The sequence below is a fragment of the Hyunsoonleella sp. 2307UL5-6 genome, from assembly GCF_047345485.1.
Classification (GTDB): domain Bacteria; phylum Bacteroidota; class Bacteroidia; order Flavobacteriales; family Flavobacteriaceae; genus Jejuia.
In genome coordinates this window covers 173,015-230,685 of the sequence record NZ_JBLFEN010000005.1, presented here as the reverse complement: position 1 = coordinate 230,685, position 57,671 = coordinate 173,015, and the positions used below count along the sequence as shown (strand labels likewise).

Sequence of the window (57,671 nt, the reverse complement as noted above, 5' to 3'; positions counted from 1 at the left end):
CCTCATCAATTTGCATACGCTCAATAGGTAAAACCGCCCAATAATCGTCTTCATAGCTCGCATTAAGAGACGTTCTACCTTGTTCTAACGCGTTGTATCCATTAAATAGCGCGTTGTATTCCGCAGTTACTGCATGAACGTTTCTACTTAAAAACGTATTTTTTTTGCGTGAACAACTTGTTATAGCAATAATGCTTATAAGAACTAAAACTGCTGGTTTTAAAAGTGTTTTCAATACCTATTTATTTGGTGTAATATATAACTACAAACACTTACATATAGTATGCAAGTGGGGTAAAAATAAACATCTTTTTCGATTATGTTGTAAAATGTTGTGGAATTTGAAGGGTACTCCACTTATAAAATTTTAAAAATACAAGGGTAAAGCTAGATATATTGTAATTTACTAATTAAACAAAACCCAAAAGCATTTTCAACAAAAAAAATAACAATTAGCTATAATTTATCATTAAGCATAGTATTGTCTATTCTATCTTTAAATGCATTTTTATCATCAATATGTAATGCCAAACTTTTATATGTTGTTTTGATACCATAAAGCCCAGTTAAACTATTTTCGTTTTTAAAATGGATAATGATATTAAGAGATTCTAATGCTCCTAGATTAGGAGCAAGTAGTAGCTAAATGAGCGCATAGCTTTAACTTGGTAAGTCCTTTAAATGAAAGTCAAGAATACTCTTTTAAAAATGATTTATATAAAGCGGGCTATTCTAAAATAATAAATCAATTGACATGTATTTATAAATTTGAGGATACCTTGAAGGAAGAATAACTTTTACTAAAATAGATCAAATCAACTATACGATTTCAGGTATTTTCCAATTCTCATCCATAAATGATAATTGCGAAACTATAAATATCACAAATGGCCGTTTCGATATGAGATATATCCCATAACATAAACTATTAACATATTAATTCTTTAAAATTATGAAAAAACGACTCGTTTTTACAGTGCTTTGTATTGCCTTTTAATAATAGATAACTTATAGCCTTTTTAACATGTTTTTTTAAAAAGTATTTTACGGTTTTCCTGTATTAACTAAACGTCAAATTTAGCTTTTTGCACAAATGTAGTTAGAAGTACGTATACAATGTCCTGTTTTTTTTTCTTACATTTATATTAAAATTTGTAAACCCCAATAGCTATGAAAAACATAAAACGAATTACAACTATAGCATTAAGCATATGTATACTAAGTGCTACAAGTTGTAAAAAAGATGATGACACTATTACCGACCCTATAGACCAACTACCCCCAGCAACCCAAACAGGAGAGAATACGTTTGGATATTTGGTTAATGGAGATGCTGTTGCTGTTACCAATACAAGAAAGATAACTGCAATATATCAGCAAAACCAATTGCAATTAGGGGGAGGGCTAACAAATGATGAAATTGATATTGATATTACCATGTTTGTTGGAGGGCCTTTAGAGAAAAATGTTTCTTATAGCTTAGTAAAGCTTTCAAAATATACGGATTTTAATATTATAGATAAATGTAAATATGATATAGAAGATGCATATCAGGGTTCAATTATGTTTTCTAATGTAGACAATCAAAATTTTATATTGTCAGGAACATTTGAATTTTCAACAGTGGCTGATAATTGTGAGGATGTAAAAATTACAGAAGGTCGGTTCGATGTAAAATACACACCATAAAATAAACTATTAACATATTAATTCTTTTAAATTATGAAAAAACGACTCGTTTTTACACTGCTTTGTATTGCCTTTTAATAATAAATAACTTGTAATCTTTTTAGCATATTTTTTAAAAAATCATTTTACAGTTTTCCCGTATTAACTAAACGTTGAATTTAGCTTTTTGCACAAATGTAGGTAGAAGTACGCATACAATGTCCTGTTTTTTTTCTTACATTTATATGAAAATTTGTAAACCCCAATTACTATGAAAAACATAAAACGAATTGCAACAGTAGTATTAAGCATATGTATGCTAAGTGCCACAAGTTGTAAAAATGATGATGACACTATTACCGACCCTATAGACCAATTACCACCTGAAACACAAACTGGTGAGAATACCTTTGGGTGTTTAATTAATGGAGAAATATTTAAAGTAACTAATACAAGTAATCTATCAGCAATTTATCAACAAGGTCAGCTACAATTGAGCGCTACCATAGAAGTTAGTACCAACTCAAATGAAAGCGTTGCTTTTAATCTTGTTGATCCTTTAATTGAGGGTCAAGAATATTCTTTTAAAAATGATTTATATAAAGCGGGCTATTCTAAAATAATAAATCAATTGACATGTATTTATGAATTTGAGGACACCTTTGAAGGAAGAATAACTTTTACTAAAATAGACCAAGTTAATTATACCATATCGGGAACTTTTGAATTTACAACAGTTACCGATAATTGCGAAACTATAAATATCACAAATGGCCGTTTCGATATGAGATACATCCCATAACATAAACTATTAACATATTAATTCTTTTATATTATGAAAAAACGACTCGTTTTTACACTGCTTTGTATTGCCTTTTTAATAATAGATAACTTGTATCTTTTTTCTAATTTTTTAATCAATACTTAATTCGCAAAATGCGCTTCCAACTCCTTTAAGGTAGCTGTATTAGTCACTAAATCCTTTACTACTTCACCTTTTTCTAGTACAACAATACGCTCACAAACATCGGTAACATGCAATAAATCATGACTAGAAATTAAAACGGTAACGCCTCTGGTTTCAGCCAAATCCTTCACAATACTTTTTAATCTAATTTGCGTTGTTGGGTCTAAATTTGCAAATGGCTCATCTAAAATTACCACTTCGGGGTTTCCTATAAGTGCAGCAACAATACCTGCTTTTTTCTGATTCCCTTTACTTAAATCGCGTAAATATTTTTTCTTCCCTAATATTTCACCATGAAAAAAATCTTCAAACTGATTTACAAAAGTATTAACATCAGCTTTATTTTGTCCGCGTAATTCGCCAACAAAATAAAAATACTCTTCAGGTGTTAAATACCCAATCAAAAAGCTTTCATCAATAAAGGCCGATGTAAAGGGTTTCCAAGCTTCGCTTTTATTCACTTGTATATTATTGGATACAATTCGCCCCGTAGTAGGTTGAATTAAATCTAGCAACAAACTAAAATATGTAGTTTTACCAGCGCCATTATTACCTACTAATCCAAAACTTTGTCCTTTTGGGATATCTAAGTTTTCTATGTGCAATACTTTATTTCCACTATAGGTTTTTGATAAATTTGATGTTGTTATCATAGCTTTAATTTAATGTTCTTGATCGAAAGCATTAATCATTTTATATTTTGATTCTGAATATTTCTCTGTAATGTACCTCATCAATTTTTGATGAAAAACAATACCTAAAACGCCCAATATTATAAGTAAAATGCATGCAATTTCAAAACTTAATAACCAGTTTAAAATTCCAAAAAGTGCCATAGGTATAAGTAATAATGGTATCCCAATAAGCCACTGTACAGCACCTGTACCTTGATAATTAAATGCTGCTTTTTGACTTAAATCAATCTTCTTTCTATTAAAAGAGCCACCCCATAAAATTACATGTGTATTAATGCCTATGTTATAAATGGCCGCGGCAAAATGTGCAAACAAAACTTTCCAACCAAAATACACATACGGTATGCCCAACACAAAAAGTAACACAACGCTTAAGGCCATTAGTGTGAATTTTGACTTTAAATATTGCTCGTACTTAATATTTTGACTCATTAATAATTTATAGTAGCCACTATCCCAAGCTGGCACAAACTGACCGAAGTTTATTAAAAAAACACCTGTTGAAAATATACCGATAAACACAAAAAAGAATGGCATATTACTGTACGTAGGATTTGGATAAAACACCAAGCCGTATAAAAGCCCCAATGCTAGCATCCATACTGAAGATTTTGTGCGTTTATTTCGCCATATTAATCGTAAGTCTAACTGCATAAACGGTGCAATATCTCCAAAATTCTTAGTCCATTCTAAGTTCGAGGCATTTACTTCTTTTACTTCAGTTTTTAAACCACTATCTAAAAAGAGTTTTTTATGAAGTAATTTAAAATTAAAGCCATACATAATGACCAGCAAAACCACAAGAGCTATTATTAGTAGCGGTGTATCATAAATAGCATTGTATACGTTACCTATTACGTTTTTGAATGAAACAATTTCAAAATAATTTAAAGCAAACAAACCACCTGTAAGCACTATTACTGGTAGAAAAGACAATTCAGTTTCTGCTGAAAAACTTTCAATAATAAAATTTAAGAAGTTTATAACAAGTGTTGTTAATACTAATGCCAACATCCAAATTAAAACAGCACTTGCAGGGTAATCATTAAAAAGGAGTATGGCACCAAATGGAATAATGGCAAACAAAGGCAAAACGTTAAAAAACGATATTGCTGCCTTACCAAGTACAAAATTTACCACTTTGCTTCTGCTAATAGGTAGTGTAAGTAGTGGTTTAACACTCATTACTGGAAGTTTTTGAAAGAAAAAACGAAATAATAAATCGCCTAAAATCCAGAAAAATAAATAGCTATTTACAATTTTTAGCGGGTCTTGTTCTGGGTATAACTTCTTTAATCCAGGATATAACGCAAAACCTACACCTAAAAAAATAAGTATAAAATAGACTGCAAAAAAGCCCATTAAAATTTTTACTCCTAAGCTTTTACCAAAGCTAGCCGACCTAAAAAACGCTTTCCATTCTAAATTTAAGAAATGCTTAATCATAAACTTAGCATTTTAGTTATACTTTTGAGCAATCCCTTGTACCTTCATACCCCAAGATTGTCCCATCATCATACCTTTTTGTGCTAATGTAACTTGTTTACCTGCTAATTTTTTACCTAAATCGGTTTTATAAAATGCTACTAATGCTTTAATCTCTTCTCTTGTAAATTCTTCCATATACAAAGTAGCCATATCATTGTAAAGCTCGTCTAAAGTAGCGACTGCTTCTTTTTTATAAGCCTCTTTGTTGTCTTGTGATACCATATTGCCAATTTGGTCTATAGCGTCATCAAAAGCCTTAGTAGCACCAGTAATTTTTATAAACTCAATAGTTTCAGATTTAAATGCTGCATCCTCTTGCGCGTTTATAGAAATTGTAAATACTAAAACGAATACTAATAATAAGTTTTTCATGTGTTAATGTTTTGATTAATGTGAGTTTTTGATGTTAGTGTAAAAATAGTAAGAAATGTTACAGATTTTATTAAAAATATAAATCTTGATAGCGTTTTTTCATATTTTCTTCTATAATTTTTGGAACTACGCACGAAGAAATGTAAATTATCATGATATAAGACACAAAAACTATTGAAAATACAAGCCCTCCAATGTTAGTTTGAAGCATTAAATAGTCTTTGAAATTTGGGATTTGAATTAAAAGAAACGATAAATGAATAAAACCACCTAGTTGCATTATAGAAACATCAAAAAGCCATTTTTTTCCTGTTGTCTTGTATCGATTTTTAATTGTTTTTTTGGCCTTATACAAATGAAATGAACTATATACAAGAATTAATAAAATAAAAGTAATAGTTACATAATCTTTATTTTCAAAAACATTTAAAAGTGCTTTTAGTGCATAAACTGAAAGCATTATTAAAAAAAGATTTGGTAATTTTAGATGCCTTTTTAATTCTTTAAACACTAAGTTCCTGTAGTATTTGTGTAATGCTTTTTCTTTATTTTCAACCAATTCTGAAAATCCAAAGATTCCGAATTTTTTAAATTCTATGTTTAAGGCATCATCAAATACAAGACTACTATTTTTTTTCCATTGACTTTCAATACCGTTTGCTAAATGATCTACCAATTCAGTTTGAACATCATACCATTCTACATAATGTGTTCTGGTAAAAGTGTAAAGTTTTTCTATTTCACTTTTATCAAGTTTCTTCATTATCCCATTCTAAATTTAGGATTAACTAAAGCACGCATTGTACTAATGTAATCTTCTAATTCTGCCAACTTAATTACTGTTTCTTGTGTGCCTAATTCTGTAAGTTTATAATATTTTCGCATTCTATTATTTACTTTAGCAAACTCAACATCAAGAAAACCTTCTGCCTCTAATTTATGTAAGGATGGGTATAATGCACCCTCTGTAATATTAAGTTCACCTTTAGTAATTTCTTTAACTTTTTGCGTAATTTGATAGCCATACATTTTATCATTTTCGTTTAAAAGTTTTAAAATAATGGTTGTTAAACTCCCTTTATATAAATTGGTGCTTTTCATGCATTTTCTGATTAATTGTGAGGTATTCAAATATACATAAATTTATTATGCATATAATAATTATGTATGATTTTTTCAATTAAAAACATCGATAAAACGTTAATGCTTCATTATTTTTGAAGAAAATTTTATTATGTCTGGATTTCACAAACTTTCAATTAAAAATATAACTAGAGAAACCGATGCATCAGTAAGCATTAGCTTTAATGTTACTGAGAATTTAAAACAGGAGTTTGCATTTAACGCAGGCCAGTATATTACATTAAAAACCGATATAAACGGTAATGAGGTTAGGCGCGATTACTCATTGTGTGTATCTCCTAAAAGTGGTGAGTTAAAAGTAGCGGTTAAAGAAGTTAAAGACGGTACATTTTCTGCCTATGCGAATTCTGATTTAAAAGTTGGTGATACTTTAGAAGTTGCATCACCTAAAGGACGCTTTATATTTGAACCTAACGATAAAAAAACTAAAAATATAGCACTGTTTGCTGCAGGTAGTGGGATAACACCAATTATGAGTATTATTAAGTGTGCTTTAGAAGAAGAAGTACACAGTAAAGTTATATTGGTTTACGGTAATAAGTCTACTAAAGATACTATGTTTTTAAATGAACTTTTAGAATTACAGCACCAATACAACGAGCGCTTTTCTATACAGTTTGTATTTAGTCAAACCGATGAAGATAACGCTATTTTTGGCCGTATTGAAAAAAGTACTGTAAACTATGTGATGAAAAATAAGCATAAGGATATTGATGTAGATGCTTTTTATTTATGTGGGCCAGAAGGCATGATTCACACTGTAAAGGATGTACTAAGTAGCCACGGTATTGATGAAAATCGTATACATTTTGAACTTTTTAAGGCTGCGAAATCATCTGAAATTTCTGAAAAACCAGCAGCAGTATCTCAATCTGGCAATACTAAAATTACTGTTATTGTAGATGATGAAGAAACAACATTTGAAATGTCTGCAAAACAGACTATTTTAGAGGCTGCGCTTGATAAAGATTTGGATGCGCCATACTCCTGCCAAGGTGGAATTTGTAGTAGTTGTTTAGGCAAGATTAAAGAAGGTGAAGCTACAATGACCCAAAATAATATTTTAACAGAAAGTGAGGTTGCTGAAGGTTTAATTTTAACATGTCAAGCACATCCAACTACAGCAACTATTGTTGTAGACTATGACGATGTTTAATCTCTAAATTACCGACTTAATTTTAGCCACAACGGTTTCAGCAGAAATTGAAGCGGCTACTTTATCATAGCCACTTGGATAGGTATTACCATATACAGATGTTGGTATTAACGGAAACTTTACTCTATCTGAAAGCAAAGCATAGTCTATTGGTTGATTAAATGGTGCAAAACCTGCATAAGGATGTGTAACGCCCCAAATGGTAATTACTTTAATACCTAGCATTGCTGCAATGTGTGCATTGCCAGAATCCATAGAAAGCATAACATCTAAGTTTGAAATTATATCCATCTCTTCATCTAAAGAGAATTTACCAACAACACTCAACGTATTATCATGAAACTGTTGCCAACGGTTTAAAATTGCTGCTTGGTTTTTGCCACCACCAAATAATATAATTTTATAATCTTTTGAAAGGGCTTCTACCACAGTTTTCATTATATCTAGTGGATACATTTTACCATCATGCGCTGTAAATGGCGCAATACCGATAAACCCCTTTTTTTTATCTCCTAAAAATTGAGCTGTTTGCAAGTTTAAGCTCGCTTTTTTAGGGAAAGATGGATGTTCTAAACTTATAGGGTAACCCAATACTTTAAATACATCGGCATAACGCTGATGTGTAGTTTTTAATGGTTTAAACAACTTACCTGAGGTTAATTGTCTTTTTTCGGCACGTCCCTTATCAATTGAAATAAACCGATTACATTTTATAAACTGCTTTAAAACTTTACTTCTTAAAACGTTATGCAAATCGGCAATGGCATAAAACGTAAAGTGTTTATTAATCTCTCTAGCCAATTTGTAAAGTCCGAAAGCGCCTTTATGCTTGCCTTTTAAATCTACAGTAATTACATTAACACCTATTAAATTTCTAAAAAAAGGTTTAAAGAATGGTTTTGTTAATACCGTTATTTTTAATTCTGGATGTTGTGCTACAGCAGCTCTAATAACCGGCAACGTCATAGCTACATCTCCCATAGCCGAGAGACGTATTACCAAAATATGTTTTTTTTGTATGGACATATAACTAAGCTGTTGACTTAAGTATAGTGTAAACAACTTAAATTAAGATGTTTCTCTTAAATAAGAACGATAAACTATTATTTTTGAGACCGCAGTACAGGGTTTAGCTCATCATCATTATACATCTTCATTTGCTTGTATACTTTCATATACTTGTCACCATTTTCAATATCACTTAAAAGCGTATCAATTGCAGTTGATAAATCTACACGCTGTTCTAGTAAAATATCTAATTTAGTTTTACAAGCAGCTCTGTGCGCATCAGAAGCATCTATTCTAGTGGCTTCTTCATTCATATGATATACTTTTAGTGCTAAAATGGATAGTCTATCAATACCCCAAGCAGGACTTTCAGTATTTATTGTAGCATTATTTTTAACGGCTACTTCTTTGTATTTTTCAAGAAAATAACTATCAACATACTCTACCATATCGGTTCTATCTTGATTAGAGGCATCTATTTGACGCTTTAATGTTAATGCCGCTACTGGATCTATTTGAGGATCACGAATAATATCCTCGTAATGCCATTGTACTGTATCAATCCAACATTTTCTATAAAGTAAATGCTCAATTAAATCGCTCTTTGGGTAAGGGTTTTCAAAAGGCTGATCTACAGTATTGATAACATGATATTTTTCAATAACTTCTTGAAATATTTTATTGGCTTTATTGGTAAACATAAGTGTTAATTTTAAGCCACAAATATACTTATATTAGTTAACTTTAACATTTAAAATATCGCGTTATAAGATGCACATTCATCACCTTTTAAATGAAAACTCTCTGCTTAATAGGTTTATTTCTGAAATAAGAGATACAACTATTCAAAAAGATAGTATGCGATTTAGGAGAAATATAGAACGTATTGGTGAAGTTTTAGGTTACGAAATAAGTAAAACGTTTAACTATATATCAAAAGATACTACTACGCCTTTGGGTATTTCTAAAACTACTGATTTTAATAATGATATTGTACTGTGTTCTATTTTAAGAGCTGGTTTACCTTTACACAATGGTTTACTAAATTATTTTGATACGGCAGAAAATGCTTTTATATCTGCCTACAGACGTCATAAAGACAATCCTGAAAGTTTTGAAATTGTTGTAGAGTATCTGGCTTGTCCCGACCTAACAAACAAAACATTAATTTTAGCAGACCCGATGTTGGCAACCGGACAATCTATGTTAGCCACGTTTGAAGCTTTGCAGACTTATGGCACACCAAATGACATACATTTAGTGAGTGTTATTGGTGCTCAAGAAGGTGTAGATTATGTAAGGTCTAAATTTCCTAAAAATACGCATCTTTGGATAGCTGCGATTGATAAAACGTTAAATAACAAAGGGTATATTATACCTGGTTTAGGAGATGCTGGCGATTTATCTTTTGGTGAAAAACTACAGAAATAGTAAAATAACCGGCACTATAAGAAGTATTAAAAAAAATAATTCTTTAAACCATTTTTCTCCTATTACTTCTATATAATTTGCAATAATAATGGCTAATGGTGCAAACATAAATAGAAACTCTCCCCCTGTTTTTTTAGGCGCTATTACCAGTAATAAAAAAGATAATGTTACAGTCCAAATTATAATATAAAACGCAGGTCTTACCGCTTTCTTCTTCAAATTAATATTTTTGATGTAAAAAAGTAAAGACCAAAACCCAAAGGAAAACAGTACTGTAAGCGCAATTAAAAACTGTACTGTATTATAAACACTAAAATTAAAACTTACTTGAAAACTACTGACAATACTAGCTACCAAATCGTAGTTTAGAAAAAAACAAATACAAAATGCTATAACATATACCGCGCCAATTCCTGTTAAAGGAATTATCCAATTCCGAATTTTATTATCAGTGTAAAGGTATATAGCAACAGGTATTAAGATAACAAACAATACAACCCACGAATAAAATAGTGTTGCGAGCGTAATCCAGAAAGCGGCATCAAATAATTTCTTCTTTATATGTTTTTCAGATTGTAAACTAATAAGGCGTCTTAAACCAAATAATAAAAAAATATTGGCCAATGTAAGTTTTAAACTTGTAGTAGTTTGTGGCACCATCAACAAAAAGAGACCGAATAGAATAATCTCGAAACTATTGGTTTGTGTTAGTTTATTTTTACTAGACACGAAATTTAACACTAACATTGAAAGGTATACCCCAGAAATTAATGCTGTAAAGGTTAAAGTATCATTGAGATTAATTGTATGGTTTTCAATCCTAAAAAATGATACCGCACAAGCAAGTAAAATAATAAAGAAGACAATTATAAAATTAATTGGCTTAGATTTAGTAAAAATGCTTGTAATCATTTACAGTTTTTGTATTTTTGCAGAGTAAATATACTAATATGAAAGACTTCTTTTACGCAATACAAGATTTATTTGTTAATGTGCTTTTTGCGCCTTATGATGCTTTAAGAGCACTAGAGTTAGAGAATTGGTGGTTAGCTAACACCGCATCTTGGATTTTTATTCTTATTGGCTTTGTTGCTATGCTTTACTGGATGAAGCAACTTCAAATCTTTAATAATAATAACGAAGAAGATAAGAGTATCTCATCACATTCGTTTTTATAAATCGAAGCCAATATCTTTACGATAATTCATCTTATCAAAATGTAGTTTTTCTATACTTTGGTAAGATTTTTTTATGGCCTCATGATACGTATCTCCGTATGATGTTATTGCTATAACACGCCCTCCTGAGGTTACAATTTTACCGTTTTGCAATTGTGCGCCTGCATGAAATGGAATAGAATCTTTAATATGCTCAATTCCTGTAATTTCTTTACCCTTCTCATACGCCTCTGGATACCCTCCAGAAACTAACATAATAGTTGTAGCAGCGCGTTCATCAATTTCTAAATCAATAGTATTTAAAGTACCATTAGCCATGGCTTTTAATATTTCAACTAGATCATTTTTAAGTCTAGGAAACACAACCTCGGTTTCAGGGTCGCCCATACGCACATTATATTCAATAACTTTAGGGTCGTCACCTACCTTGATTAAGCCAATAAATATAAAACCGATATAAGGTAAATTGTCCTTTTTTAAACCATTAATTGTAGGTTTTACAATGCGTTCTTCTATTTTGCTTAAAAACTCATCTGTAGCAAAAGGCACAGGAGATACTGCACCCATACCACCAGTATTTAAACCTGTATCACCTTCGCCTATACGTTTATAATCTTTAGCTGTTGGTAATATCTTATAATTAGTCCCATCAGTTAGTACAAAACAACTAAGTTCTATACCATCAAGAAACTCTTCTATAACCACTTTGGTGCTGGCATCTCCAAATTTAGCATCTACAAGCATACTTTTAAGTTCTGCTTTGGCTTCATCCAAATCATTTAAAATAACCACACCTTTTCCAGCTGCTAAACCATCTGCCTTTAATACATATGGTGGTTTTAATGTTTCTAAAAACACATACCCTTTTTCTACCGTATCTTTTGTAAAACTTTCATAGGCGGCAGTTGGTATATTATGACGGTACAAAAACTCTTTGGCAAATTCTTTACTTCCTTCTAATTCCGCAGCTGCTTTTTGTGGTCCAATTACTGAAACGTGCTTTATAGCATCATCATTCAAAAAATAATCATGTATACCGTTTACTAATGGATCTTCAGGACCAACTACTACTACATCTATATTTTTATCTAATACTAGGTGCTTTATAGCATCAAAATCAGTAACTCCAATATTTACATTTGTAGCAACCGCTGCAGTTCCTGAGTTTCCAGGCGCTACATATAAATTTTTACAACCGTCGCTTTGCGCTATTTTCCAAGCAAATGTGTGCTCTCTTCCTCCTGAACCTAGTATTAAAATATTCATTCTATTGTTTTTAGTCTCCCACTTTATGGGAATTATAAACCGCTATTTTTATTAACTTATATTAAAAAAAATTCCTAAAGTTTCCGCAAAAATAAAATTAATGCCTCGAATACACGAATATTTTTTATTTACTTTACATCAACATCATTTTAAAGTGAATTTATTTAATCTAACATTAAAATTAAAGGGCTTTCCAATAGAGAGAGCTATACGAGATTTAGCTAAAATTCAATCTAAAACTAGTGTAGAATACAACACCTATCTTACTTCTAGAAAGCAAGACATTGTTGCACATCATTTAAAATATAACACCTTCTATAAAAAAATCACCAAAAATATTGATACAAGTAACTGGAATAATCTTCCAGTACTTAAAAAAGGGGATTTACAAATTCCTTTAGAAGATAGACTTTCAAACGGGTTTACACGTAAAAACTGCCATATTCATAAAACATCAGGCTCTTCTGGAACACCGCTAATTTTTGCAAAAGACAAGTATACACATGCTATGTCTTGGGCAAATTTTATAGACAGGTATGGTTGGTATGGTATAGATGCTTCAACCTCAAAACAAGCTCGATTTTATGGTATACCCTTAAGTGGTATTGGCTATTATAAAGAACGTTTTAAAGACATTTTAGGTAATAGGTTTAGGTTTTCTGTTTTTGATTTGAGTGATACGCAATTAGAATGGAACCTTAAAAAATTTAAATCTACACCTTTTGAATATATAAATGGGTATACAAGTGCTATTGTACAACTAGCAAAATTTTTAGAAAAAAAAGAGATTATTTTAAAAACTATTTGTCCTACACTTAAAGTTTGTATTGTTACCGCAGAAATGCTTTTTGAAGATGATAAACTACTATTAGAAAAGTATTTAGGAGTTCCTATAGCAAACGAGTTTGGTTCAGCAGAATTAAGTTTAATTGCGTTTAATAATTCTAAAAATGAATGGTTAGTAAATACAGAAGATTTATTTGTTGAAATTTTAGATGAAAATGATAACCCGCTACCTTATGGTAATGAAGGTAGAATAGTTGTTACCTCGCTTTATAATTTAGCGCATCCCTTTATTAGATACGATTTGGGAGATATTGGAACACTTAATAAAAATAGTACCCCACAAAAACCTATATTAAAACATGTTGTTGGACGAACCAGCGATATAGCAATTTTACCTAGCGGAAAAAAGGCAGCAGGTTTAACTTTTTACTACATTACAAAAACAGTTATTGAAGATGATGTGAATGTAAAAGAGTTTATTATTGAGCAGCAAACATTAGATACTTTTAAAATTATTTACACAAGTAAAACACCTATTACTGAATTTAAAATAAAAGCTATTTGTAAAGCAATAGAAGCGTATCTGGAGCCTGGACTAACGATACATTTTGAAAGAAAAAATAAAATAAAACGCACAAAAGGTGGGAAACTAAAACAGTTTATATCTTTTGTGAAGTAACAGTTTGCTTAGATTTTACAATAAAATATTCGAATAAAAATACAATTAAGTAATACAATGATTTTAAAGTAGAAAAACCTAAGCCTTGTTTATACACCAAATAATTATATTTTAATAGATTGAGTTTTTTTGAGGAAACTGAATCTTTTCTTACTCTATAAATTGCTAAAGACTCTTCTATACCTAAAGCTGGTTTATTGCTTTTATTTACTGCGCTTAACCATAATAACCAATCTTGTCGTTTACGTAAATTTGGTGCGTATATTTTCCCTAAAGCTTTAACACTGTACATCCCAGAGAGATTACCAATGTAATTACACTTTAAAAATTTTTTATAGGTTAATACGGGTAATGCTTTAACTGTTTTATTTAAAAGACTACTATCTTCATCCATCAAATCATAACTTGAAAAACTAACCTCAGCATTATGATCTAGCATAAATTTAAGTTGTTTTTCTAGCTTTTTTGGCTTCCATAGGTCATCTGCATCCAAAAAAGCCACAAAGCTACCAGAGGCTTCTTTAATGCCTTTGTTTCTGGTTATTGCAGCACCTTGGTTAATTTTATTTTCAAAAACTTTGATATTTGAAAAATTAGAAGCGTACTCATTAATAATTGAGAAGGTATTATCTTTAGAAGCATCATCAATAATTAGCAGTTCCCAATTTGTGTAGGTTTGTTTTAAAACGCTCTGTATAGTATCGTTAATATAATCTCTAGAATTGTATGTTGCGGTAATTATAGAAACTTTGTAATTAGCATTCATTTAATAAGCCTTGTCTTCTCCTTTCAAAATATTAATTGTAGTTAATATAATAATTTTAATATCTAATAAAAGTGACCAGTTTTCAATATAAAAATTATCATATTTTATTCTATTTATAATATCAAAATCAGATTCTATTTCTCCTCTAAATCCACTTACTTGAGCTAACCCTGTAATACCCGGTTTTACATTGTGCCTAAACATAAAATTATACTTATCCACTATTTTTGAATACGCTTCGGTGTAAGAGAGCATATGCGGTCTAGGGCCTACCACACTCATTTCTCCTTTAAGTACGTTTATAAATTGCGGCAATTCATCTATACTAGTTCTTCTCATAAACTCACCAACTTTAGTTAGACGTTCGTCTTCCATCTTCACATAAGTTCCTTTATGCTCTCGTGTTGTTTTAAGAGATCTGTATTTAAAACAATAAAACTCTTTATAATTTATACCGTTTCTTTTATGTCTATAAAACAAAGGGCCTTTAGATTCTAGTTTGATTAAAATGAATAAAATAATATTTAACCAAGACATTATAAAAACTACCACAAATAGCGAAAAAACAACATCGAAAGTCCTTTTTAAAAATCTATTAAAATTATCATTTAAAGCCACTTGTGGCAATGATAGTACTGGAATATAATTGTAATAATCTGTTTTTAAACGCTTTGTTAAAATTTTATCCCTACTTGGAATAAACTTTATATTACTTTTATTTTTTTCGGCATATTGTATAAATTTAGTAACTTGTTCTTCGCTTAGTTCATCAATAGCACAATACATCTCATCTATATTAGAATTTTGTTCTAAAAATTTATAGCAATCTTCAATACTTCCAGACCTATTTAAATCATCTTCAAAATCATTATATATCCCTTTTATAGTATACCCTAATTCCTTTTTTTTAGTAAAAACGTCTTTAAGCTCATTTGCCCTTTCACCACTACCTATCACTAAAACATGTCTTAAATTCCCTTTTAAAACAGTTCTAAAAATCTTTAAACTATAATAACTTAAAAATTTAACCGATGCAATAGCACAAAAGGAATACAGTAAATATTTTAATATTATAAAGGCATTTAAATCTATACTTCTAAAAACGCCTGTAAAAGCAAATGTAATTATTGAGTAAACAAAAAATTGTTTTATTAATAACGATAAGACAAATAGAGGAGAGGAATACCTGTAAACCTTGTAAAACTTAACAAAATAGGTAGATAACGACCAAAAAATTAAGGAGTATAGAAAATAAAGAAGGTATTTGTTGTTTAAAGGAGCGAAGGAGAAAAAATATAATTTACTATAATTAAAGTCAAGAAAATAATGAGAAAATAAGTTTATTATTGCTAAATCATATACTATTAGCAGTGGCCTTAATACCCATGAATATCTCCCGCGAACATATTCCATAACTATTTATTATTGAAATCGGAAAAGTTTTTGTGCTCACTTTTGTATAACTCTTCTTTACTTAAGTTTTTAAAATAGTTAAAAGTTATCTTCATTCCTTCTTTTCTATTCACTTTTGGCTCCCAATTTATTATTTTTTTTGCTAATGAAATATCGGGTTGTCTCTGTAGAGGATCGTTAGTTGGTAAATCTTTATAAATTACTTTTTGATGTGTTCCAGTTAATTTTATTATTTCATCAGCAAAGTCTCTAATTGTTATTTCGTGAGGATTTCCAATATTAACGGGATATGTGTAATCGCTATGTAATAATCTGAATATACCTTCAACTTGATCGTCTACATAACAAAACGATCGAGTTTGAGAACCATCACCAAATACTGTTAAATCCTCACCTCTAAGTGCCTGCCCCATAAAAGCGGGAATTACTCTACCATCATTTAATCTCATTCTTGGCCCGTAAGTATTAAAAATACGAACAATACGAGTGTCTATACCATGGAATCTGTGATATGCCATAGTTAAAGACTCTTGGAAACGTTTAGCTTCGTCATACACACCTCTAGGGCCAATAGTATTAACATTGCCATAATAATCCTCAGATTGAGGGTGTACTAAAGGGTCGCCATAAATTTCTGAAGTAGATGCAATTAAAATTCTTGACTTTTTGGCTCTTGCTAAACCCAACAAATTATGCGTGCCTAATGAGCCTACTTTTAGGGTTTGAATTGGGATTTTTAGATAATCTATAGGACTAGCTGGAGAGGCAAAATGAAGAATATAGTGCAAATCTCCTTTTATCTCGATAAAGTTAGTTACGTCGTGTGCAACAAACTCAAAATTATTAAGGCCTATAAGGTGCTCTATATTCTTTTTTTCACCGGTTATAAAGTTATCCATACCGATAACATAATAGCCTTCATTTACAAAACGATCGCATAAGTGAGACCCTAAAAACCCAGCAGCACCAGTAATTAAAATTTTTTTCAAAATATTACGATTCTTTATCTTTAGTATTTAGCATATTTTTTCCTTTATTTTTTACATCGTCAATCTTTCGTTTAATTTTAATTTTTCGTTTTAAATTAGAAAAACTATAATTATATCTGTAAAAAAAATAACCCAAAATTATAACTGTAAATACTATAACAGTAACCAACCAGAAGTTGTAGGACGTACTACCCAAAATAATGACTAAGTAAACAAAAACAAGATTGAAGGCTCCAATAAAAAGGCTAGCCTTTTTATGAGATATATTAAAATAATCAATTAGAATATGATGAGTATGATTTCTATCTGCCGAAAAAGGACTTCTCCTATTGGCTAACCGAATAGTAAAAACTCTTGCAGTATCAAACAAAGGTACTATTAAAATACCTATGGCTATCAAAGGAATGTTTTCTATTAAAAAAGGAAGTTCTTCAAGATTCGTAGAGGGAAGTGCTAAGAACTTCATAGTTAAAATACTTACTATAAACCCAACGATAAGAGAGCCTGTATCTCCCATAAATATCTTTTCTTCGGATGATGATAAGTTATACTTTAAAAAAGCTATTAAACACCCATTTAACGTTAAACTAAGTAGTAAATAAAAATAATCTTTAGTCATGTAAAAAATTGTAGAGTAGATGATTAAAATTACAATTCCAACAATAGCTGCTAAACCATCAATACCATCAATTAAATTATATGCATTTATAATGGTAACCATAATAAATCCTCCTATAAAATAGGATGCAAAGATGGGTACATCATGAATACCTAAAAAACCATGTAGGGAATTAACCATAAAGGCCTCATTATTTAATATGAAAACTACTGATATTATTTGAGCTGCTAGTTTAGAATATGGCGAAAGAACTACCAAATCATCTTTTAAACCAACTATAAATAATATGGTTAAACCAGGTATTAAAAAAATTGCCTCGTTATATTCTGCCCAATTTCTTAGAAAAAATAATGCAAATATAAGGGTGTAAAAAAACGCAACACCTCCCAAAGTAGGTGTTAGTTTTAAATGAGAACTTCTACTATTAGGGCTATCCATTAAATTTTTATACTCTACTAACTTAATAATTTTTGGTATAGTTAGATAAGTAATTAGGTAGCCTCCGATAAAGAAAAAGATTGCATAATAGATTTGCAATTGTAATTATTTTAAAATGATTGTATATCTACAAATATATATAAAATAAGTACTAAACAGAGTTAATTATAATTTCTTCCTTGAGAATGGTTTTAAGAAAAAATGATAGTAAAGAAACATTGTCATTCTATATGTAGATTCTAGATAAGACATATTTAATTCGTTTTTATATACATTAAAATTATGCTTTATAAGTTTTATTTTATTTTTACTTAAAGAAGCATTGCCTCTACGGTAATAGGCTAATGGCTCTTGAATACCGTAAGCAAAATCAATTTCTTTTAACATTTTTAGCCATAAAGCCCAATCTTGTCTTTTTCTAATTTCAGGCATATATCTTTTACCAAACCTTTTAGTATCATAAACTACAGTTAAACAACCTACATAACCTCCGTTTTTTAAAAGCATATTATATGTTATTTTTTTCGGACATTTAACTAGTGTATCAATATTACCATTAGTATCCTCAAATTCATAATAATGAGCACATGAGAAAGGGTAATTGTACTTTATCATACTATCAATTTGCTTTGTTAGTTTTTCTGTACTCCAATAATCATCACAATCTAAAAAGGCTATAAATCTACCCGAGGATGCTTTAATTGCCTTGTTTCTTGCATGTCCAGCACCCTTATTTAAACTTTGAGTTATTAGCTTAATTCTGGAATCTTTGTTAATATATTCTTTTATGACTTGTATTGAGTTATCGCTAGAGCAATCATCAACTAAAATATGCTCCCAATTTTGATATGTTTGATTCAATACAGAATTTATACAGTCCTGTAAATGTTCACTTGCATTATAAACTGCTGTAATTATTGAAACCTTATTTTTATTATTCATTTAGATGATGATATTAAAAAAAATTAAATTTTTCTCTAAAAACACACGTCCTTAGGTTATGATTATCTTCGCTTAATATTTTATAGGATTCATCAATGCCCCCTGATAACCTGACTAAGTTCAATTTTAATAAATCGTCTAAAAATTGAGATTCTTTACAATCAATTAAGTGCACGGGTAATCCATATTCTAGTGCCTCTATTAATGCTGTAGAATATACTCCAACTACAAGGTTGCTTACATTAAAACATTCTTTTATATCTGTATTACCTATAACATATATATTATCAAAGTCTTTTAAAATATGTTTAAAAAAAAGCGTTTGTTTTTCTTGTAATCTAGGGTGTAATTTTAATATAACTCCTATATTCCGTTTTTCTATTGTTTTAATTTGTTTTAAAAAATTGCTAAAAACGCCTTCTATAGAATGTTGACATACTACAGTAACAATGTATTTATGATTATTAACAATTTTTTTTAAAACATCTTTAGGCTTTAATGTTTTAAAAACATCAATATCATTAATATCTTTAATTTGAGTGAAGTCACCAAAAACCTTAACACTATTTTTATCCCATCCATTGTTTATAACAATATTTTTATAGTAATTAGACCATACAGCCAAATAATTAGGAAAAAACCCTTTGTTTTTTTCTTTTGGTAAAGTGTAACCACCGTGCAATGAATATATATGCCCATGCTGCACTTCTACAATATCTATATTCAATTCTTTAGAGATTTGAGTTATTATTTGAGATTGAGGAGCGTAACCAGCTTTTAAATAAATAGCTTTGGGTTTTACGTATGCTAATAATTTTTTGTAAATGGGAATTCTAGAAATATTTCTTTTGAGTTTTAATAATAATTCTGTTTTTAATAAACTTTTATCAAATTTTCTAGAGTGGTATTTTTCCCAAAATAAGGCAAAATTATCTATAATTATTTCAATTATAACTTCTGCATCTTTTAAATTAATTTTAGGTTTTACAAAACGTTCGGCAAGGTATAAAAAATCACCATAAACAATATTCTCTTTTTTGTAAGATTGATTATAATGATAAGTACCAAGTTGAGGAAATTCAAGAATAGCGTAATCTTTCAATTTAAAATCACAAATATTATCAAACATAATATCTTTATAGTAGCCATTAACATTTTTTCTATTGGAAGTATTAGATATTATCAAATTATTTTTTTTTAACTTTTTTAGATTAAAAAAAAATAATAAAGAATTTATTAAAACTTTTTTTTTGTTCACTTTTTTTACAGACCCCAATCCCTCTTTTGAAAGCTCTTCAACAACATCATTACCAAACAAGAAACAATGATAAAATTGCATTCTAAAAAAAACATATATGGGGAAATTATTAATTTTATAATTGTATAAATCATTTTCATTTTCCCATTTTAAGTAAAAATTTGATAACTCTTTTAAGTTCATTTATTAATAATATTTTAGGTAGCAGTAGGTTAAAAAAAGAATAAAATATACAATTAATTCGTACTTAATGAATTTTTTAATCTTCCTAAAATCTAATTTATCAATTAAATTGACTGTGAAAAGTATAATTAAAGGATACAAGTATATTTTATGTCTTAAATGTGTTGTAATAATTGCTATTAAAAACCCTGTTACTAAAACATAAAGTGTATATTTTGCAATTAAGGTTTGATATTTTTGAGTCTTCAAAACTAAATAAAAATATAAAGGCATAATTAAAAAACCAAAAATATTTCCAATACTTAAATAAACGGCTGAAATAGAAATTTCTTTCATAAATCTTGGAGGGAATGGACCTATTATATATTGAAAGACGTAAAGTAATTTACCCATTATACCTGATTCTTTACTAAGATAAACACCAATAGAATTTGTTGAGTTTGATTTTATTAAATATGTATCATAAAAACTATAAAAATGAAAAAATTGCTTTTTAAGGAAAAAAAATAAAACTATAAATACCACTACAAATGCAATTAAAAATATATTTCTATGCTTTACATTAGATATGATAATTAATTGATCAATTAGAGGAAGAATTAAAAAAAATAAAACATTGTGCCCTCTAATCCCAAAAGTTATTACTAGTATTAATATCAAAAAAATTAGAGCTTTTTTATTGCCCTTTTTAAAAGAATAATATTGATACATAAATATCATAAAAATGAGGTTTATCCAAACATCTCTATATCCGACAGCACTGAAATAATTAATTAATGGAAAAAAAGCTGTTATAATTGCTGCTTTTTTTACATAATTCTCTTTAAATGACAATAAATTACCTACCCTATAAGTAATTATAGGTATTAGTGCTCCCAAAAAAATATTAAGTGATAAAGTGTGAAAAAAAGAAATGGATTTTATACCTACAAAACTCAATAAATGATATATGGAAGTATTAATAAGATAATACAATTCCATTCTTTCAAAACCTAAAATATGTTTAATGTTCAGTTTAGAAAGTTCAAGAGTATAAATGTAAAAATTTTCAGCATCTGAACCCATTCTATAAAGTAAACCATAATTGTAATAATTTTCTAGACAAAATATTGATGCTATTATCAAATTTATAGAAATACTCAAACAAAATAAATGGGATTCTAGTTTCTTAAATAAAAATAAACCTAAAACAAGAAAAAGAATAGGAAAAAAAGGTATCGTAATATCATTTGTAAGTTTACCTAAACTAAAAACAGCAATGATAGCTATTATTACAAGGCTATATAGTATCTGTTTCATCTAGATAGTTATATAGTATAGAAAAGAAGAATATTATAAATAATATTCCTATGTGACGCTCATAAATGTGTTCTGTAAGAGACGATATAAAAACTATAAGAGTAAATGTAAATAGCAATGAATTATCATGTTTTATTGCTTTTTTTATAAGAATAAAATAAAAAGCAATTAATGTAAATAAACCAATGACACCAAATCTAAGAAAAAAAACAAATGAGGAATTATGAGGGTAGTAATCTTTATATTCCATACTGTAAGTCTCATTCAGAGTATCTAAAACATCCCCTGTTCCTACACCAATTATATAATTGTTTTTTATTTCTTCAATCGCTATACTCCATAAATATAAACGTTCTCCAATAGATCGTTCAAATAAAATCTTTACCCAATCATTAAATATTATAAAGCCAATAAAAACTAGTACTAACGAAAATAAAAATAATGTACTAAGTGTTTTTTTATGAAATTTATTGTTAAATAATGTGAAAGACATTAACGAAAAAAATAGCACAAATAATGATATTTTAGAAGCTAATAAAGGGAAGTTTATAATAAAAACAATCAATATAAATAGTAACAAGGCCTTAATAAAAATTTGATTATAAATCTTTAAAAAGTAAAAACAACATACAATAGCAAATGTTAAATACATACCTAAATAAGTATGGTGTATGTAAAACTTAGATTTTCTAAAATAACTATGCAATGTAAAATTGTAACCAAATCTATTTCTTAAAACTAAATCATTATCATAAGTTTCATAAATTACATACCAATTAATACATATGTATATTAGAACTCCGAAAATAAAACACCATAGTAAATATTTAACTTGAATTGATAGTAAACGTTTTGTAGAGTATATAATTGGAAAAGCTAAAAACGCTACTTTTCTTTCTAGTTGCGTAATACCTTCATCAAAATTATTTGTATAAATCATTCCAATTAAAAATAATATATATATCCAAATACAAATTAATTTATAGTCTTGTTTTTGAAAAAAAGATCGGTTTTTAAAACATATAACATCTAGTAAAACACATGCAAATAAGAGTATAGAAACTATTGAAGAGATATTCTCTTTAATAGGTAACGCTATTATTATGGATAATGCGCATGTTAAAAAAAAAAATATTCTATTTATATAGCTTTTCATAATTATTTTTAACACCTATTAATCTAAAGACTATATAAAAAAAATAACTGTACGCTAGTTTTGTAACAAAGTAGTTTACTGGAAGAGAACTTCTAGATAGAGTTATTAGTGTTGGGAAAATCAAAATTAAGTAAAACTCCCAATGCCCCCCTTTATTTGAGCTAAGACTTGAAACTTTATTTATAAAAACCACAAAAAACAAATAAAGAAAACACATAATAACTGCTCCTTGCATAGCAAATTCGTATTGTAAAGAAAACCCTGTACCTCCACTACTTCCCATTTTCTTTTTTCGCTCTTTAAAAAATTCATCTCTATACCTGTAAAATATACTTTGATCGTAATCTATAATATATTTTAATATAGGTTTTCCAAGATAAGATAAACTTTGTAAATAAATTTGAAAAGGATAATCTTGCTGAAAATTATTATGCGTCATTATTGCAAAATTCTTATAACTAGCACCATATTCTAAAGTACCTGGATTTAAAAAATCTGGTCTTTTTTTTAATAGTTCAACAACATCACCAAATGTTGGGTTTTCCTTTAATTTACCTGTAGTTTTATCGTAAACTCTCGTTCTTAAAGACATATAGGTAACACCAACCAAAATAATTAATAAATAAAAGATATACTTTTTCTTGAAAAATTTGGTATTAACTTTCACTTGGTTTAATCTAAAAAAACCAATACAACCAATAAATAAGGTATAAAGCCCTGTTCCTCTTATTCCTATTTTAACCCAAAAAAAGACATATGAAAAAAACATTATCGCAAAAACAACCCAATATAGCTTAGCTACTTTTTTTTGAGAAATACGTTTTGCAGAGAAATAACTACCAATTATAATGAAATACGAATAAAATGGTGGTTGCGAAAATAATTTTTCTCTAATTAAACCATGATTAACGCTAATAAATTGGTAGGCTCCTGTTAGGTAAAACTGAATTGCTAATATTAATATACCCGTAATAAATAATAAAAAAGACAATTTAAAACTAATATCAAAACCAATAATACTGCTTTTAGGTTTTTTGGAAAACAAACCAAAAAATATTGTCCCAACTGTACTATAACACATATACTTAGCCAAATATATGTAGTTTGGATCTACGTAATATTTTTCTGTGCCGTATGTTAAAAAAATAGGCTTACCAAAAAGTAAAAAATTTAAAGAAGGAATGATATTATAGATACTAAACAAGAAAAAACAAATAAAGACAAAAGAAAATACATGTATTTTCTTTTTTTTTATCATAAATAATGCTGTAAAAACAACACAAGTAATATAATTTATTGAAATTATTGTAGGGTTATCACTAAATATTAATAGTATAATTATTATTAAAAAATAAACAGACAACTCTTTTTTATAAAACTTTACAAACATTAATATGTCGTTGTTTAATAGTTAATGAAATTTTTTCTCTTTTTTTAATCGGTAATAATGCTTTTCGTCTCTTTTTCCAAATGCATTTGCTGGATGTCCACCAACTATTGCTAAAGGCTCTACATTTTTAACAACTACACTTCCTGCTTGAACAATTGCGCCTTCTCCAAGTGTTACACCGCCTAGAATTGTTACATTATTACCCAACCATACATTTTCCTCTATTATTGTATCCTTAATTATATATGTATTATCATAAGGTAGTTTAGTACCTTTATAATTATGTACTTGTGTTATTACAGAACAATTTTTTCCTGAATGAAAATTATCTGCAATTGAAACTTTACCCTTGCCTAAAACTTTAAACCCATTAAAGTTAACGTTTTTACCTAAAAATGTATTGCGCGTTAAGCTAGTGTACCCAAAAGCCTTAAAACTCACGTATTGTCCGCATTTACTTTTAGCGTAGAAAGTAAAAATAATTTGAATAATTTTTTTTATTAGTTTTTTTAAACTATTCATTTGTAAATACGTTTTTATAAAGATTACCTATTTCATTCCAATTAAAATCAGTTTTACATTTTAATGATAATTTTTCTCTATCTATATTAAATTCTGGTAAAATTCTTTGTTCTTTCAAATTTATAAATATCACACTTTTAGTGTAATTTTCACCAACACTAACTGTACCTTTTATTTCCTCATTAACTAAAACAGGAAGACCACAACATAGTGATTCAAATACAACCAAAGCTTGTCCTTCTGAAGTACTCGGGTGTGCATAAATATCAGCTGCTGAATAATACTTATATAATGTTTCGTGAGTCACGTAGTCAAATATTCTAATTTTAAAATCTTTAATACTTTTTTGATACTCCAATATTTGTTGTTTTGTTTGTTCAGCTTCAAATTTACCTATAATCCAATATTGCCCTTTAAAATCATTTTTTATTAGATATTTAATAAATCCAATGTGGTTTTTTCTATTAGTAAGTGCGCCTACAGAAATAAAAATTAATTCATTATCATTAACGCCAAATTTAACTCTCAATTCGTCACGTGATGTTTCACAAAAACGAAATTTGGCAACGTTTACTCCATTAGGTATTATATAACTCTGTTTTGATTCAATTTTTAAATCATATTCACCTTTTATTTTCATTTCTTCAGTTAAATAAATAGGGTTATCTATATATTTGGCACCATTGTTATAAAGTTTATATACATCTATTCCTCTTTTTTTGTTAGCCTTAATACTATTGTCATCATCATACATAAGTCCATGAAAGGTAAAAAACACTTTTGCGCTATTTTTTAAGTTTTTCAATAATGGTGAAAATACAATACCGTGTGCATTTATTATTTCAGGTTTTAACTTATCAATATAATACCTCAATAAAAGATGATTTAAAATAAATTTTACAGGCGGAATACCGAACTCATTATTAAATTCCTTGTACAGCTTAACTAGTAATAAAGGGTTTTTTACTAGTTGCAATATTATTAATTTAATAAATTTCGTGTAGGAATAACCAAGAATTTTAAACCCATAGTTTTCTTTTACTTTAGTATCCTTATAATTTGTAGCATAAAGATAAATATCAAAATCATCTTTCAGTACATCGGCTAACTCTATAATTACATTAGCCACCCCAGTAGTGTAACTTCCACCATATTCTTTTGGTATCTGGCCTATTATAAATAACTTTTTCATCAAATAAAGTTTTTTGCAATTATAAAAATTATAACTCCTAAAACTATTGTAAATACATCATGTAATAAAAATATATTTTTCTTTTTAAAATTTTTTTGAATTGAATAATGATTAAGTCTATATCTTAAAAACATAATTATCGAAGTGACTAAAGAGTACCAAACTAAAGGTATTTTAAATACAAAAAGAACCGACATAAAAATAATAAATAAACCAAGTATTAGATAGTTGTTAACTATGTATTGTTTATCCAATTTCATGGTTTTTAAATAATTATTCTGTATTACATTAATTTTCACATTATATACCATTGCACCATAAAATAGTGCTATAATAATAATACTAGAACAATACTCTTTGTAAAAATAAAATACTAGAACGAACATTAATAATAAATAAAAAAATAAAACTATTGAGAAAATAGTACTAAACTTTAAGAGTTTTTCATATTTGCGTTCTAAATTATTTTGTTCATCACCTATTAAATAAGGTAGTAGTACAGTGGCTATAGAGCCTACAAATGTATTAGTTAACACAAAAAACATTCCTCCGAATGAGTAGTATGCAAATTCTTTTACAGTGAAAAAAAAGTTAACAAATAGTTTATCAATATTAGTATTAATCTGATTACCAAAATTACCTAAAATTTGTTTAAAACCTCTATTGTAAATTGTTTTAACTGAATGAAAATCTTCCTTTTTTAATCTTTTTATAGCAACATAACTACGTGCTTTGTAACTATAAAATAAGGTTGTAAGTGCAACTGAAGAAAGAAATGCTAATAATATATGTTGTATTTCAATGTTATCTAATAAAAAAAAAAGTATGATAACTATAAATAAAAAGGTAGCTTCCTTAAATATTTTTAGAGAACTTACTACCAGAAAATTCTTTTTAGATTGAAAAAAAGAATCGTAATAGGTATTAAGAATAAAAAATAGTGAAGTAAACGCTAAACATAATAATACAAGCTTTAAAGGTGCTTTAAAAAAAATAGAGATTATTACCATAATAATCAATATTATAAGCTGTTGAAAGAACAAAAAACTAAAGTAAGTAATGTTATTACCTTTATTAAAAACTTTGTCTTCACATAACCTTAAGTATATACCATCTTTTAAACCTAAATGAAGTAGACTTGTAAACGATAAATATAGTGTAAACGTCTTATATAATCCATAATTTTCGACAGAGAGTACTTTAGGAAATGTAAATTGGATTATAACCGTTATACAAAGAGCTAAAATATTTCCAGAAAAAAATATTGCTAAGTTTTTTCTGAGAGAATTATTTAAAACATTTTTAAAAAACAAAATTTATTGGCTAAAGTCATTCTTATTATTACTCAGGTATGTATCAATTACAAAATTCATCTTATCATGATAATTTAGCATTGTTTCTACAAACTCCCTAAAGGCACCATCTCCGCCATTTTTAGATAATTTAATATCTACAATATCTTTTATATATTGAGGGGCATTAGCAGGAGCAGCACTTATAGCAACTTTTTTTAACAATTCTATATCGTTAATATCATCACCAATATAGGCTACTTCGTTAAAATTAATATTTAAATTTTGGCATAAATCCTCAGCTATTTTAACCTTGTCTTTAATACCTAAATAAGTGTATTTTATATTTAATTTTTTTGCTCTCCTTGCTACAATTGGTGTGTTTTCACCAGTTATTATTGCAGTAGGCACATTCAATATTTTTAAAAACAAAACCCCTGCACTATCAGAGGTATTAAATTTTTTTAGTTCATTGTCATGTTTATCATAAAACATACCTCCGTCAGTCCAAACACCATCTATGTCAGTAATTACAAGCTTTGGGAAATTTTCCATTTAACTAATATCGTTAGAATAAATAATTTCGTTCTTACTTATATCATTCACGGCTTTTTTACCAATTATTTCTGAACGTTGCGCCCATTTATATCCATCACCAGGGCTCAACATATGTATATCTTCCTCTGTTATTATATCTCCCTTTTTAAAATCTTTATTTGCAGCTATTGACCTTTCCAACTTTTCTCTCGCAATTTTAACTGAATCTTCAATAAAAATATCTTCCTCTCCCATAGAAAGTTCCAAATTTCTGATATCCCTAACCATTCTATAGATACCATCTATTGCTAAAGATCCTGCCTGATCAGTACCTTTCATTTGCCTATCTAAGGTTAAGTGTTTTTCTATAATTTGAGATCCCATTGCTACGGCTGCTAATGGCGTTGCAATTCCAATAGTGTGGTCTGAATATCCAATACTATAATTAGGATAATTGTTTTTTAACCAAGTAATTGTTTTTAAATTAACATTTTGATATTGCGTTGGATATTCAGATACACAATGTAGAATACTAATGTCACTATGATATTTTGTAATAATATCCAATGCGTTATCTAATTCCATTTTACCTGCCATTCCTGTTGAAAGTATTATAGGAATTTTTGTTTCTGCCAACGCTTCCAGTAACGGGAGGTTTGTCAAGTCTCTAGAGGCTACTTTAAGCTTATCTGGTGTAAATAATTTTAATATACTTAAGCAACCTATGGCACAAAGTGTTTCTACAAAGTCTATCTTTTTTTCCTTAGCATATTTGTACACTTCATAATGCTGTTCATCATTAAACTCTAAAAACTGCCTGTGCTCACCATATGTTTTACCAAAAGAGTTTTGATTGTCATAAACTCTTCTCATTTGCGAAGCTGAAAGCTCTTGGCTAAGGTCTCTCTTAGTTAGCTTCACAGCATCCATATTCTTTAATTCTTTATTAAATAGCTTATCATGAATTGGTCTGGAAACAACATCAACAATTAACTTAGCAATATCTACAGATCCGTTGTGGTTTTGTCCTATTTCTCCTATTATATATGTCATTACATTTTAATTTTTTTTCTAACAAAATAATTTTGATTGTATAATCTGTTTAAAAAGTCATCAAACTTAACTTCTTCTCCTTCTGGTAATTTAATAATTTTGTTATTATCTTCTCTACTAAATAGAGTCTCATTATCAATAATATCTTTTAATGAAATATTATACGGGTTCTTATGGTTTGTAACTTCATTTAAAAGCACATAAGATCTATCTAAGTCTTCTTGATAATCAACCGAAAAATTTATATAAGCTAATTTATCAACTGATGATTCTATATCTAAACATCCTTTTTTTGCTTCTTTATCGTTTAACACAAATAATGTTAAGTACTCAGAATTCATTGGGTTATCCATATCTAAGTATAATTTCCACAAATAAGACGTAGAAAATAATTCAGCAGATAATCCAAAAGGTACATTATTGGCTCTTACATAATCTAAATCGTTATCTACTAATGTTTCTATCATTTGATCCATAAGATCTACATCGGTAAATGGGTTATCGCCAGTTACTCTAAAAATAGCACCGAACTCTTCTTGTAAACTTAATCCCAACATTCTATCTACAACAGAAACAGGATGTCCTAAGTATGTATTATGACCTTGTTTTTTTGATATTTCTACCAACTCGCTATCCTCTGATAAGGAAGATGTAGATAAAACTACTTTATTAATTTTTTTAGAATTTGATAGTCTCTTATATAAAAAATCAACCAAAAATGTATCATGAAAAGGTTTTAAAACTTTAAGAGGTAATCGTTTTGATTTTAAACGACATATTAGAGCAACTCCTACTTTTTCTTTATCAAAACTATTAAATTTATGCGTAATAGCTTCAACTCCTGCATCGGCTCTTTTAAAGTCTTTGTAGTTGTCGTCTAACACTTTTTTATACATAACATCTCTATATCCTAATTCTGTTTTTGTTGGATGTTTAGAAAAGTTGCCTAATGCTTTTTTATAATGTTTAATAGTCTGCACCATTACACTAAATTCGTGAGGGTAAAGAGATACTTGCCAATCGAAATTCCTGTTATTTCTAGATATTGTTATATGCTTTTCTAGGTATTGACACCCCTTAGCCATTGCCATTAAAGGTATACTTTCAGTGTCTAATGAATGATCTGCTAAACCGGTTCTAAAAGATGGGAAATAAGTTTTAAAATAATCTAGAGCGTTTAAATTCAAATCTTCAATTTCAGTTGGATAGTTACTAAAACCATGCATTAAACACTCAACCTTTTCTGAAATAAAGGATAATGCAAACTCAATTTCTAGATGAGTAGCACATTGCGTTTCTAGAATAAGGGTAATTTCACTAATATTTGCTAATTCTTTAAGTAAAGAGATATTTGTTATATCTGTTGCATGTATTTTTATAAACTTATAACCATGCTTTAGAGCTAAATTCAGTGAGGGTATATCAAGTACACAGGGGATAAGATTTAAAGAAATATCATTACAATAAGAAAAAAAAAGTTCCCACTCTTCAAAGCTTAACGTATTATTCTCATAAATATCATATTTAGAATAATCTTCAACGCAAAATGCAGAAACATCCATAATCTGCATTGTAAAGAAATCTGTATTAGCTTCTTTTGCTTTTCTAGCTAGTTTTTTTAAATAATCAAGACTGCCATTATGGTTAAATGCACTTTCAGCAATTACTTTCATAAAAATTTATATGTAGATTCTATTAAAAATTACAATTCTATACCTTTTACCCAAAAAGTACCAATAGCACCCTCATATTTATCTCTCTTATATGAATAGCATCTTATACTATCAATACTTCTTATAGTAGTTTTTCTATCTAAAGATATATAGTTTATAAGCCTGTTAGATTCAAGATCTGGATTAAAATTCCAATCAATATAAGGCTTTTTTAACTTTAATTTTTCTCTCTCTTCTTGAGGTAAAAACACCTGCATTCCAAAACTATATTGATTTACAGAAGTTTTTGTTGCAAAATCACTAAGCACAAAAACCAGCTTATAATCATTCTCATTCTCTCCATATAATATTCCAAAACTTTTGATAAAAAAATTATCGCCTAATTTCTTGTTAATTTCTTTTTCAAAAAAGAATTCTTCTTGCACATATAACTCTTCGCTTTTAGTTGTTATACTTTCCGTACTATCTTTTTGTGTTTTAGCTTTATTTTCTTTGCATGAAAAAAAAGCTAAAACCATTGATAAGGTAATGATTGTTTTAAAAAATTTCATTTTATAAATCGGTATTAGTAAATAAAACACTATACTTTGGTCTCTTAGCAAAAGTAACATATTTGTTTACCTTTACAAGCTTTATTGTATCAAACAATTTATTACTAATCAAAATATTCTCTGCAAAATCATACCAAGTCATAACAATTTTATCGCAAAAATGAAAAACTCCATAACTTATATTATTGGTGCAGATTAGCTTTATAATAAATTTTGACAAATTAATTGTATCTGTAGGACAACCTTTTTGGTCTGTCGTAATGCTTAATTCTTTCTCTACTTTAGCCTTCTTAAGTATGGTTTTGTAAAAATTATTCCCATACTTTTTGCTATATAACCACGACGTTCTAATTATAAAATATTTACTTAAAATATCTTTGATGTAGTTTTCTCCTTGTAATTTAGAATTCCCATATTCATTAATTGGGTTTGTTTTATCAAAAATAGTATATGGTTTTCGTTTTTCTCCATCAAATACGTAGTCTGTAGAGATATGGATTAAAACAGCATCATTTTTCTTACATATATTGGCGATGTTTTTTACGCCTTCGGCATTAATTTTATATGCTATATCTGGCGTTTTTTCTGCTTGCTCTACATTGGTATAGGCAGCACAGTTAATGCAGTAATCAAAGTTATTTTCCTTAAATAAGGAACATAAAGCTTCTTTATCTGTAATATCTAATTCTGTCTTATTTACAAATATAAAGTTTAATTCAAGGTCATTTTTCTTATAAAGTTCTCTTATAGTTTCCCCTAGTTGTCCATTTGCCCCAGTTACTAAAACAGATGTCATTAATAAAATATTTTTTTGAATGTTTTTAAATCTCTGTCTTTTTCTGATATAATAATGTCTTCTTCTGGAAAACCCCAATCTATAGCCAATGTTTTGTCGTTGAATATAATACCAGATTCAGAAACTTTATTATAATAATTATCACACTTATAAGAGAATATAGTATTGTTTTCTAGCGCTAAAAAACCATGAGCAAAACCTTTAGGGATATACAGTTGTCTTTTATTTGAATCGTCTAGATAAGTCGAAAAATGTTTTCCAAATGTTGCTGATTCCTGTCTTATATCTACACATATATCTAAAACTCTTCCTTTAATAACTTGAACTAATTTGGCTTGTGCAGCCTCTCCTTTTTGAAAATGTAAACCTCTTAGTACTCCTTTAAGTGATTTAGATATATTATCTTGAACAAAAGTGGTGGCAACCCCCGTTTCTTTCAAAAAACGTTGTGTATTAAAACTCTCTAAAAAAACACCTCTCTCATCTTTGTAAATCTTAGGAGTAATAATATAACAACCCTTTAAATATGTTTCTTCTACTAGCATATATCTTATTAATCTAAATGTTTAAGATATTCTCCATAACCACTTTTTAATAATGGTTTGGATAATTTATGTAGTTGATTTTTATTTATGTAACCCATTTTATAGGCTACCTCTTCTATACATCCAATTTTTTTTCCTTGACGTTCTTCTATTACTTGAACAAATTGAGACGCTTGCATTAGAGATGTAAATGTTCCTGTGTCTAACCAAGCTGTTCCTTTATCTAGAATTTGTACGTTTAATTTGCCTTCTTCTAAATATATTTTATTTAAATCTGTTATCTCTAGTTCTCCTCGTTCACTTGGTTTTATTTTTTTTGCAATTTTTATAACAGAATTATCATAAAAATATATTCCTGGTACGGCAAAATTAGATTTAGGTTTTATTGGTTTCTCTTCTATTGAAACGGCTTTGTTATTACTATCAAATTCCACAACACCATATCGTTGAGGTTCTTGAACGTGGTACGCAAAAATAATACCTCCAGAAGGGTTAACATTATTTTGAAGTGTTTTGTCTAAACCTGAACCATAGAATATATTATCACCTAAAATTAGGGCAACACTATCTTTAGCGATAAAATCTTCAGCTATAATAAACGCTTCTGCAAGCCCATTTGGCTTTTCTTGTACTTTATACTCAAAGACACAGCCATAATCAGTACCATTGCCTAAAAGTTGTTTAAATTTTGGCAAATCTTTTGAAGTAGAAATAATTAAAATCTCTCTTATTCCAGTAGATAATAATGTAGTGAGAGGATAGTATATCATTGGCTTATCGTACACTGGCATTAATTGTTTGCTTATTACCTTAGTAAGTGGATATAATCGTGTTCCAGAACCTCCAGCTAATATAATTCCTTTCATTGTTCTTTATATTTTTCTAAATACCAATAAATTGTTTTCTGTATGCCTGTTTCAAAATTTTCCTCTGCTTTCCAACCTAATTCTCTTTCTATTTTAGATGCATCTATTGCATATCTGTAATCATGTCCTGGTCTATCTAGAACAAAAGATATTTGATCTTTATAAGACTTAGGCTTTGGTAAAATTTTATCTAATGTAGTACAAATTGTATGTGCAATATATAAGTTATTACGTTCATTTTTACCACCAATATTATAGGTTTCTCCAGCTATACCTTTATTAAAAACAACTTCTATACCTTTACAATGATCATTTACATACAACCAATCTCTAATATTTTTACCATCTCCATAAATTGGTATATCTTGTCCTTTTAAAGCTTTTCTAATTATTGTTGGTATTAATTTTTCATCATGCTGTTTTGGTCCATAGTTATTAGAACAATTTGTAGTCACAACATTTAAACCATAAGTGTGGTAATAGCTTCTAACAATAAAATCTGATGATGCTTTTGAGGCGCTATATGGACTATTAGGAGCGTAAGGCGTTTTCTCAGTAAACAATCCCTCCTTACCCAAAGTACCATAAACTTCATCTGTAGAAATATGTAAAAATCTTGACTTTGTATGCTGTTTCTTAACTTTATTAGGAGTTAACATCCAATGATTTTTTGCTACGTCTAGTAGGTTAAAGGTTCCTAAAACATTAGTTTCTATAAACTCATTGGGCGATTTAATAGAATTATCAACATGTGACTCTGCTGCAAAATGTATCACACCTTCAAAGTTGTATTTTTCAAACAAACCCTTTACCAAACTTCTATCTTGAATATCTCCCTTTATAAAACTATAGTTTTTATGAGATTTTACCTCATCTAAATTAGAAAGCTCACCTGCATAAGTGAGCTTGTCAATATTTATTAATTTAGTGCGAGGATACCTATTTAAATAATAAATAATAAAGTTTGAGCCTATAAAACCAGCTCCTCCTGTGACTAAAATATGCATTAATCTTTAGCTTTTTTGCTTTCCTTTTCTAAATACTTACCAAGACCAAAAACAGTAAATACAATTAATGTTATTAAAAGCATCATTATAGGTAAAGTATACTTCATTCTGTCAGTCCATTTTTTAATATCATACCCTGTTTCTGGAAATGTTGCTATAACATTAACAATATTTTGGTTTTCTACTTTTTCTTTATTGACTTGAATGATTTGCGATTCTAGATCTAAGAGTTTATCTATTATTTTAGATTCATCTACTATAATCCCACTCGATTCTGAATCTCCCATATACAAATTAGTACCAGCTCCTGGGACAGGTTCCTTTTCTGATTCATTAATTCTAATTTTTAGATACTCCTTAGCTAAGGAATCTGTTTTATTAACTTGATTTACTAAAGATTTTTCTTTTTGATCTAAATTTAATTTACTGACTTTTAAAAGATTAAATAAATAATCGTTACTTGAAATATAAGACGTAAAGCTTCTTTCTATTTTTCTATATATATTTTTATCTGTAGATGCCACTCCAATTTTATGAATACTATAGTTGTAAGGCGTTAAAGACTCTTTATATCTATCATAATTCATTTCTACTCTTGATACAGAATCCAGTTTTCTGTAAAACTCTGAATACATTTCGGCTATATCATTTTCATCTAAATCAGGTTCAATATAAAAGCCTTTTAATTTGGAAGCTTCTGAGGGGGTTATCCCTAAGATAGAAGCTAGTTTAACAGAGTCTCTATCTTTTGTTGCTAATTCACGTAAATTTGTTACATTTTCATAAACCTGTCTAGCAGAGGAAAAGTTTGTTTTAATAAACATATTAGCTCCATATAATTTATTTGATGTTGAATCTAAATAATAACCTATACTAAAACCTAAAATAACAAAACCTGCGTACCAAAATTTCCTTTTATAGAAATGCATTAAAAGCATTAAAACTATTTTATAAATCCCTGTAAATATGCTTACTATAAATTTAAATAACCTATCGAAGGCATTACCAATTATTTTAAACAACTGCCCTAAATCTACTTCTTCTGATTGTTGTGGTTGAGGTAAATCCTTACTCATAATTAAAATTTATTGATTAAATATTTGTTCTAAAATAGTTCTTGTAATTAAATATGTTGGTCTTACACCAGAAGTGCCTAATCCTCCTGATGCTAGTGTACTTCCAGTCTTTAAAGGATTATCACTTGCATAATACGCGTACCTAACTTTTACATCTTCTCTAATACTACCTCTTACTTTTGAGGCTGCTTGTATTGCTTTTTGATAATGTGCTCCTTCCATTTCTAAACCAATAACACTCCACGTTGACTCGTAAAAAAACTTCAAAATATCTTTATTTTGAAGTGATGTCCCTAAAACGGTTATCATTGTGCCTTCGTAAACATCTACACCTTGGCATTCTATATCTTCTTTTTTTAGCTCGTTTTTAAAAGGGTAATTATCTGCTGTTCCTTCAAAAATATGTGCTGATGGTATCATAATATCACCTTTATCACCTTCTAGAATACCTGCTTTACCCATAATAGATATAGACTCTACGTTTAAATGGGTTTTTTCATCTTTATTTGTAAAAGGCTTTAATAATTCGTCTATGGTTTCGTAAGCTTGTTCTCCAAAAGCATAATCCATGACTAATATAACAGGTTTTTTTGATTTTAAAATAGTTTGATCTAATTTAATATCAAGCTTAGATAAATCTAATTTTTCAGTATCAAAAATTTGTACGTCAATATTAGCTCCAGACGCATCATCAATATAAATCATCCCTTCGTTTAATGCTGTTTCCTCAACTTTATGCCTTAGGTCTCTATTTGTACTGTTACTTAACGCTTTATAAACATCAAATATATCTTGTTTTGAGGTAAGAGATTTTAATGCGCACGGTGCATACAACGTATTCATTACGCTATGCATATTTGCACTAATAACATGAATAGGCCTGTTTATTAGCTTATTTTTATAAAGCATACTTTTTACCGTATTCGCCCAAATTTCTCCATGTATGTGGTGCCCTATTTCTTCGCGCAGCACAGGGCTAAACTTAACCTCTCGCTTATCGTTTGTTAACTGTTCTTTAATAGCTAATTTGCCTAACCAGTATACTATATGTAATAAACGTTCTGGTTGTGTTGCAACTGCAAATTCATTATAAATAGTACTTATTTCACTAAATGTTCTTCCTAAAATATTAGCAACATGGGTTATAGCTACTTCTCGTTCTTTTTGTGTTAATTTTTTTTTATTAATTACAACATGTTCAAGCTTATTCCAATCTCTTGTAGTTTTACCTTCGTCATTAACAAGTACACTTTTACTTATTTTATGAGATTCAATAAAGAGGAATGTAAGGTGAGTTAAGATATCATAAATTTCAGAGCGCCCTCTTGTAATTTCAATATTCATTTGGGCCTCATCTATCCTGTAACAATTTCTACGTCGCTTTTCTGGTATTATAGGTTTAAAATGTGAATTTGAGTAGCCCTCATCACTGGTAAGATTAATTACTGAACATTCTTCGATACCTCTCGGCAAACGGTCAATAACATATAATAACCCATTTAATTCTACTTTTTCTTCGGCTATAGAGCCATAAATTTCTGGACGTAGTAAGAATAATGACTGTCTTAAAGTTTCACCTGAAACTCCCATTGGCTTGTAAAACCCACGATTGAATAAGTGCCGCATGGTAATATACATGCGTTCAATAGCATTAGAGCTTTCTTGAGCTCTAGTTCGTTCGTAGCGTTTGGTGTGTTTCATGTTTGTTTAAAAACGCTACAAATGTACTATTATTTTTCTACGAAACTAAAAAGAGAATCGGCAATCTTTCTATCATTAGAAAGTCTTGGGATTTTATTTTGTCCCCCCAGTTTTCCAATAGATTTCATATGTTCTTGAAAACCATTCTTTTTTACTTTGGTAATTTTTAAGGGCTGCAATACTTTGCCTTCTATCAAATCAAAATAATAAGTGTTTTGATTTTGTAAAGATGTATCAATTTTTGAGGCTAAATCACTTGTGCTTTCTGGTTCATTTTCAAACTCAATAAACCATTCGTGATATGGTAATCCTTCTTTTGGATTAATTTGTGGCGCCACTGTAAATTCGGTAATACGAATATCTGTATTTTGAATGGCATCTTGCATAGCCTGCTCTACTTCTTTACCGATAACATGTTCCCCAAATGCAGATATAAAGTGTTTAATTCGTCCAGAAACTATAACCCGATAGGGTTGTGTTGCTGTAAATTGAATTGTATCACCAATATTATAAGCCCATAATCCTGCAGTGGTTGAAATTATCATTACATAATTTACACCAACTTTAACATCTTTTATCGTGATACGTTTTGGGTTTTCATTAAAAAACTCATCAGCTTTAATAAACTCATAAAAAATTCCAGAATCCAGTTGTAATAGCATGCCTTTTTCATCCTGCTTGTCTTGAAAAGCAAAAAAACCTTCACTTGCTGGATATAGCTCTATACTATCAACTTTACGCCCTATTAAATTCTCAAATTTAGCACGATATGGCTCATAATTTACACCGCCAAAAATGAACAAATTAAAATTTTTAAAAATATCACCTACGTTCTTTCCTGTTTTCTGTTGTAATTTTTCAAAATACATTTGCACCCATGATGGTATACCAGAAATTATTGTCATATCTTCAGGTAATGTCTCTTCAACAATGGCATCAACTTTGGTTTCCCAATCTTCAATACAATTAGTTTCCCATGAGGGTAATCTATTTTTCTGAAGATATTTAGGCACATAATGTGCTACAATACCTGATAATCTTCCTAATTGTATACCATTTTGTTCGTTTAAAATAGGGCTTCCTTGTAAAAAAATCATTTTACCATTTACAAATTTAGCATTACCCGTTTCATAAATGTACATTAAAATAGCATTACGTGCAGCTTCTACATGCGTGGGCATACTTTCTTTTGTAATTGGAATATATTTGGAGCCCGACGTTGTACCCGATGTTTTCGCAAAATAAATGGGTTTTCCCTTCCATAGTACATCACTTTCACCTTCTACCACTCGCGCAACGTATGATTTTAAACCCTCATAATCTCTAACGGGTACTTGTGCTTTAAATGCTTGGTAGGATGTAATAGTATCAAAATTATGGTCTTTTCCAAAAGCTGTTGAGGCACCTGTTTTTATTAAATTTTGAAATACCTTTTCTTGAGTTTCAATAGGGCGACTTGCCCATTTTTGAATCTTTTTTGAAATTAGTTTTGCAAATGGTTTTGCTAATACTGATTTTATGGACATTGTTTACTCGAAATCTATAAAATTAGTTGGGTTAATAGGGTAACCATCACTCCAAAGTTCAAAATGTAAATGTGGCCCTGTGGAAAGTTCTCCTGTGTTTCCAGAAGTTGCAATTACTTCACCAGCTTTTACCAAATCGCCTTGACTTTTAGTAAGTGTAGCATTGTGTTTATATACCGAAATAAGCCCATAACTGTGTTCTAAAAGAATTACATGCCCTGTATCTGCAGTCCATTCAGCAAAAATAACAATGCCATCAGCTGTTGCCTTTATTGGTGTATCTTTTGGTACTACAACATCAACAGCGTAATGTTTTTCTTTAACGTTATATCCTTCACTGATAGTGCCCGAAACTGGTGGAAACAATACAAAATTAGTTACAGAAGTAGCAGATTCAAATAAATTATATTTATCTTCTTTTTCTACTTTGGCTCTAAGTAAAGAATCTTCTTTAATGGGATTTAAATCTACCTCACTAATTTCAAGTTTTGTAGCTTCTAATATAGAATCTCTATTTAATTCTTCTGAGGTCACATCGCCTTTAAGTACTTTTTTTATAGAGTTAAAATATCTATCATTCATCGCCAAAACCTGTTGTAAAGAATCGGTTTTAAAACTCAAATCGGTAGCCTGTTTTTTTAAAGCTGTTGATGAATATCCTGGTATATATTCTTTTAAAGGCGAATAAGCAATTAATAAAATAGTAAGACCAACCAGCAAAATACTGGATAGTGTTACGATAACAAATACATTAAGTCTGGTTAATTTTAATGATAAACGCTCTTCAAACGTATTCTCATTTAGTATTACCAAACGGTACTTATCTAGTAGTTTTCTCTTTATTTTTTTTGGTTTCGTTTTAGCCATGTTGCACGCAAAATTAAATAAAATAAGCTTTACTACAGCTTATACATCAGTATTACTGTTAAAAACGATATAATTAAAGTTTAATTATTAACTTTGTAACCTAAATACATTTGTTATGAGTTTACATACATTACCGTTAGCCATTGGGCCTATGCAAATAACACTAATAGTTGTTGTTGTATTATTAATTTTTGGTGGTAAAAAAATACCAGAATTAATGCGCGGTTTAGGAAGTGGTATTAAAGAGTTTAAAGATGCCAGTAAAGAAGAAGACGAGCCAAAGAAAGATAATGCTGAATAACATTTAATTATCTTATAAAAATTAAAAAACCAATACTAAATGTATTGGTTTTTTTTCGTCCTTATTTTATCTTTTATTGGAAAAATTGCTTTATATCATTACTTTAAGTATTAATATAGTCTACTCATTTATTGCAATTGTTTTAATTATTGCCTCTAATTCAAACATATAGTCGCGTTTTTCAACAGAAGGTGCAAAAGCAAACCCTTCTGCAATAATCCAACGTTTATTAATTTTATCTTCTATGGCGTAATTTACATAAGGGCCAGCCATAAACGCATTTTTTACTTGCCACATCCCTTTTGTTTCTAAAGTAGGCTTATTGTCTAAAATAGTTTCTCCATGAAATGGTGTATATGCCATTTCAGTAGACATGTGTGAGCCTTCAATAGGGCCTTCAATATATTTTTTTCCTATAGAATCTCTAATGCTTACTATGGTATTTATCACACTATCGCTCTTTTGTATAGCATTATAAGGCAGTTCGTAAAGCATTAAATTTAAAGTTCCGGTACGTATATCTCGTCTAATCCAAAAATAATCACCATCATCTTTAGCTATTCTATACGCATTGGGAAATTCTATATCAACTCCTAATTTGTCCTTGATAGTTTTAGTATTATACAAGGCTTTTCGCATCATACGTTGTCTTTCTGCTAATTCTATATTTCTAAACGTTTCTATTATTTTGGTAGCGTTCTCATTTAAAATATTGACGATATCATCTTTAGTTTTTCCAGTAATTAAAATTACTTTTTGCGGTTGTGCATACACGTTATCCAAAATTGATATACCTGCATTTTTTCCTATTTCAATTTTTAAAACGGTACGTGTTCTGGTAATAAAATCTGAAAAAACTTGTGGCGGAATTTGATTGATATTAAACGTAGGTTCATCTTGCGGCAAACCATAAACAGGCTTGGTAAGTACTTCGCGTATAGCTTCTCCTATGCGTCCTTGCCAGTTTTCGTTATCTACTACAACAGAGATATCATTTATTTTTCCTTGAGAATCAAAAAGTATCCTTTGTTTTTTAGATGTATCATCTTTACATGATACCAATACTACCGCAACTATTAAAATACCAACTATTTTTCTCATTGTATTTATTTTTATAATTAGCCTTTGCCAATTTTTAACTTCATTCCTGGTTTTAATTTACTACCACTAATACCGTTCCAATCTTTAATATTTTGAATAGAAACTCCAGAAAATTTTTGTGAAATACTCCAAAGTGAGTCTCCATTTTGCACCGTATAAATAGTTACATCACCAATAATAGGTTTAGGTTTTAGTTTTTGTACCACAACTGAAGGTTTTGAAACCACTGGTTTTCTAGGGAAAATGGTAAGGCGTTGCCCAATTTTTAAGTTATTGCTTCGCAACCCATTCCAACGTTTTATATCACTTACTCGTACACCATGTAATCTAGATATTTTACCTAAATAATCACCCGATTTCACCCTGTAGCGAATTTTATCTTTTGCATCAAAAAATTGAGGTAAAGGTTTTTCTCGCTTTTCCATCTCTGCTTTTGCAAAAGCGTAGATTTTGTCTTCGTTATTTACAAACGTACCAATAACATCAGTTGGCAAACGTAAGGTATAATTTTCGCCCTTAACCACTGGTATTATATCCAATTTATACGACGGATTTAAAAACTGAAGTTGCTCTATTGGTGTTCCAGTAACTTCTGATACTTGATCTAAAGTTATCATTTGTTTTACCACAATAGTATCCGTTTCAAAATATACTAACTCTGGTTTGTAACGCTTAAAACCATGTGCCTCAGCATATTCAAAAATATACATATTGGCTAAAAACGCAGGCAAATATCCCGCTGTTTCCCGTGGTAAGTTATGCCTAATATTCCAATAGTTCCTGTATCCACCAGATCTACGAATTGCTTTTGTAACGTTACCTGGTCCAGAATTGTAGGCTGCCAATGCTAAATCCCAATCACCAAAAATTTTATACAATCGTGCTAAATATTTTGAGGCTGCAACTGTTGATTTTATCGGGTCACTCCGTTCATCTACATAACTGCTTACATCTAAGCCATATTCTTTGCCCGTACCAAACATAAATTGCCATAAACCAGTAGCCCCAACTCTAGATTTTGCATTGGGTTTTAAAGCAGACTCTACTATGGCCAAATATTTTATTTCTAATGGGATATTTTGATTGTCTAACTCTTGCTCAAACAGCGGAAAGTAAAACGCACTCATCGTCATCAATTTTTGCAAGTGCTTTCGTCTATGTTTTAAATACGATTTGATAACGCTTTCTAAAGATGGGTTATAAGATACGTTAAAAGGCGTTCTAGCATCTAGCGCTTTTAAACGCTTTTTTAAAGTATCGGTTGGTAATTCTGGATAATCAATAGCTCCATACGTCAATTCGGTAACCGATTTATAAATGGTATCAAATAATGTATTATTGTATAATTCTTGACGCCATTTTTTATCGATTTCAGCTAAAAACGTATCGTCTTTAAAACCCTTAATACTTAAGCTATCTTCCTCTTTAACAGGTGTAATGGTTGTTACAACGTCTTGTTTTATATCAATTAAGGTGTCTTTTGCAACAGCATTTTTAACCGCAATAGTATCCTTAATTGAGTTGTTTTGAATTGCAACGGAATCTTGCAATTGTGCCAAACAAATGCTATTACAGCATATTACAAATAGGAATATAAAACGGAAAGTCATAGCACAAATAGGGTTTGTAACAAACGATATTATCGCTAAAATCGTATTTTTTAAGGTAATTTGAAAACTTAATTTGTTTTATTACCAAGGTATAACGTCTTAAAATATAAAAAAAGACCTCACGGATTTAATACCTGTGAGGTCTTTGTAATTTGTCTCTTTATCAAGTCTCGATACAATTTCAACATAAAGGTTAAAATCACTTCAACTCATAAATGCACTTATTTATTTTAAAATAGCAGCTATTCCAGGTAATGTTTTACCTTCTAAACTTTCCAACATAGCACCGCCACCTGTACTTACGTAGCTTACTTTTTCTTCGAAACCAAACTGTTTTACCGCAGCAACAGAATCGCCACCACCAACAAGTGAAAACGCACCGTCTTTTGTTGCCTCAGCAATAGAATTTCCTAAAGCAATCGTACCGCCAGCAAAACTTTCCATTTCAAAAACACCAAGTGGGCCATTCCAAAGAATTGTTTTAGATTGCATAACTACATTATGGAATTGCTCGCGGGATTTTGGTCCTGCATCTACACCTTCCCAACCATCAGGAATAGCATTAATATCGCAAATTTGTGTATTGGCATCATTACTAAAATCATCTGCAGCAACTGTATCTACAGGGATGTGTATTTGCACATTTTTAGCTTTAGCTTGTTCTAAAATCTCTAAGGCTAAAGGCATTTTATCATCTTCGCAAATAGAATTGCCTATGTTTCCTCCTTGCGCTTTTACAAAGGTAAACGCCATACCACCACCAATAATTAAATGGTCTACCTTATCTAAAATATTCTCTATAATTGTAATTTTTGAAGATACTTTTGCACCACCAAGTATAGCCAATACTGGTTTTTCACCCGTTTCCATTACTTTTTTAATGCTCTCAATTTCTTGTGCTAGTAAATTTCCAAAGCATTTTTTACCCTCAAAAAACTGCGCTACAATTGTTGTAGAGGCGTGCGCTCTATGTGCTGTACCAAAGGCATCATTTACGTAAATATCGCCTAGTTTTGAGAGTTGTTCTGCAAAGGCCTCATCACCAGCAGTTTCTTCTTTATAGTAACGTAAGTTTTGTAACAATAAAATTTCACCAGGCTGTAAATTAGCAACTGCAGTTTCAGCTTCTTCACCAATGCAATCTGGTACAAATTTTACACCAACACCTAAAATATCTTCTACTTTTGATACAATGTGTTGTAACGAAAACTCGTCTTGAAATCCTTTTGGACGCCCTAAATGCGACATTAAAATACAACTACCGCCATCTTCTAAAATTTTGATGATTGTAGGTTTTGCAGATACAATTCTAGTAGCATCGGTTACCTCGAAATTTTCGTTTAGTGGCACATTAAAATCTACACGTATTAATGCTTTTTTATCTTCAAAATTAAAATCGTTTAGCGTTTTCATTACTATTGTTTTATGTAAAATTAAAACACAAATGTAGGTAATTAAACAGCGATATAAAATGATTGTTTTTACGAAAACGATTGAAGTGAGACAAAATTTATAAAATCAAATTGCTTTTAGGGTTTAGCTTGTGGATATATTGATTTCGCCAGAAAAAAAGGATAATTTCATTTAATACGCCATAAAGTTTATATTTGAAATATGAGCGAAAACGAACTTTTAAAAATAATTACAGCATAATTTAAGGAAAAGATATTTGAAAATCATAAGATAAATGCGGCGAAAACACACTCTAAACTTAAATCGTACAAAATTAACCCAATTATTGTAAAGTATTTATCCAAAATACTTGAAGATGATTTTACACCAATTGGTATTGCAAAAGCGCTTTACTATCCTAGAATTTTAGGAACCTCTATAAATACCTCTTTTGGAACACGAATTCAGAATATGTTTGTTGAACTTGGGCTTGCTCAGGGCTCATTAATTAAAGGAATGGATATTGAATTTAACGACAAGATTGATAATAGAAAAAAATGGTGTCAACTTAAATCAGGCCCAAATACTATTAATTCTGAAGATGTAAATCCGTTATTAAAAAAATTTACAACTGTCATCAATTTGGCAAGAACAAACGCAATGAACCTTAACAATTCAGATTTAATTTTAGGCGTTCTTTACGGAGAACAAGATCAATTAAGCCAGCATTATCAAAAAATAGATAAACAATTTCCAGTAATCATTGGTAAACATTTTTGGCATAGACTTACTGGTTTTCCAGAGTTTTATGACAAACTAGTTTCAAATCTTGATGAAATGATTTCAAACTTAGATACAGAAGATTTTTTCAAGAAAGGTTACATTGCTTTGGCCAAAGAAATCGAAGCATCAGATTTGTTTGATTTTGAATAAACACGATTTAAAAACTTAATAATAGAATACCCTAACTCCTTTCCTAAATTACAAGGTACTGCATTTCCAATTTGTTTATACTGTTGAGATACAGAACCTGCAAATTCCCAAGTATCAGGGAATGTTTGTATTCTTGCATATTCTCGTACGGTAAAAGGACGTGTTTCATCTGGGTGACATCTTTCAGTTTGTTTTTGTGCGGGACTGCAGGTTAGCGTCAAACTAGGTTCATCCCAACCAATTCTTCTTGCCATACCAGTTTTCCCTCCGCCCAAATAAAAACTTTTACCCATATATTCTTTTTGAATATCTAGAGGTAAATCTCTCCAATACCCTTTTGGGGGAATTAAATCTAAAACCTGCTTTTTGTGTTCAGGATATTTAGAACCTTCGGATTTAGGAACATCTGAATTGTATAGCTCGCCCCTTTTTAAAGCGTCAGATAAATTATAGATTTTATTATACGGTGTTGGATATTCATAAGAAATATCAATATCCTTTCGTATTCCAACCAAAATTAAGCGTTCTCTTTTTTGGGGGACATTATAATGTATTGCTTTTAAAACTTTAACGGGAACTACATTATACCCTATTTCGTCTAAAATAGAAATCATTCCTTGCAGTGTTTTTCCCTTTTCGTGAGAAAGTAATCCCTTCACGTTTTCGCCAACACAAATTAAAGGATTAACCTCCTGTACAACTCTTGCAAACTCATAAAACAAAGTTCCCCTTGCATCTTCTAATCCTAATTTTTTTCCAGCATAGCTAAATGCTTGACAAGGAAAACCTCCTGTTACAATTTCAACTTGATTTTTATATTCTTTGAAATCAAATTCTTTTATATCCCCTTCTAAAACATTCCAATTGGGTCTATTATTTCTTAGTGTTTTACAAGCCCACTTATCAATTTCGTTTAAAGCAGTACATTTAATTCCAGATTGCTCTAAACCAATAGCCAAACCACCTGCACCTGCAAATAACTCTAAAACTTTATAATCTTTTATAGGAGTTTCTTTATTGTCAATATTATTATCTATTTCAGTCAACAAAGGCTCAATTAAACAATTAATATCTTCTTTTCGATAAACTCTATAATTACTAACTGGCTCTCGAACTGCATCTAATTTTCCATCTCTATCCCATCTTCGTAAAGTTTCTTTACTTTTCCCTAATACTTTAGCCGCTTCTGAAAGCGAATAATATTCTTTTGTAACCATATTACACAACCTTATACATTGGTTACAAATTTATAATAAAAAATGAAATAAAAAAAAGTAAAAAAGCCTCACCCAAAAAACACCCTTGTCTAACTAGCCAGCCTTAGACTAAGAATCGTCTGGTGAGGTGTTTTTTTAATCCCAGTAATTGTCGTGAAACTCTCGAAACCCCAACCGCTCTTGAGCGTGGAAACCACCAAATATTTAAAAAAATCAGTTACTTTTGTGCGATGCTATTTCAAGATGTTTTAGGACAAGACCATATAAAGGCACATTTAACCCAAAGTGCAGATAACGGGCGTATACCTCATGCGCAGTTGTTTGTAGGGCCTGAGGGCAGTGGTACTTTGCCCATGGCTATCGCTTATGCACAGTATATTTTGTGCGGTAATAGTAATGGTGAAAATACGTTAGGAAACGCTGCATGCAACCTAAAATTTAAGAATATTTCGCACCCTGATTTGCATTTTGCATTTCCGGTAACCACCAGTAACAAGGTAAAAAGTAAGCCTGTTAGCAATTTTTATTTAGAAGAATGGCGACAGCTATTAAACGAGCAGCCTTATGGGAATTTATTTGATTGGTATAAATTACTTGGTGTAGATAACAAACAGGGGCAAATTGGTGTAGATGAAGCACATGCCATTGTAAAATCACTCACCCTAAAAGCTTATGAAGGCGGTTATAAAGTAATGCTGATTTGGATGGCAGAAAAAATGAATACTGCTTGCGCCAACAAACTTTTAAAGCTGATTGAAGAGCCACCAAATAACACTATTTTTTTATTAGTTGCTGAAGATGAGGAGCAGATTATAAATACCATACGTTCGCGCTGCCAGATATTACATTTTCCACCTTTAGCTGAAGAGGTGATTAAAACATCGCTTATTGAAAATTATAATTTAGAGGCTACAATTGCTACCAAAATTGCGCATCAAGCTAATGGAAATTATAACAAAGCTTGCGATTTGGTATATCATGATTCTGAAGATACGCAGTTTGAAACTTGGTTTATTTTTTGGATTCGTAGCGCGTTTAAAGCCAAAGGCAATAAAGCGGCAATACACGATTTAATATCCTGGAGTGAAGATATCGCTAAAACAGGACGTGAAACGCAAAAGCAATTTTTAAACTTTTGCTTGGATTTTTTCCGTCAAGCATTATTGCTTAATTATAACGCTACTGACTTGGTGTATTTTGAGCCAAAAACAAAAAAATTTAAATTAGAGAATTTTGCACCTTTTGTGCATGGCAACAATATTATGGATATTAGTAACGAACTACAAGATGCTATTTACCATATTGAGCGCAACGGAAATTCTAAAATTATATTGACTGACTTATCGATTAAACTCACGCGACTATTGCATAAAAAAGCCAATTAGAAAACATCTTTCCTATAGCTTTATATCTACTTGTATTACTGCTATTTACATCTATTTATTTTACAAAAAAAAGTGTTTTAAACTCTAAATTTTACGATTTTTTCTACAATTTTACGCAACCCTTTCTTGATATTCACATCTAAGTTATAATACTATTTTAATTTTTTAAGTTTAAATTTTATAATAATTCATCATGAAAAACGTACGTAAACTATCAACAATCTTAGGTCTTAGTCTGCTCTTTATAGGCTGTTCGCTTAACGACCAATCCAATTATCTATCTTTTGAAAGTGGCATTTTAGAAGATCAAGAACTTCCTTTTCAAGAAAACTATAAAGATCATGGAGAAAATCCTTTTATCAATACTAGCGACGCACCAATTTCTACCTTTTCTGTTGATGCTGATGGCGCATCTTATGCTAATATGAGACGGTTTTTAAATTTAGGGCAAACGCCTCCAGAAGCTGCCGTTAGAATTGAAGAATTTATTAACTACTTCACTTTTGATTATGCTGAACCTAATAATAACCACCATGTTGCTTTAAATTCTGAAGTAGCCGTGTGCCCATGGAATACAGAACATTACTTAATGCGTATAGGAATGAAAGGCAAAACTATTCCTGAAAACGAATTGCCAAATTCAAATTATGTATTCCTTATTGATGTCTCTGGTTCCATGAGTTCTCCTGATAAACTTGGTGTACTTAAATCTGGGTTTAAAACATTAACAGACAACTTGAGGAACGAAGACAAAATAGCTATTGTTACTTACGCCGGAAATGCAGGTTTACTTTTGCCTTCCACACCAGGAAGCGAAAAAGATAAAATAAAAGAAGCTATAGATAAACTTGGTGCTGGAGGTTCTACTGCAGGAGCAGAAGGTATTATTACCGCCTACAACATAGCCAAAGACAACTTTATTGAGCAAGGAAATAATCGGGTGATTTTAGGCTCTGACGGTGATTTTAATGTCGGCCCTTCCTCTACCGAGGATCTCGTAAAACTTATCGAGGAACAACGAGAAACAGGTATTTATTTAACCGTGCTTGGTGTTGGCGGTGGTAATTTAAATGATAACGCTATGGAGCAAATAGCTAATAAAGGCAATGGCAATTATGAGTACATTGATAATGCGAAACAAATTGAAAAGGTATTTACTCACGAGCTTGGAAAACTTTATACAGTTGCTAAAGATTCCAAAATACAGATAACGTTTAATAGTAATAAAGTAACATCTTACAGGTTGATAGGTTATGAAAATAGAGCTCTAGAAAATGAAGATTTTGAAGATGATACAAAAGATGCAGGCGAAATAGGATCGTCTCAAACCATTACTGCTATTTATGAGCTTATAGTAACTGACACTTCAAACGATACCAATTTTGCAACCTTTGATTTCCGATATAAAAAACCAAATGCTACCGAGAGTATACCTTTAATTCATGAAATTAAAGGAAGCCCAAATGCTATTAATTTAGCCTCTGAAAATATGCGATTTGGAGCTGCTGTTACAGGCTTTGGTCTATTACTAAAAAACTCTGAATATAAAGGCGAGGTGTCTAAACAAATGGTGATAGATCTAGCTAATACTGCCACTACGTTTGATCCTAACGGATTTAGAAAAGAATTTACCGAATTGGTTACTGGTTGGAATCCTTAATTTGGTATCTATTTAAATCACAAAAACCTGATAATCAATTAATTATTAGGTTTTTTTATTAAATCATAATACACTTTACTCTTTCTTATACTCTGCATTTAGAGCATCTAGAATCGTTTGTGTTAAATCGGTTTGTTCTTTTCCATAAAGTACTGATGCAGCAGCTTCATTCGTTCCTAAAATAAAATCGTAACCATTGGTTTTTCCATAATCTTTCACAAAATCTTTTACTTTAATAATAAGCGTATCAATTTTTGTTTGAAAATCTTCTGCCATACTTTGTTCTTGAAATTTTAATTGTTCCTGAACTGGAGACCATTTTTGTGAAAATTCTTGAGATATCTTATCGTACTCTTTTTGAGACCTAACTTTTCTAAGTTTAGCATCAGCTGCTTGAGCATCTACCTTATATGCCAAACTTATACTGTCGGCTTTTCTTTTTAAATTTTGTTGGATAGATTTAAACTTAGCCTCTAAGTCCTTTTTTGCTTGATATTCATTTATTACATCACCATTATTTATAAATCCAATTTTATTTGGTTTTTCACAAGATGCTACAAATAATACTAGCATAAGTACGTAACATATATTTTTCATGTTATTAGTGTTTTAGTTTGAATAGAGTTTTTTTGAATTCGCACAAATGTAATAAAGTATGTGAAATTGAAACCTGAAATTGATTGGATTTTAACTTATAAGAAATAATTATTGAAATTTATTATCTAAATAATTAATATCTATCAAAAACGAGTTAAAATAAGCCCGTTTAAGCTGTGTTTAAAAAATTGCCTATATAATCGTTGGAATAGATATTGATAAGCTGATAGCGTATTTTAAAATAGGATTTAACGATTCTTGACGATATAAATTAAAGAAGATGCCTCTTTAGAACTCAACGCTTTAAGATTTGATAATAATCCAATCCAAAATCCTTTAACTGGATTCATTTTTCCAGACCTATATTTTTCAGAAAGCATACTCACATAAAATGCATCAAACCACATTGGTTTTGTTTTTATGATTTTGAAATTAAATTTTGAAATTAAATTTGACATTGATTCACGATTAAAATGCCAAAGGTGTCTTGGCACATCATAAGCTGCCCAAAACGCTTTATAATGTTTTGCATCATAACTTTTATAATTAGGAACCGCAATTATTAATGTACCGTTTGATTTTAATAATGTTTTAAATGTAGAAACCTGTTCTTCTAAATTTGGTAAATGTTCCAGCACATGCCAAAGTGTTATAATATCAAAACTATGTGGTTTGAATTTTAAGAGTTGGTTTGTTTCATAAACAGAATTCTTAACTTTATTATTTGCTATAGTTCTAGCTTGTTGGTTAGGCTCTATACCAAAAACTTTCCAATTGTTTTTAAATGCTGTTTCTAAAAAATCTCCTGTACCACATCCAATATCTAAAAGTGTTTTTTCTTTTGAACTGTAACCATTAATTAAGTTTAATTTCTTCTTTAAAGAAAAACTTCTAACACCATGATATATCTTTTCAAATAGATTTCGTTTAGAATCTGTATGCGAAATATAGTCTTCACTTTTATAATAGTATGGTAACTGTTCTTCTGAAGGTTTTGGTATTGTTTCTAAAAAACCGTGTTCAGAATTCTCAATTAATTGAAACTCTTCTCCAGAAACCGAATGGTCTTTTATCTTAAAATTACCAGAATATAATGCTTGTTTTTTCACAGATAAACAACACTTTTTTTAAAGTTTAAACTATTTAGTTTTCATAGGTTTTTTGAAAAGCAAAAGGATCTTAAAAATAAATCATAGTTAATGTTCCACGTGGAACGTTTAGAATTTACATTAAATTATCGACCCATATATACCAACAATACAGAAATATCATTTGGAGAAACACCGCTTATTCTAGAGGCTTGTGATACCGTAGCAGGTTGGATTTTTTTTAGTTTTTCTCTAGCTTCTAAACTCATAGATTTGATTTGAGAATAATCAAAGTCAGCTGGTATTTTTACATATTCTAACCTATGTAGTTTGTCTGCATTAGTTTTTTCTTTGGCAATATATCCTGCATATTTAACTTGTATTTCTGCTTGCTCTATTACTTCTCTATCTAAACTGTTATCTTGAATGTATCGCTCAACAGATTTTACTTTTCTTATATCTTTCATCTCAATATTAGGTCTAGCAAATATTTTGAAAAGCTTGCCTGATTGCTTTACAGGCGATGAATTTTTGTTTTCTAATACGGGATTTATCTCCTCAGGTTTGACACTTTGTTTTTCAAAAAAGTTCACAAATTTTTCTGCTGCATTGTGTTTATCTTCCATACGTTTTAAACGCTGTTCTGAGGCAATACCCAATTCATAACCTTTTGGTGTTAGCCTTAGATCTGCATTATCTTGACGTAATAAAGTTCTATATTCTGCCCTAGATGTAAACATACGATAAGGCTCTTCTGTACCTTTTGTAATTAAATCGTCAACTAAAACACCAATATAAGCTTCGTCTCTTTTTAGAGTAAAAGCCTCTTTTTCTTGTACTTTTAAACTAGCATTTATGCCAGCCATTAAACCTTGTGATGCTGCTTCTTCATATCCTGTAGTACCATTAATTTGACCCGCGAAATATAAACCATTTACAAGTTTAGTTTCTAAAGTATGTTTTAATTGTGTAGGCGGAAAATAATCATATTCAATGGCATAACCTGGTCTAAAAAACTTTACGTTTTCAAAACCGACTACAGAGCGTAATGCTTTAAACTGAACATCTTCAGGTAGAGAAGTTGAAAAACCATTTACATAAACTTCACAGGTATGCCATCCTTCCGGTTCTATAAATAATTGATGTCTATCCTTATCAGCAAAACGATTAATTTTATCTTCTATAGAAGGGCAATATCTAGGACCTAGACTTTTTATTCTACCATTGAACATTGGAGATCTATCAAAACCTTCTCGAAGTAAATCGTGAACATCTGCACTTGTATAAGTCATATAGCAAGAACGTTGATTTGAAAGTGCTTTTGTAGTATCTAAATATGAAAACTTTTTTGGATTGTCGTCACCAGGCTGTTCAATCATTTTAGAGTAATCTAATGATCTACCATCAACTCTTGGTGGTGTTCCTGTTTTCATACGTCCAGAATCAAATCCTAGATCGACCAGTTGCTCAGTAATTCCAGTGGCTGCTTTTTCGCCTGCTCTTCCGCCACCAAAATTCTTGTCCCCTATATGTATTAAACCATTTAAAAAAGTTCCATTAGTTAATACAACAGACTTAGCCTTTATTTCGATTCCTAATGAGGTTTTTACTCCAACAACTTTATCTCCTTCAATTATTAACCCAGACACCATTTCTTGATAAAAATCAAGGTTATTAGTTTGCTCTAATAACAAACGCCAATCTTCAGCAAAACGCATACGATCACTCTGCACTCTAGGACTCCACATTGCTGGTCCTTTAGATTTGTTTAACATTTTAAATTGAATAGCTGACGTATCTGAAACAATACCACTATATCCACCAAGCGCATCTATTTCACGTACAATTTGTCCTTTAGCGATACCGCCCATTGCAGGATTACAAGACATTTGAGCAATGTTTTGTAAATTCATGGTAACTAACAAAGTTTTGCTTCCCATATTGGCAGCCGCTGCGGCAGCTTCACTACCAGCGTGACCCGCACCAACAACTATTACATCATAAGTTTCAATAAACATAATTAATCAATTGTAAAAAGAAATGTTCCACGTGGAACAGGATTAAAATATTAGTGTGCAAATATACGATGAAAACTATAACTTAGTATAACTTGTCTAAATAGTGATTCTCCTTTGATCTCATTACATTAGCATCTTCGTCGGTCTTGTCTTTATAGCCGCAATAGTGTAAAACGCCATGTATTATAACTCTATTAAGTTCGTTAACAAACGAAACTTCGAAGTCATTGGCATTGTCTTTTACTCTCTCGATTGAAATAAAAATATCACCTTGTATAATTTTTCCTATAGAATAATCAAAGCTAATGATGTCAGTTAATGAATCGTGTTTTAGGAATTCTAAGTTTAATTTATGGAGATAATTATCATCACAAAACACGTAGTTTATCTCTTCTAATTTATAACCTTCGCTTTTAATTGTTTCAACAATCCAATTGGATATTTGCTCTTCAGAAGTTAATTTAAATTCAGTTTCGTAATTGAAATTAATCATTTTGCTTTCTTAAAATAAACTTGGACTTTCTTTTTGTAGACTTCTTGCAAAGGTAAAGCTTGTCTATTTAAGATTTCAATAGTTTGGAAGTATTGTTTAGCGACAGGAATTTGACTATTTGTATTATTATCGAATCGGTTAATATTAGTATCAGATTCTCTTTTATTCTCTTCTCCTTGTTGAAACGTTGCTTTATCTAACTTTAATAATTGATGTTTTAGGTTAGACATTTTCTGGAGTGTTTCTTGATTAAAACCCTTGTTTAACAATTCCAGTTCTATATCCTCCATTTGTTTGGAGAGTTTGTCGCCAACTGAACCAACGCCTTTACCTTCTTTTTCTAATCTTTTATTTAAAGCCTCGCGTAACTGTTGTTGTTTTTGGTAGATTTCATAAAGTAAACCTTCATTATCAAAATTATCGCCTTCACCGTTACCCTTACCTTCTCCTCCATTTTTGCCTTCTTTACCCTTACCTACATCATCACCATTATCACCTTGTTGTTTGCCTTTCTTTCCCTTATCACCTTTCATACTATTTTTACCATCTTTACCATCTTTTTCTCCCTCTCCCTTTTTTTCTCCTTTACCTTCGTTCGGCTTTCCTTTTTCGCCTTTCTTCATACCTTGCTCCATCATTTTATTGAGTTGTTCTTGACTCATTATGATATCTGGTAATTGCATATCACCTTGACCACCTTGTCCCATAGACATACTCATACTTTCCTGCATATTATCTAAGATATCACTTAACATATCGGCTAAATTATTGGTAGCGGTAATTGCGAATTGTTGACTAGAGATTCCTTGGTATAGCTGATTTTCAGCTAATCTTTCTAAAGCTTTGTCCATATTAAAATAAACCTCAGATATTTCTTTATTTACAGCTTCAGACATTTTAGGTTGTCTTAACGATAATGAAAATAAACTGTCGTCAATATGTTCAAAATGTTCTTTAAGATAACTTTGCTTTTTTAAATAAGAAGCATATTTACTGTGATTTACATCTATAGATTTAAACTGGTACATTAGTGCTTCTTCATCAAAAGAAAATAATACTAAATTATCTAAAATCTGACGCAACATTTCACTATCCTCCTGCATTTGGTCACCACTCATAGATTGCATAGCACTTTGCATCTTACCAGCCATTTGCTTCATTTTTTTTGCAGCATTTTTTTGACTCTTTTGTGCTTTCTTTAAGTTTTGCTTTTGTTGTTCGCTTTGTTCTTGTGGTTGTTCTTCTTGTTGTTTTTCTTCTCCTTGTTTGTTCGTATCACTTTCCTTTTCTTCTAATGCATCTGTTGCTTTTTGTTGGGCATCTTTTACCTCACGTTCATCTAATTTATCTTGTGGAATATCAATAGGCTTTTTTAACGCTTTACTTTCATTTTTTAATTCTTCTATTGCATCTTGATAATTTTCAAATTCTTTGTTTAATGCATCCTGTTTTGCTTTAGTATTCTCTTCATCTGTAGCATTAGATAATTTTTCTTGATCTTTAGCAAGATTCTTTAAATCATCGGTTAACTTTTCTAGTTTCTTTTCAATGTAAAAACGTTTGGTTAATTCTAATAACTGTTCTAAACTTCGCTTTTTATTCTTATTTTGTTTAGCTACTTCATCAAGCTTTTTTATAAGTTCTTCGTTATTTATTTTGTCTTGAATTTTCTTTAATTCATCTAGAATTTTTTCATCTTTTTTTAACTGGGCTTCATTCTCTTCTAGTCTTTTCTTTAAATCTTCTTTGAATGCATCGTCTTTTTTATCTTCCTTTTGAAACTCTTCTAAATTGTCTTTAAGTTTTTTATTGAACGTTTTCATCATCTCGTCTTGTTGCTTTTGTCGCTTAAAAAATGATGCTAACTTTTTCTTATCATTAAAATTTAAATTCTTTTTCTCTCGTCCAGTTTTGGTTAATTCATTCAAACGTTTTTCCTGTTCATCAAACTTTTTTAAAGATTTATTTAAATCCTTAATGGATTCTCCTTGCTGCTCCAATTGCTTAGTTTTCTCTTCTTCTAAAGTACGTTTACGGTAACTAAATACTGGGCTTTTTTTACTCTTGTAGCGATTAACTCTGTCATTATCAGAAACTTGGAAATATAATTGATAAGGTATACCTGGTGTAATATCTAAATTGTCGGGAAAAGCCATGATAAAATCTTGCACATTAGAGGATGACACGGGAATAGAAACTGCTTCCTTATCAGTTTCATTGTCTGCTGGATAATACACTAACTGTAATTTGCTCAAACCATAATCATCACTCACTTGGCCATAAAAATAAAGCGTTTGCAGATCCAAACTGTCTACTTTCATTTGCACATTTAGTTCAGGAAACTCATCTTTTACAACATCAATTGAAAACGATAAATTTTCATAATCTTTTAAATTTGCATTACTGGTGCTTAAAGTATAATTGTAATCTCTGTATAGGCTTTTAGAAGTTTTAAAAACGGTACTAGATTCCGCATTAAAGCGTAATGTATCGTTAGCATACAAAAACACATTATCTGTAGATTTTGTATTAAGCTGCCACGTAACTTTTGTCCCTTCTGGCACCATAGCATTACCTGTACTCTTTAAAGTTTCATCAATTTTTTTTGTGTAGTTCGGGTAATCTAAATGCATCTCAAAGCCTAATAAGGTCGGCACTTCTATAATATCAATATTATAAGGCTTGGAGTTTACATCATTAGCAGATAAATTAAAAGTTACACGTTCTTGTAATTGTGGAAATACATATTCAAATTGCCCAACACCCGTTTGTTGCAAAAAATAAGTTTCATCGTTAAAATGTATTTGTGCATTTTCTGGTACAACATCACCTGCCGTTTTTACTAAAAGCGTATAATCTTTTCCTTCAATACCATTTAAATTGGTATTGACAACAAAGAACTGAAATGGCGCTGGTGGCTCGTAAGCTGTTTTATAATCTACTACTCTATTATAACTATCACTAAACCAATTAAAATTTCCTGTGGCATACACAAGAAGCAAAATAATAATTGGAATAACCGCGTATTTTAAATAAGAGATATTTTGTTTAAAATTAACAGCCAGTTTAAATGGAATAGGTTGTAGATCAATAGATTTTTGATCGATACTTGCAAGCAATAATTCAGATTGTTCGCTGCTATTCTTTAGCTGAATAACATTCAATAATTTATCGTCTACCTCAGTAAAATGTTTACCAATAATCTTAGCAGCTTTCTCATGATCAATCCCGTTTTTCAACTTAAATAATTTAGCTAAAGGAATTACTAAAAAATTTACAAGTAACGATAATTCTACAGCAATAAATAACCAAAATAAAATTGTTCTAGCTGTAATATTCAACCATAAAAAATGCTCTAGAAGCAACGTAAATATAAAGTAAAGTAAACCAATGGCAAAAAACAAAATAGCTCCTTTAAGCAATTCATTGGTGTGATATCGCTTAATAAAACGCTCTAATTTTTGTTGTATATTATTAAAATTATCCATGATTTGGGGTTAAATCCTATGGCTATAAGCTATTTAAACTACTAAACTACAATTTTATTTTCTACTACAATTTAAACGGCTAGTTAAAATAGTCCTAATGTAAGTGTTTGGGCGCTCCCCTTTGGGTCAGGCTTTCCGCTAATAGTTTTGGCTCGATGCGCGCCTCGCCAAAAGCTGCCGCTGCAATCCTTAGCGCACTTATCCGCCAGCATACACACAACTATCAAAACGGTTGTCTATCTATAAAAGTTCTACAAGCTAATCTTTGCTCTTTATGCAACACTCCTCTATCTTTGCCACAGTTTTAAATAACACATCACTAAAACATGACCAAAAACGTTCGTGTGCGTTTTGCACCAAGTCCAACAGGACCATTACACATCGGCGGTGTTCGTACCGCTTTATTTAACTATTTGTTTGCTAAAAAGCACAACGGTACATTTATACTTCGCATTGAAGACACCGACCAAAATCGCTATGTTGAGGGTGCGGAACAGTACATTATTGATGCTTTAAACTGGTGTGGCATGCCTGCTGATGAAAGCCCTGTAAACTCAGGAAACTATGGCCCATACCGCCAAAGCGAACGTAAAGCCATGTATAAGCAATATGCAGATGAGTTAATTAATTCAGGAAACGCCTACTATGCTTTTGATACTTCTGAAGAACTTGATTTTCATAGAAAAGACCACGAAGCCAAGGGCAAAACCTTTATCTACAATTGGCATAACCGTTTTAAACTTAAAAACTCTTTGTCACTTTCTGATGAAGATGTTAAGGCGAAATTAGATGCTGGTGATGATTACGTTATTCGATTTAAATCTCCACAGAATGAAACATTACATCTTAAAGATAGTATTCGTGGTGATATTAAAATTGACACCAATATTTTAG

General features: G+C 30.1%; 54 protein-coding genes (2 of these 54 running past the window's edge). 11 read left to right on the top strand and 43 right to left on the bottom strand.

Annotated elements, in window-relative coordinates; genetic code table 11:
* Positions 1 to 235: the 5' portion of a tetratricopeptide repeat protein gene (locus tag ACKGJY_RS11065; protein WP_413973953.1), read on the bottom strand. The gene continues 2,318 nt to the left of window position 1, outside the view; only the first 235 of its 2,553 coding nucleotides appear in the window; it begins with the start codon at positions 233 to 235; its stop codon lies beyond the left edge, outside the window.
* A 935-nt stretch (positions 236 to 1,170) separates the two neighbouring features.
* Here ACKGJY_RS11065 and ACKGJY_RS11060 point away from each other — a divergent pair.
* Together ACKGJY_RS11060 and ACKGJY_RS11055 are read left to right on the top strand one after the other, a co-directional pair.
* Complete coding sequence (locus ACKGJY_RS11060) at positions 1,171 to 1,689, top strand: hypothetical protein (protein WP_413973952.1); 519 nt, start codon at positions 1,171 to 1,173, stop codon at positions 1,687 to 1,689.
* Between the two features lie 250 nt (positions 1,690 to 1,939).
* Positions 1,940 to 2,470 carry a DUF6252 family protein gene (locus ACKGJY_RS11055; RefSeq protein ID WP_413973951.1) on the top strand — a complete coding sequence of 177 codons (531 nt, stop codon included), beginning with the start codon at positions 1,940 to 1,942 and terminating at the stop codon, positions 2,468 to 2,470.
* 122 nt (positions 2,471 to 2,592) lie between these two features.
* On the opposite strand, the gene ACKGJY_RS11050 is transcribed toward ACKGJY_RS11055, so the two are convergent.
* From ACKGJY_RS11050 to ACKGJY_RS11030, 5 genes are all read right to left on the bottom strand, one after another.
* Positions 2,593 to 3,288: an ABC transporter ATP-binding protein gene (locus ACKGJY_RS11050; RefSeq protein WP_413973950.1), complete on the bottom strand. Its 696-nt coding sequence runs from the start codon at positions 3,286 to 3,288 to the stop codon at positions 2,593 to 2,595.
* 9 nt (positions 3,289 to 3,297) lie between these two features.
* A complete protein-coding gene (locus ACKGJY_RS11045; RefSeq protein WP_413973949.1) occupies positions 3,298 to 4,776 on the bottom strand; it encodes a DUF5687 family protein in 1,479 nt (492 codons plus the stop codon).
* A 12-nt stretch (positions 4,777 to 4,788) separates the two neighbouring features.
* Positions 4,789 to 5,190: a DUF2059 domain-containing protein gene (locus tag ACKGJY_RS11040; protein ID WP_413973948.1), complete on the bottom strand. Its 402-nt coding sequence runs from the start codon at positions 5,188 to 5,190 to the stop codon at positions 4,789 to 4,791.
* A gap of 70 nt (positions 5,191 to 5,260) precedes the next feature.
* The gene (locus ACKGJY_RS11035; protein WP_413973947.1) at positions 5,261 to 5,953 is read right to left on the bottom strand and encodes a hypothetical protein; all 693 of its coding nucleotides are present in this window, start codon (positions 5,951 to 5,953) and stop codon (positions 5,261 to 5,263) included.
* The gene (locus ACKGJY_RS11030) at positions 5,953 to 6,291 is read right to left on the bottom strand and encodes a PadR family transcriptional regulator (protein ID WP_413973946.1); all 339 of its coding nucleotides are present in this window, start codon (positions 6,289 to 6,291) and stop codon (positions 5,953 to 5,955) included. The genes ACKGJY_RS11035 and ACKGJY_RS11030 overlap by 1 nt, the downstream gene beginning before the upstream one ends.
* A gap of 133 nt (positions 6,292 to 6,424) precedes the next feature.
* Here ACKGJY_RS11030 and ACKGJY_RS11025 point away from each other — a divergent pair, with 133 nt between their 5' ends.
* Positions 6,425 to 7,489, top strand: coding sequence for a 2Fe-2S iron-sulfur cluster-binding protein (locus ACKGJY_RS11025; protein WP_413973945.1), 1,065 nt, complete (start codon positions 6,425 to 6,427; stop codon positions 7,487 to 7,489).
* 3 nt (positions 7,490 to 7,492) lie between these two features.
* Here ACKGJY_RS11025 and ACKGJY_RS11020 read toward each other — a convergent pair whose 3' ends face one another.
* Together ACKGJY_RS11020 and ACKGJY_RS11015 are read right to left on the bottom strand one after the other, a co-directional pair.
* Positions 7,493 to 8,515, bottom strand: a complete 1,023-nt coding sequence (locus ACKGJY_RS11020; RefSeq protein ID WP_413973944.1) for a glycosyltransferase family 9 protein — start codon at positions 8,513 to 8,515, stop codon at positions 7,493 to 7,495.
* A gap of 77 nt (positions 8,516 to 8,592) precedes the next feature.
* The gene (locus tag ACKGJY_RS11015; protein ID WP_413973943.1) at positions 8,593 to 9,198 is read right to left on the bottom strand and encodes a DUF4254 domain-containing protein; all 606 of its coding nucleotides are present in this window, start codon (positions 9,196 to 9,198) and stop codon (positions 8,593 to 8,595) included.
* Between the two features lie 70 nt (positions 9,199 to 9,268).
* Between ACKGJY_RS11015 and upp the strand changes: the two genes are divergently transcribed.
* Positions 9,269 to 9,928, top strand: a complete 660-nt coding sequence (gene upp, locus ACKGJY_RS11010) for a uracil phosphoribosyltransferase (protein WP_413973942.1) — start codon at positions 9,269 to 9,271, stop codon at positions 9,926 to 9,928.
* Here the strand turns inward: upp and ACKGJY_RS11005 are convergent.
* Positions 9,917 to 10,840, bottom strand: a complete 924-nt coding sequence (locus tag ACKGJY_RS11005; RefSeq protein ID WP_413973941.1) for a DUF6427 family protein — start codon at positions 10,838 to 10,840, stop codon at positions 9,917 to 9,919. The two genes, upp and ACKGJY_RS11005, sit on opposite strands and share 12 nt — an antisense overlap.
* A gap of 38 nt (positions 10,841 to 10,878) precedes the next feature.
* Here ACKGJY_RS11005 and ACKGJY_RS11000 point away from each other — a divergent pair, with 38 nt between their 5' ends.
* Positions 10,879 to 11,106, top strand: a complete 228-nt coding sequence (locus ACKGJY_RS11000; RefSeq protein ID WP_413973940.1) for a DUF6341 family protein — start codon at positions 10,879 to 10,881, stop codon at positions 11,104 to 11,106.
* Here the strand turns inward: ACKGJY_RS11000 and purD are convergent.
* On the bottom strand, positions 11,101 to 12,372 hold the full coding sequence (purD, locus tag ACKGJY_RS10995; RefSeq protein WP_413973939.1) for a phosphoribosylamine--glycine ligase: 1,272 nt from the start codon (positions 12,370 to 12,372) through the stop codon (positions 11,101 to 11,103). The two genes, ACKGJY_RS11000 and purD, sit on opposite strands and share 6 nt — an antisense overlap.
* 100 nt (positions 12,373 to 12,472) lie before the next feature.
* On the opposite strand from purD, the gene ACKGJY_RS10990 reads away from it, so the two are divergent.
* Positions 12,473 to 13,837 (top strand): phenylacetate--CoA ligase family protein, encoded by a 1,365-nt coding sequence (locus ACKGJY_RS10990; protein WP_413973938.1) that lies wholly within the window; start codon positions 12,473 to 12,475, stop codon positions 13,835 to 13,837.
* Here ACKGJY_RS10990 and ACKGJY_RS10985 read toward each other — a convergent pair.
* From ACKGJY_RS10985 to ACKGJY_RS10870, 24 genes are all read right to left on the bottom strand, one after another.
* Positions 13,818 to 14,603, bottom strand: a complete 786-nt coding sequence (locus tag ACKGJY_RS10985; protein ID WP_413973937.1) for a glycosyltransferase family 2 protein — start codon at positions 14,601 to 14,603, stop codon at positions 13,818 to 13,820. The genes ACKGJY_RS10990 and ACKGJY_RS10985 overlap by 20 nt on opposite strands.
* Positions 14,604 to 16,016, bottom strand: coding sequence for an exopolysaccharide biosynthesis polyprenyl glycosylphosphotransferase (locus tag ACKGJY_RS10980; RefSeq protein WP_413973936.1), 1,413 nt, complete (start codon positions 16,014 to 16,016; stop codon positions 14,604 to 14,606).
* A gap of 2 nt (positions 16,017 to 16,018) precedes the next feature.
* Positions 16,019 to 17,005 carry a UDP-glucuronic acid decarboxylase family protein gene (locus tag ACKGJY_RS10975; protein WP_413973935.1) on the bottom strand — a complete coding sequence of 329 codons (987 nt, stop codon included), beginning with the start codon at positions 17,003 to 17,005 and terminating at the stop codon, positions 16,019 to 16,021.
* A gap of 4 nt (positions 17,006 to 17,009) precedes the next feature.
* Entirely contained in the window at positions 17,010 to 18,062 is a 1,053-nt protein-coding gene (locus ACKGJY_RS10970; protein ID WP_413973934.1) for an MraY family glycosyltransferase, read from the bottom strand.
* A gap of 165 nt (positions 18,063 to 18,227) precedes the next feature.
* The gene (locus tag ACKGJY_RS10965) at positions 18,228 to 19,004 is read right to left on the bottom strand and encodes a glycosyltransferase family 2 protein (protein WP_413973933.1); all 777 of its coding nucleotides are present in this window, start codon (positions 19,002 to 19,004) and stop codon (positions 18,228 to 18,230) included.
* Positions 19,005 to 19,017: 13 nt separating this feature from the next.
* A complete protein-coding gene (locus ACKGJY_RS10960; RefSeq protein ID WP_413973932.1) occupies positions 19,018 to 20,445 on the bottom strand; it encodes a hypothetical protein in 1,428 nt (475 codons plus the stop codon).
* A 3-nt stretch (positions 20,446 to 20,448) separates the two neighbouring features.
* Complete coding sequence (locus tag ACKGJY_RS10955) at positions 20,449 to 21,744, bottom strand: hypothetical protein (protein WP_413973931.1); 1,296 nt, start codon at positions 21,742 to 21,744, stop codon at positions 20,449 to 20,451.
* Positions 21,725 to 22,684: an O-antigen ligase family protein gene (locus ACKGJY_RS10950; protein ID WP_413973930.1), complete on the bottom strand. Its 960-nt coding sequence runs from the start codon at positions 22,682 to 22,684 to the stop codon at positions 21,725 to 21,727. The genes ACKGJY_RS10955 and ACKGJY_RS10950 overlap by 20 nt, the downstream gene beginning before the upstream one ends.
* 196 nt (positions 22,685 to 22,880) lie before the next feature.
* Positions 22,881 to 24,158 (bottom strand): hypothetical protein, encoded by a 1,278-nt coding sequence (locus ACKGJY_RS10945; RefSeq protein ID WP_413973929.1) that lies wholly within the window; start codon positions 24,156 to 24,158, stop codon positions 22,881 to 22,883.
* 153 nt (positions 24,159 to 24,311) lie between these two features.
* Positions 24,312 to 24,812, bottom strand: a complete 501-nt coding sequence (locus ACKGJY_RS10940; protein WP_413973928.1) for an acyltransferase — start codon at positions 24,810 to 24,812, stop codon at positions 24,312 to 24,314.
* Positions 24,805 to 26,004 (bottom strand): glycosyltransferase family 4 protein, encoded by a 1,200-nt coding sequence (locus ACKGJY_RS10935; RefSeq protein ID WP_413973927.1) that lies wholly within the window; start codon positions 26,002 to 26,004, stop codon positions 24,805 to 24,807. The genes ACKGJY_RS10940 and ACKGJY_RS10935 overlap by 8 nt, the downstream gene beginning before the upstream one ends.
* Positions 26,004 to 27,317 carry a lipopolysaccharide biosynthesis protein gene (locus tag ACKGJY_RS10930; RefSeq protein WP_413973926.1) on the bottom strand — a complete coding sequence of 438 codons (1,314 nt, stop codon included), beginning with the start codon at positions 27,315 to 27,317 and terminating at the stop codon, positions 26,004 to 26,006. The genes ACKGJY_RS10935 and ACKGJY_RS10930 overlap by 1 nt, the downstream gene beginning before the upstream one ends.
* A gap of 3 nt (positions 27,318 to 27,320) precedes the next feature.
* The gene (locus ACKGJY_RS10925; protein WP_413973925.1) at positions 27,321 to 27,851 is read right to left on the bottom strand and encodes a KdsC family phosphatase; all 531 of its coding nucleotides are present in this window, start codon (positions 27,849 to 27,851) and stop codon (positions 27,321 to 27,323) included.
* Complete coding sequence (locus tag ACKGJY_RS10920; protein WP_413973924.1) at positions 27,852 to 28,886, bottom strand: N-acetylneuraminate synthase family protein; 1,035 nt, start codon at positions 28,884 to 28,886, stop codon at positions 27,852 to 27,854. It lies immediately after the preceding gene.
* The gene (locus ACKGJY_RS10915) at positions 28,886 to 30,559 is read right to left on the bottom strand and encodes an N-acetylneuraminate synthase family protein (RefSeq protein ID WP_413973923.1); all 1,674 of its coding nucleotides are present in this window, start codon (positions 30,557 to 30,559) and stop codon (positions 28,886 to 28,888) included. The genes ACKGJY_RS10920 and ACKGJY_RS10915 overlap by 1 nt, the downstream gene beginning before the upstream one ends.
* Positions 30,560 to 30,588: 29 nt before the next feature.
* Positions 30,589 to 31,110 (bottom strand): hypothetical protein, encoded by a 522-nt coding sequence (locus ACKGJY_RS10910; RefSeq protein ID WP_413973922.1) that lies wholly within the window; start codon positions 31,108 to 31,110, stop codon positions 30,589 to 30,591.
* Between the two features lies 1 nt (position 31,111).
* Positions 31,112 to 31,906, bottom strand: a complete 795-nt coding sequence (gene rfbD / locus ACKGJY_RS10905; RefSeq protein ID WP_413973921.1) for a dTDP-4-dehydrorhamnose reductase — start codon at positions 31,904 to 31,906, stop codon at positions 31,112 to 31,114.
* Positions 31,906 to 32,451 carry a dTDP-4-dehydrorhamnose 3,5-epimerase gene (gene rfbC, locus ACKGJY_RS10900; protein WP_413973920.1) on the bottom strand — a complete coding sequence of 182 codons (546 nt, stop codon included), beginning with the start codon at positions 32,449 to 32,451 and terminating at the stop codon, positions 31,906 to 31,908. The genes rfbD and rfbC overlap by 1 nt, the downstream gene beginning before the upstream one ends.
* Positions 32,452 to 32,459: 8 nt before the next feature.
* On the bottom strand, positions 32,460 to 33,317 hold the full coding sequence (rfbA, locus tag ACKGJY_RS10895; RefSeq protein ID WP_413973919.1) for a glucose-1-phosphate thymidylyltransferase RfbA: 858 nt from the start codon (positions 33,315 to 33,317) through the stop codon (positions 32,460 to 32,462).
* Entirely contained in the window at positions 33,314 to 34,324 is a 1,011-nt protein-coding gene (gene rfbB / locus ACKGJY_RS10890) for a dTDP-glucose 4,6-dehydratase (protein ID WP_413973918.1), read from the bottom strand. Before rfbB ends, rfbA begins: the two co-directional genes overlap by 4 nt.
* Entirely contained in the window at positions 34,324 to 35,400 is a 1,077-nt protein-coding gene (locus ACKGJY_RS10885; protein ID WP_413973917.1) for a hypothetical protein, read from the bottom strand. The genes rfbB and ACKGJY_RS10885 overlap by 1 nt, the downstream gene beginning before the upstream one ends.
* A gap of 9 nt (positions 35,401 to 35,409) precedes the next feature.
* Positions 35,410 to 37,101: a DUF6909 family protein gene (locus ACKGJY_RS10880; protein WP_413973916.1), complete on the bottom strand. Its 1,692-nt coding sequence runs from the start codon at positions 37,099 to 37,101 to the stop codon at positions 35,410 to 35,412.
* Positions 37,102 to 37,130: 29 nt separating this feature from the next.
* A complete protein-coding gene (locus ACKGJY_RS10875) occupies positions 37,131 to 38,627 on the bottom strand; it encodes a GH3 auxin-responsive promoter family protein (protein ID WP_413973915.1) in 1,497 nt (498 codons plus the stop codon).
* Between the two features lie 3 nt (positions 38,628 to 38,630).
* Positions 38,631 to 39,494, bottom strand: coding sequence for a M23 family metallopeptidase (locus ACKGJY_RS10870; RefSeq protein ID WP_413973914.1), 864 nt, complete (start codon positions 39,492 to 39,494; stop codon positions 38,631 to 38,633).
* A 115-nt stretch (positions 39,495 to 39,609) separates the two neighbouring features.
* Between ACKGJY_RS10870 and ACKGJY_RS10865 the strand changes: the two genes are divergently transcribed.
* Positions 39,610 to 39,795 (top strand): twin-arginine translocase TatA/TatE family subunit, encoded by a 186-nt coding sequence (locus ACKGJY_RS10865; RefSeq protein ID WP_413973913.1) that lies wholly within the window; start codon positions 39,610 to 39,612, stop codon positions 39,793 to 39,795.
* 120 nt (positions 39,796 to 39,915) lie between these two features.
* On the opposite strand, the gene ACKGJY_RS10860 is transcribed toward ACKGJY_RS10865, so the two are convergent.
* From ACKGJY_RS10860 to ACKGJY_RS10850, 3 genes are all read right to left on the bottom strand, one after another.
* On the bottom strand, positions 39,916 to 40,896 hold the full coding sequence (locus tag ACKGJY_RS10860) for a DUF4837 family protein (protein WP_413973912.1): 981 nt from the start codon (positions 40,894 to 40,896) through the stop codon (positions 39,916 to 39,918).
* A gap of 17 nt (positions 40,897 to 40,913) precedes the next feature.
* Positions 40,914 to 42,506: a LysM peptidoglycan-binding domain-containing protein gene (locus ACKGJY_RS10855; RefSeq protein ID WP_413973911.1), complete on the bottom strand. Its 1,593-nt coding sequence runs from the start codon at positions 42,504 to 42,506 to the stop codon at positions 40,914 to 40,916.
* Between the two features lie 225 nt (positions 42,507 to 42,731).
* A complete protein-coding gene (locus tag ACKGJY_RS10850) occupies positions 42,732 to 43,919 on the bottom strand; it encodes a phosphoglycerate kinase (protein ID WP_413973910.1) in 1,188 nt (395 codons plus the stop codon).
* 252 nt (positions 43,920 to 44,171) lie between these two features.
* Here ACKGJY_RS10850 and ACKGJY_RS10845 point away from each other — a divergent pair, with 252 nt between their 5' ends.
* On the top strand, positions 44,172 to 44,831 hold the full coding sequence (locus tag ACKGJY_RS10845; protein ID WP_413974059.1) for a PmeII family type II restriction endonuclease: 660 nt from the start codon (positions 44,172 to 44,174) through the stop codon (positions 44,829 to 44,831).
* Here the strand turns inward: ACKGJY_RS10845 and dcm are convergent.
* Complete coding sequence (dcm, locus tag ACKGJY_RS10840; RefSeq protein ID WP_413973909.1) at positions 44,777 to 46,048, bottom strand: DNA (cytosine-5-)-methyltransferase; 1,272 nt, start codon at positions 46,046 to 46,048, stop codon at positions 44,777 to 44,779. The genes ACKGJY_RS10845 and dcm overlap by 55 nt on opposite strands.
* A 230-nt stretch (positions 46,049 to 46,278) precedes the next feature.
* Between dcm and ACKGJY_RS10835 the strand changes: the two genes are divergently transcribed.
* Positions 46,279 to 47,433: an ATP-binding protein gene (locus ACKGJY_RS10835; protein WP_413973908.1), complete on the top strand. Its 1,155-nt coding sequence runs from the start codon at positions 46,279 to 46,281 to the stop codon at positions 47,431 to 47,433.
* A gap of 193 nt (positions 47,434 to 47,626) precedes the next feature.
* Positions 47,627 to 49,093, top strand: coding sequence for a vWA domain-containing protein (locus ACKGJY_RS10830; RefSeq protein WP_413973907.1), 1,467 nt, complete (start codon positions 47,627 to 47,629; stop codon positions 49,091 to 49,093).
* A gap of 75 nt (positions 49,094 to 49,168) precedes the next feature.
* On the opposite strand, the gene ACKGJY_RS10825 is transcribed toward ACKGJY_RS10830, so the two are convergent.
* The 5 genes from ACKGJY_RS10825 to ACKGJY_RS10805 all read right to left on the bottom strand — a co-directional run bounded on the left by ACKGJY_RS10825 (position 49,169) and on the right by ACKGJY_RS10805 (position 56,777).
* Complete coding sequence (locus tag ACKGJY_RS10825; protein ID WP_413973906.1) at positions 49,169 to 49,690, bottom strand: OmpH family outer membrane protein; 522 nt, start codon at positions 49,688 to 49,690, stop codon at positions 49,169 to 49,171.
* 248 nt (positions 49,691 to 49,938) lie between these two features.
* Positions 49,939 to 50,799: a class I SAM-dependent methyltransferase gene (locus ACKGJY_RS10820; protein ID WP_413973905.1), complete on the bottom strand. Its 861-nt coding sequence runs from the start codon at positions 50,797 to 50,799 to the stop codon at positions 49,939 to 49,941.
* A gap of 125 nt (positions 50,800 to 50,924) precedes the next feature.
* Entirely contained in the window at positions 50,925 to 52,796 is a 1,872-nt protein-coding gene (gene mnmG / locus ACKGJY_RS10815; protein WP_413973904.1) for a tRNA uridine-5-carboxymethylaminomethyl(34) synthesis enzyme MnmG, read from the bottom strand.
* An 82-nt stretch (positions 52,797 to 52,878) separates the two neighbouring features.
* On the bottom strand, positions 52,879 to 53,289 hold the full coding sequence (gene ybeY / locus ACKGJY_RS10810; RefSeq protein ID WP_413973903.1) for an rRNA maturation RNase YbeY: 411 nt from the start codon (positions 53,287 to 53,289) through the stop codon (positions 52,879 to 52,881).
* A complete protein-coding gene (locus ACKGJY_RS10805; RefSeq protein WP_413973902.1) occupies positions 53,286 to 56,777 on the bottom strand; it encodes a hypothetical protein in 3,492 nt (1,163 codons plus the stop codon). The genes ybeY and ACKGJY_RS10805 overlap by 4 nt, the downstream gene beginning before the upstream one ends.
* A gap of 326 nt (positions 56,778 to 57,103) precedes the next feature.
* Here ACKGJY_RS10805 and gltX point away from each other — a divergent pair, with 326 nt between their 5' ends.
* On the top strand, positions 57,104 to 57,671 hold the 5' end (the start) of the coding sequence (gltX, locus tag ACKGJY_RS10800; protein ID WP_413973901.1) for a glutamate--tRNA ligase. Its footprint extends 1,016 nt past the window's final position; 568 of the gene's 1,584 nt are visible here — the first part of the coding sequence; its start codon is at positions 57,104 to 57,106; its stop codon lies off the right edge, out of view.

What these genes read in the sequence shown, in the direction of transcription:
- ACKGJY_RS11020 (WP_413973944.1), bottom strand. Translation starts at nt 8,515, where the DNA reads ATGTCCATACAAAAAAAACATATTTTGGTAATACGTCTCTCGGCTATG.
- ACKGJY_RS10835 (WP_413973908.1), top strand. Translation starts at nt 46,279, where the DNA reads ATGCTATTTCAAGATGTTTTAGGACAAGACCATATAAAGGCACATTTA.
- ACKGJY_RS10970 (WP_413973934.1), bottom strand. Translation starts at nt 18,062, where the DNA reads ATGGATAGCCCTAATAGTAGAAGTTCTCATTTAAAACTAACACCTACT.
- ACKGJY_RS11040 (WP_413973948.1), bottom strand. Translation starts at nt 5,190, where the DNA reads ATGAAAAACTTATTATTAGTATTCGTTTTAGTATTTACAATTTCTATA.
- rfbC (WP_413973920.1), bottom strand. Translation starts at nt 32,451, where the DNA reads ATGCTAGTAGAAGAAACATATTTAAAGGGTTGTTATATTATTACTCCT.
- ACKGJY_RS10915 (WP_413973923.1), bottom strand. Translation starts at nt 30,559, where the DNA reads ATGAAAGTAATTGCTGAAAGTGCATTTAACCATAATGGCAGTCTTGAT.
- ACKGJY_RS10945 (WP_413973929.1), bottom strand. Translation starts at nt 24,158, where the DNA reads ATGATAAAAAAAAAGAAAATACATGTATTTTCTTTTGTCTTTATTTGT.
- dcm (WP_413973909.1), bottom strand. Translation starts at nt 46,048, where the DNA reads ATGGTTACAAAAGAATATTATTCGCTTTCAGAAGCGGCTAAAGTATTA.
- ybeY (WP_413973903.1), bottom strand. Translation starts at nt 53,289, where the DNA reads ATGATTAATTTCAATTACGAAACTGAATTTAAATTAACTTCTGAAGAG.
- ACKGJY_RS11050 (WP_413973950.1), bottom strand. Translation starts at nt 3,288, where the DNA reads ATGATAACAACATCAAATTTATCAAAAACCTATAGTGGAAATAAAGTA.
- ACKGJY_RS10855 (WP_413973911.1), bottom strand. Translation starts at nt 42,506, where the DNA reads ATGACTTTCCGTTTTATATTCCTATTTGTAATATGCTGTAATAGCATT.
- ACKGJY_RS11015 (WP_413973943.1), bottom strand. Translation starts at nt 9,198, where the DNA reads ATGTTTACCAATAAAGCCAATAAAATATTTCAAGAAGTTATTGAAAAA.
- ACKGJY_RS10910 (WP_413973922.1), bottom strand. Translation starts at nt 31,110, where the DNA reads ATGAAATTTTTTAAAACAATCATTACCTTATCAATGGTTTTAGCTTTT.
- rfbB (WP_413973918.1), bottom strand. Translation starts at nt 34,324, where the DNA reads ATGCATATTTTAGTCACAGGAGGAGCTGGTTTTATAGGCTCAAACTTT.
- ACKGJY_RS10805 (WP_413973902.1), bottom strand. Translation starts at nt 56,777, where the DNA reads ATGGATAATTTTAATAATATACAACAAAAATTAGAGCGTTTTATTAAG.
- upp (WP_413973942.1), top strand. Translation starts at nt 9,269, where the DNA reads ATGCACATTCATCACCTTTTAAATGAAAACTCTCTGCTTAATAGGTTT.
- ACKGJY_RS10885 (WP_413973917.1), bottom strand. Translation starts at nt 35,400, where the DNA reads ATGAGTAAGGATTTACCTCAACCACAACAATCAGAAGAAGTAGATTTA.
- ACKGJY_RS10925 (WP_413973925.1), bottom strand. Translation starts at nt 27,851, where the DNA reads ATGGAAAATTTCCCAAAGCTTGTAATTACTGACATAGATGGTGTTTGG.
- ACKGJY_RS11060 (WP_413973952.1), top strand. Translation starts at nt 1,171, where the DNA reads ATGAAAAACATAAAACGAATTACAACTATAGCATTAAGCATATGTATA.
- ACKGJY_RS10850 (WP_413973910.1), bottom strand. Translation starts at nt 43,919, where the DNA reads ATGAAAACGCTAAACGATTTTAATTTTGAAGATAAAAAAGCATTAATA.
- rfbD (WP_413973921.1), bottom strand. Translation starts at nt 31,906, where the DNA reads ATGACATCTGTTTTAGTAACTGGGGCAAATGGACAACTAGGGGAAACT.
- mnmG (WP_413973904.1), bottom strand. Translation starts at nt 52,796, where the DNA reads ATGTTTATTGAAACTTATGATGTAATAGTTGTTGGTGCGGGTCACGCT.
- ACKGJY_RS11045 (WP_413973949.1), bottom strand. Translation starts at nt 4,776, where the DNA reads ATGATTAAGCATTTCTTAAATTTAGAATGGAAAGCGTTTTTTAGGTCG.
- ACKGJY_RS11055 (WP_413973951.1), top strand. Translation starts at nt 1,940, where the DNA reads ATGAAAAACATAAAACGAATTGCAACAGTAGTATTAAGCATATGTATG.
- ACKGJY_RS10880 (WP_413973916.1), bottom strand. Translation starts at nt 37,101, where the DNA reads ATGAAACACACCAAACGCTACGAACGAACTAGAGCTCAAGAAAGCTCT.
- ACKGJY_RS10990 (WP_413973938.1), top strand. Translation starts at nt 12,473, where the DNA reads ATGCCTCGAATACACGAATATTTTTTATTTACTTTACATCAACATCAT.
- ACKGJY_RS11025 (WP_413973945.1), top strand. Translation starts at nt 6,425, where the DNA reads ATGTCTGGATTTCACAAACTTTCAATTAAAAATATAACTAGAGAAACC.
- ACKGJY_RS10825 (WP_413973906.1), bottom strand. Translation starts at nt 49,690, where the DNA reads ATGAAAAATATATGTTACGTACTTATGCTAGTATTATTTGTAGCATCT.
- ACKGJY_RS10955 (WP_413973931.1), bottom strand. Translation starts at nt 21,744, where the DNA reads ATGAAACAGATACTATATAGCCTTGTAATAATAGCTATCATTGCTGTT.
- ACKGJY_RS10935 (WP_413973927.1), bottom strand. Translation starts at nt 26,004, where the DNA reads ATGAAAAAGTTATTTATAATAGGCCAGATACCAAAAGAATATGGTGGA.
- ACKGJY_RS10960 (WP_413973932.1), bottom strand. Translation starts at nt 20,445, where the DNA reads ATGAACTTAAAAGAGTTATCAAATTTTTACTTAAAATGGGAAAATGAA.
- ACKGJY_RS10950 (WP_413973930.1), bottom strand. Translation starts at nt 22,684, where the DNA reads ATGATTTATACAAATAATTTTGATGAAGGTATTACGCAACTAGAAAGA.
- ACKGJY_RS10875 (WP_413973915.1), bottom strand. Translation starts at nt 38,627, where the DNA reads ATGTCCATAAAATCAGTATTAGCAAAACCATTTGCAAAACTAATTTCA.
- rfbA (WP_413973919.1), bottom strand. Translation starts at nt 33,317, where the DNA reads ATGAAAGGAATTATATTAGCTGGAGGTTCTGGAACACGATTATATCCA.
- ACKGJY_RS10830 (WP_413973907.1), top strand. Translation starts at nt 47,627, where the DNA reads ATGAAAAACGTACGTAAACTATCAACAATCTTAGGTCTTAGTCTGCTC.
- purD (WP_413973939.1), bottom strand. Translation starts at nt 12,372, where the DNA reads ATGAATATTTTAATACTAGGTTCAGGAGGAAGAGAGCACACATTTGCT.
- ACKGJY_RS11000 (WP_413973940.1), top strand. Translation starts at nt 10,879, where the DNA reads ATGAAAGACTTCTTTTACGCAATACAAGATTTATTTGTTAATGTGCTT.
- ACKGJY_RS11005 (WP_413973941.1), bottom strand. Translation starts at nt 10,840, where the DNA reads ATGATTACAAGCATTTTTACTAAATCTAAGCCAATTAATTTTATAATT.
- ACKGJY_RS10980 (WP_413973936.1), bottom strand. Translation starts at nt 16,016, where the DNA reads ATGGAATATGTTCGCGGGAGATATTCATGGGTATTAAGGCCACTGCTA.
- ACKGJY_RS10860 (WP_413973912.1), bottom strand. Translation starts at nt 40,896, where the DNA reads ATGAGAAAAATAGTTGGTATTTTAATAGTTGCGGTAGTATTGGTATCA.
- ACKGJY_RS10965 (WP_413973933.1), bottom strand. Translation starts at nt 19,004, where the DNA reads ATGAATAATAAAAATAAGGTTTCAATAATTACAGCAGTTTATAATGCA.
- ACKGJY_RS11030 (WP_413973946.1), bottom strand. Translation starts at nt 6,291, where the DNA reads ATGAAAAGCACCAATTTATATAAAGGGAGTTTAACAACCATTATTTTA.
- ACKGJY_RS10985 (WP_413973937.1), bottom strand. Translation starts at nt 14,603, where the DNA reads ATGAATGCTAATTACAAAGTTTCTATAATTACCGCAACATACAATTCT.
- ACKGJY_RS11035 (WP_413973947.1), bottom strand. Translation starts at nt 5,953, where the DNA reads ATGAAGAAACTTGATAAAAGTGAAATAGAAAAACTTTACACTTTTACC.
- ACKGJY_RS10865 (WP_413973913.1), top strand. Translation starts at nt 39,610, where the DNA reads ATGAGTTTACATACATTACCGTTAGCCATTGGGCCTATGCAAATAACA.
- ACKGJY_RS10940 (WP_413973928.1), bottom strand. Translation starts at nt 24,812, where the DNA reads ATGAATAGTTTAAAAAAACTAATAAAAAAAATTATTCAAATTATTTTT.
- ACKGJY_RS10920 (WP_413973924.1), bottom strand. Translation starts at nt 28,886, where the DNA reads ATGACATATATAATAGGAGAAATAGGACAAAACCACAACGGATCTGTA.
- ACKGJY_RS10870 (WP_413973914.1), bottom strand. Translation starts at nt 39,494, where the DNA reads ATGGCTAAAACGAAACCAAAAAAAATAAAGAGAAAACTACTAGATAAG.